Source organism: Candidatus Frackibacter sp. WG13, assembly GCF_900114655.1.
Taxonomy (GTDB): domain Bacteria; phylum Bacillota; class Halanaerobiia; order Halobacteroidales; family Acetohalobiaceae; genus Frackibacter.
The window spans coordinates 1-57,671 of record NZ_FOTT01000013.1 but is presented as its reverse complement, the minus strand read 5'-3'; the positions used below and the strand labels follow the sequence as shown (position 1 = coordinate 57,671).

At 33.8% G+C, this 57,671-nt stretch carries 51 protein-coding genes, 6 tRNA genes, 2 rRNA genes, 1 other RNA gene, 2 riboswitches and 2 other annotated features (1 of these 64 running past the window's edge); of the genes, 4 read left to right on the top strand and 56 right to left on the bottom strand.

The window, feature by feature from the left end:
* The 12 genes from BM077_RS08155 to BM077_RS08100 all read right to left on the bottom strand — a co-directional run.
* A protein-coding gene (locus tag BM077_RS08155) for a PTS sugar transporter subunit IIC (RefSeq protein WP_218124673.1) crosses the window boundary here: on the bottom strand, window positions 1-1,244 show its 5' portion. 97 nt of this gene lie to the left of the window's left edge; only the first 1,244 of its 1,341 coding nucleotides appear in the window; it begins with the start codon at window positions 1,242-1,244; its stop codon lies off the left edge, out of view.
* Window positions 1,245-1,269: 25 nt separating this feature from the next.
* Window positions 1,270-1,569 carry a PTS sugar transporter subunit IIB gene (locus tag BM077_RS08150; protein WP_089749365.1) on the bottom strand — a complete coding sequence of 100 codons (300 nt, stop codon included), beginning with the start codon at window positions 1,567-1,569 and terminating at the stop codon, window positions 1,270-1,272.
* 173 nt (window positions 1,570-1,742) lie between these two features.
* Window positions 1,743-4,739 (bottom strand): sigma 54-interacting transcriptional regulator, encoded by a 2,997-nt coding sequence (locus BM077_RS08145; protein WP_089749362.1) that lies wholly within the window; start codon window positions 4,737-4,739, stop codon window positions 1,743-1,745.
* 160 nt (window positions 4,740-4,899) lie between these two features.
* The gene (locus tag BM077_RS08140) at window positions 4,900-6,012 is read right to left on the bottom strand and encodes a sugar ABC transporter permease (protein ID WP_089749360.1); all 1,113 of its coding nucleotides are present in this window, start codon (window positions 6,010-6,012) and stop codon (window positions 4,900-4,902) included.
* Window positions 6,009-7,553, bottom strand: a complete 1,545-nt coding sequence (locus BM077_RS08135) for a sugar ABC transporter ATP-binding protein (RefSeq protein WP_089749357.1) — start codon at window positions 7,551-7,553, stop codon at window positions 6,009-6,011. The genes BM077_RS08140 and BM077_RS08135 overlap by 4 nt, the downstream gene beginning before the upstream one ends.
* A gap of 73 nt (window positions 7,554-7,626) precedes the next feature.
* The gene (locus BM077_RS08130) at window positions 7,627-8,694 is read right to left on the bottom strand and encodes a sugar ABC transporter substrate-binding protein (RefSeq protein ID WP_255361601.1); all 1,068 of its coding nucleotides are present in this window, start codon (window positions 8,692-8,694) and stop codon (window positions 7,627-7,629) included.
* Window positions 8,695-8,995: 301 nt separating this feature from the next.
* A complete protein-coding gene (gene fsa / locus BM077_RS08125; RefSeq protein ID WP_089749353.1) occupies window positions 8,996-9,643 on the bottom strand; it encodes a fructose-6-phosphate aldolase in 648 nt (215 codons plus the stop codon).
* A gap of 69 nt (window positions 9,644-9,712) precedes the next feature.
* Window positions 9,713-10,327 carry a TatD family nuclease-associated radical SAM protein gene (locus BM077_RS08120; RefSeq protein WP_176941675.1) on the bottom strand — a complete coding sequence of 205 codons (615 nt, stop codon included), beginning with the start codon at window positions 10,325-10,327 and terminating at the stop codon, window positions 9,713-9,715.
* 71 nt (window positions 10,328-10,398) lie between these two features.
* Entirely contained in the window at window positions 10,399-11,169 is a 771-nt protein-coding gene (locus BM077_RS08115; protein ID WP_090003490.1) for a TatD family hydrolase, read from the bottom strand.
* A gap of 166 nt (window positions 11,170-11,335) precedes the next feature.
* On the bottom strand, window positions 11,336-13,279 hold the full coding sequence (gene metG, locus BM077_RS08110) for a methionine--tRNA ligase (protein ID WP_089749349.1): 1,944 nt from the start codon (window positions 13,277-13,279) through the stop codon (window positions 11,336-11,338).
* A 44-nt stretch (window positions 13,280-13,323) separates the two neighbouring features.
* Window positions 13,324-13,547 (bottom strand) — a binding site (T-box leader).
* Between the two features lie 83 nt (window positions 13,548-13,630).
* Window positions 13,631-15,487 (bottom strand): ATP-binding protein, encoded by a 1,857-nt coding sequence (locus BM077_RS08105; protein ID WP_089749346.1) that lies wholly within the window; start codon window positions 15,485-15,487, stop codon window positions 13,631-13,633.
* A 15-nt stretch (window positions 15,488-15,502) separates the two neighbouring features.
* On the bottom strand, window positions 15,503-16,534 hold the full coding sequence (locus BM077_RS08100; protein ID WP_089749345.1) for a DNA double-strand break repair nuclease NurA: 1,032 nt from the start codon (window positions 16,532-16,534) through the stop codon (window positions 15,503-15,505).
* Between the two features lie 182 nt (window positions 16,535-16,716).
* Between BM077_RS08100 and BM077_RS08095 the strand changes: the two genes are divergently transcribed.
* Window positions 16,717-16,962 (top strand): AbrB/MazE/SpoVT family DNA-binding domain-containing protein, encoded by a 246-nt coding sequence (locus BM077_RS08095; protein ID WP_089749343.1) that lies wholly within the window; start codon window positions 16,717-16,719, stop codon window positions 16,960-16,962.
* A 73-nt stretch (window positions 16,963-17,035) separates the two neighbouring features.
* Here the strand turns inward: BM077_RS08095 and rsmI are convergent, their stop codons facing one another.
* The 8 genes from rsmI to tmk form a co-directional block, all read right to left on the bottom strand.
* Window positions 17,036-17,893 carry a 16S rRNA (cytidine(1402)-2'-O)-methyltransferase gene (gene rsmI, locus BM077_RS08090; protein WP_089749340.1) on the bottom strand — a complete coding sequence of 286 codons (858 nt, stop codon included), beginning with the start codon at window positions 17,891-17,893 and terminating at the stop codon, window positions 17,036-17,038.
* 17 nt (window positions 17,894-17,910) lie between these two features.
* Window positions 17,911-18,162: a GIY-YIG nuclease family protein gene (locus tag BM077_RS08085; RefSeq protein ID WP_089749339.1), complete on the bottom strand. Its 252-nt coding sequence runs from the start codon at window positions 18,160-18,162 to the stop codon at window positions 17,911-17,913.
* A 1-nt stretch (window position 18,163) separates the two neighbouring features.
* On the bottom strand, window positions 18,164-18,931 hold the full coding sequence (locus BM077_RS08080) for a tRNA1(Val) (adenine(37)-N6)-methyltransferase (protein ID WP_089749336.1): 768 nt from the start codon (window positions 18,929-18,931) through the stop codon (window positions 18,164-18,166).
* A complete protein-coding gene (locus BM077_RS08075) occupies window positions 18,918-19,265 on the bottom strand; it encodes an initiation-control protein YabA (protein WP_176941674.1) in 348 nt (115 codons plus the stop codon). Before BM077_RS08075 ends, BM077_RS08080 begins: the two co-directional genes overlap by 14 nt.
* A gap of 181 nt (window positions 19,266-19,446) precedes the next feature.
* Window positions 19,447-20,259 carry a PSP1 domain-containing protein gene (locus tag BM077_RS08070; protein ID WP_089749334.1) on the bottom strand — a complete coding sequence of 271 codons (813 nt, stop codon included), beginning with the start codon at window positions 20,257-20,259 and terminating at the stop codon, window positions 19,447-19,449.
* 6 nt (window positions 20,260-20,265) lie between these two features.
* Window positions 20,266-21,255, bottom strand: coding sequence for a DNA polymerase III subunit delta' (holB, locus tag BM077_RS08065; RefSeq protein WP_089749331.1), 990 nt, complete (start codon window positions 21,253-21,255; stop codon window positions 20,266-20,268).
* A gap of 74 nt (window positions 21,256-21,329) precedes the next feature.
* Entirely contained in the window at window positions 21,330-21,785 is a 456-nt protein-coding gene (locus tag BM077_RS08060) for a YaaR family protein (RefSeq protein WP_089749330.1), read from the bottom strand.
* Complete coding sequence (gene tmk / locus BM077_RS08055) at window positions 21,769-22,425, bottom strand: dTMP kinase (protein ID WP_089749328.1); 657 nt, start codon at window positions 22,423-22,425, stop codon at window positions 21,769-21,771. The genes BM077_RS08060 and tmk overlap by 17 nt, the downstream gene beginning before the upstream one ends.
* A gap of 133 nt (window positions 22,426-22,558) precedes the next feature.
* Between tmk and BM077_RS13725 the strand changes: the two genes are divergently transcribed.
* The gene (locus tag BM077_RS13725) at window positions 22,559-22,726 is read left to right on the top strand and encodes a hypothetical protein (RefSeq protein ID WP_176941673.1); all 168 of its coding nucleotides are present in this window, start codon (window positions 22,559-22,561) and stop codon (window positions 22,724-22,726) included.
* Here BM077_RS13725 and BM077_RS08050 read toward each other — a convergent pair.
* The 4 genes from BM077_RS08050 to BM077_RS08035 all read right to left on the bottom strand — a co-directional run bounded on the left by BM077_RS08050 (window position 22,723) and on the right by BM077_RS08035 (window position 27,185).
* Window positions 22,723-22,908 carry a sigma factor G inhibitor Gin gene (locus BM077_RS08050; RefSeq protein WP_089749326.1) on the bottom strand — a complete coding sequence of 62 codons (186 nt, stop codon included), beginning with the start codon at window positions 22,906-22,908 and terminating at the stop codon, window positions 22,723-22,725. The genes BM077_RS13725 and BM077_RS08050 overlap by 4 nt on opposite strands.
* A gap of 125 nt (window positions 22,909-23,033) precedes the next feature.
* On the bottom strand, window positions 23,034-24,446 hold the full coding sequence (gene guaB / locus BM077_RS08045; protein ID WP_445082265.1) for an IMP dehydrogenase: 1,413 nt from the start codon (window positions 24,444-24,446) through the stop codon (window positions 23,034-23,036).
* A gap of 155 nt (window positions 24,447-24,601) precedes the next feature.
* Window positions 24,602-24,703: riboswitch (purine riboswitch) on the bottom strand.
* A 99-nt stretch (window positions 24,704-24,802) separates the two neighbouring features.
* On the bottom strand, window positions 24,803-26,278 hold the full coding sequence (locus BM077_RS08040) for a VWA domain-containing protein (RefSeq protein WP_089749321.1): 1,476 nt from the start codon (window positions 26,276-26,278) through the stop codon (window positions 24,803-24,805).
* 22 nt (window positions 26,279-26,300) lie between these two features.
* Complete coding sequence (locus BM077_RS08035) at window positions 26,301-27,185, bottom strand: AAA family ATPase (protein WP_090003488.1); 885 nt, start codon at window positions 27,183-27,185, stop codon at window positions 26,301-26,303.
* A gap of 405 nt (window positions 27,186-27,590) precedes the next feature.
* On the opposite strand from BM077_RS08035, the gene thiL reads away from it, so the two are divergent.
* Both thiL and BM077_RS08025 read left to right on the top strand, forming a co-directional pair.
* A complete protein-coding gene (thiL, locus tag BM077_RS08030; RefSeq protein ID WP_089749316.1) occupies window positions 27,591-28,595 on the top strand; it encodes a thiamine-phosphate kinase in 1,005 nt (334 codons plus the stop codon).
* Window positions 28,596-28,733: 138 nt separating this feature from the next.
* Window positions 28,734-28,898, top strand: a complete 165-nt coding sequence (locus tag BM077_RS08025; protein ID WP_089749314.1) for a DUF362 domain-containing protein — start codon at window positions 28,734-28,736, stop codon at window positions 28,896-28,898.
* A gap of 76 nt (window positions 28,899-28,974) precedes the next feature.
* Here the strand turns inward: BM077_RS08025 and BM077_RS08020 are convergent, their stop codons facing one another.
* The 32 genes from BM077_RS08020 to BM077_RS07870 form a co-directional block, all read right to left on the bottom strand.
* A complete protein-coding gene (locus BM077_RS08020; RefSeq protein ID WP_089749312.1) occupies window positions 28,975-29,910 on the bottom strand; it encodes a thiamine pyrophosphate-dependent enzyme in 936 nt (311 codons plus the stop codon).
* Window positions 29,911-29,922: 12 nt separating this feature from the next.
* Complete coding sequence (locus BM077_RS08015; protein WP_089749310.1) at window positions 29,923-31,104, bottom strand: transketolase C-terminal domain-containing protein; 1,182 nt, start codon at window positions 31,102-31,104, stop codon at window positions 29,923-29,925.
* Window positions 31,105-31,124: 20 nt separating this feature from the next.
* Window positions 31,125-31,433: a pyruvate synthase subunit PorD gene (gene porD / locus BM077_RS08010; RefSeq protein ID WP_089749308.1), complete on the bottom strand. Its 309-nt coding sequence runs from the start codon at window positions 31,431-31,433 to the stop codon at window positions 31,125-31,127.
* Entirely contained in the window at window positions 31,433-32,008 is a 576-nt protein-coding gene (locus BM077_RS08005; RefSeq protein ID WP_089749306.1) for a 2-oxoacid:acceptor oxidoreductase family protein, read from the bottom strand. Before BM077_RS08005 ends, porD begins: the two co-directional genes overlap by 1 nt.
* Window positions 32,009-32,164: 156 nt before the next feature.
* A complete protein-coding gene (gene nifJ, locus BM077_RS08000) occupies window positions 32,165-35,749 on the bottom strand; it encodes a pyruvate:ferredoxin (flavodoxin) oxidoreductase (RefSeq protein WP_089749304.1) in 3,585 nt (1,194 codons plus the stop codon).
* Window positions 35,750-36,225: 476 nt separating this feature from the next.
* Window positions 36,226-36,495: a YaaL family protein gene (locus BM077_RS07995; RefSeq protein ID WP_255361599.1), complete on the bottom strand. Its 270-nt coding sequence runs from the start codon at window positions 36,493-36,495 to the stop codon at window positions 36,226-36,228.
* Between the two features lie 61 nt (window positions 36,496-36,556).
* On the bottom strand, window positions 36,557-37,156 hold the full coding sequence (gene recR / locus BM077_RS07990; RefSeq protein ID WP_089749303.1) for a recombination mediator RecR: 600 nt from the start codon (window positions 37,154-37,156) through the stop codon (window positions 36,557-36,559).
* A 16-nt stretch (window positions 37,157-37,172) separates the two neighbouring features.
* A complete protein-coding gene (locus tag BM077_RS07985) occupies window positions 37,173-37,481 on the bottom strand; it encodes a YbaB/EbfC family nucleoid-associated protein (protein WP_176941672.1) in 309 nt (102 codons plus the stop codon).
* Window positions 37,482-37,502: 21 nt separating this feature from the next.
* The gene (gene dnaX / locus BM077_RS07980; protein WP_089749299.1) at window positions 37,503-39,287 is read right to left on the bottom strand and encodes a DNA polymerase III subunit gamma/tau; all 1,785 of its coding nucleotides are present in this window, start codon (window positions 39,285-39,287) and stop codon (window positions 37,503-37,505) included.
* A 162-nt stretch (window positions 39,288-39,449) separates the two neighbouring features.
* Window positions 39,450-39,715, bottom strand: an RNA gene (gene ffs / locus BM077_RS07975) — signal recognition particle sRNA large type.
* 115 nt (window positions 39,716-39,830) lie between these two features.
* Window positions 39,831-39,922: transfer RNA gene (locus BM077_RS07970), tRNA-Ser, on the bottom strand.
* Between the two features lie 17 nt (window positions 39,923-39,939).
* Window positions 39,940-40,395 (bottom strand): tRNA adenosine(34) deaminase TadA, encoded by a 456-nt coding sequence (gene tadA, locus BM077_RS07965; RefSeq protein WP_089749297.1) that lies wholly within the window; start codon window positions 40,393-40,395, stop codon window positions 39,940-39,942.
* 20 nt (window positions 40,396-40,415) lie between these two features.
* A tRNA-Arg gene (locus tag BM077_RS07960) sits at window positions 40,416-40,492 on the bottom strand.
* Between the two features lie 8 nt (window positions 40,493-40,500).
* A tRNA-Ser gene (locus BM077_RS07955) sits at window positions 40,501-40,594 on the bottom strand.
* 9 nt (window positions 40,595-40,603) lie between these two features.
* Window positions 40,604-40,689 (bottom strand) — tRNA-Ser (locus tag BM077_RS07950).
* Between the two features lie 213 nt (window positions 40,690-40,902).
* Window positions 40,903-40,996: transfer RNA gene (locus BM077_RS07945), tRNA-Ser, on the bottom strand.
* A 9-nt stretch (window positions 40,997-41,005) separates the two neighbouring features.
* Window positions 41,006-41,091: transfer RNA gene (locus BM077_RS07940), tRNA-Ser, on the bottom strand.
* Window positions 41,092-41,163: 72 nt separating this feature from the next.
* Window positions 41,164-42,438, bottom strand: coding sequence for a serine--tRNA ligase (gene serS, locus BM077_RS07935; protein ID WP_089749295.1), 1,275 nt, complete (start codon window positions 42,436-42,438; stop codon window positions 41,164-41,166).
* Window positions 42,439-42,468: 30 nt separating this feature from the next.
* Entirely contained in the window at window positions 42,469-44,052 is a 1,584-nt protein-coding gene (gene serA / locus BM077_RS07930; RefSeq protein WP_089749293.1) for a phosphoglycerate dehydrogenase, read from the bottom strand.
* Window positions 44,052-45,218: a pyridoxal-phosphate-dependent aminotransferase family protein gene (locus BM077_RS07925; protein ID WP_255364344.1), complete on the bottom strand. Its 1,167-nt coding sequence runs from the start codon at window positions 45,216-45,218 to the stop codon at window positions 44,052-44,054. Before BM077_RS07925 ends, serA begins: the two co-directional genes overlap by 1 nt.
* 91 nt (window positions 45,219-45,309) lie before the next feature.
* Window positions 45,310-45,523: a binding site (T-box leader), on the bottom strand.
* Window positions 45,524-45,706: 183 nt separating this feature from the next.
* A complete protein-coding gene (sppA, locus tag BM077_RS07920) occupies window positions 45,707-46,708 on the bottom strand; it encodes a signal peptide peptidase SppA (RefSeq protein WP_089749291.1) in 1,002 nt (333 codons plus the stop codon).
* A 115-nt stretch (window positions 46,709-46,823) separates the two neighbouring features.
* Complete coding sequence (gene thiC, locus BM077_RS07915) at window positions 46,824-48,107, bottom strand: phosphomethylpyrimidine synthase ThiC (protein WP_089749289.1); 1,284 nt, start codon at window positions 48,105-48,107, stop codon at window positions 46,824-46,826.
* Window positions 48,108-48,200: 93 nt separating this feature from the next.
* Window positions 48,201-48,815 (bottom strand): thiamine phosphate synthase, encoded by a 615-nt coding sequence (gene thiE, locus BM077_RS07910; RefSeq protein WP_090095206.1) that lies wholly within the window; start codon window positions 48,813-48,815, stop codon window positions 48,201-48,203.
* A gap of 88 nt (window positions 48,816-48,903) precedes the next feature.
* Window positions 48,904-49,015: riboswitch (TPP riboswitch) on the bottom strand.
* Between the two features lie 129 nt (window positions 49,016-49,144).
* A complete protein-coding gene (locus tag BM077_RS07905; protein ID WP_089749285.1) occupies window positions 49,145-49,534 on the bottom strand; it encodes a cytochrome c3 family protein in 390 nt (129 codons plus the stop codon).
* Window positions 49,535-49,650: 116 nt separating this feature from the next.
* Window positions 49,651-50,205: a TlpA family protein disulfide reductase gene (locus tag BM077_RS07900; protein WP_090003487.1), complete on the bottom strand. Its 555-nt coding sequence runs from the start codon at window positions 50,203-50,205 to the stop codon at window positions 49,651-49,653.
* A 112-nt stretch (window positions 50,206-50,317) separates the two neighbouring features.
* On the bottom strand, window positions 50,318-51,031 hold the full coding sequence (locus BM077_RS07895; protein WP_089749413.1) for a cytochrome c biogenesis CcdA family protein: 714 nt from the start codon (window positions 51,029-51,031) through the stop codon (window positions 50,318-50,320).
* Window positions 51,032-51,322: 291 nt separating this feature from the next.
* Complete coding sequence (locus BM077_RS07890) at window positions 51,323-52,000, bottom strand: Crp/Fnr family transcriptional regulator (RefSeq protein ID WP_255361598.1); 678 nt, start codon at window positions 51,998-52,000, stop codon at window positions 51,323-51,325.
* A gap of 169 nt (window positions 52,001-52,169) precedes the next feature.
* Window positions 52,170-52,769, bottom strand: a complete 600-nt coding sequence (locus BM077_RS07885) for a DUF3793 family protein (protein WP_089749281.1) — start codon at window positions 52,767-52,769, stop codon at window positions 52,170-52,172.
* Between the two features lie 205 nt (window positions 52,770-52,974).
* Entirely contained in the window at window positions 52,975-55,221 is a 2,247-nt protein-coding gene (locus BM077_RS07880) for an efflux RND transporter permease subunit (RefSeq protein ID WP_255361597.1), read from the bottom strand.
* Window positions 55,222-55,463: 242 nt separating this feature from the next.
* A complete protein-coding gene (locus BM077_RS07875) occupies window positions 55,464-56,525 on the bottom strand; it encodes a 2,3-butanediol dehydrogenase (RefSeq protein WP_089749409.1) in 1,062 nt (353 codons plus the stop codon).
* Between the two features lie 369 nt (window positions 56,526-56,894).
* Window positions 56,895-57,012: ribosomal RNA gene (gene rrf / locus BM077_RS14210) — 5S ribosomal RNA — on the bottom strand.
* A 340-nt stretch (window positions 57,013-57,352) separates the two neighbouring features.
* A 23S ribosomal RNA gene (locus tag BM077_RS07870) occupies window positions 57,353-57,671 on the bottom strand; the annotation flags it as partial.

The following is a 57,671-nucleotide window of genomic DNA, read 5'->3' as shown; positions in this document are numbered from 1 at the left end:
GCACCACTAATAGAATGATTAGCTAAAAAACCACCGATAATCACTGGTACAGTCAATGGTAATTGAGCAATTGGCTTTGCTACTAACCCTATCTTCATTGCTAAATAGTTTATCGTTACAATTACCGATGGAGCCAGGATAAAAGGCACGACCATTAATGGATTAAACGCAATAGGAACTCCAAAAGTAATTGGTTCATTTATATTAAATATCCCTGGCAATAAACCGACCCTGCCTATCTGCTTTAACTGTTTAGAACGCGACCTCAATAGCATGAATACCAACGGTAATGTAGCTCCTGAGCCACCTAAATGAGTATACATATGAAAGAAAGGTTCAGTCACTATATGAGGTAACTGCTCACCTACTGCTGCTGCTTGGATATTATCACTCAATGCTGCTGTCCAAAAAGGATAAGCCACTGCCGAAACAATATTCATGCCATGAATCCCTACTGACCATAATAACATCATTAAAAATATCTGCAGCAAAGCAGCAATATATGTATCACTAGCTTGTACTAAAGGCTTCAAAAATTGCATTATTAATTGTGGTAACGTAGCTGGTAACTTCTCCCCTTGCAAATTAGTAATTATAAAATTACTACTGATATACCATTCCAATAACCAAAATATAGTGATAATTATCAAAGCAGGTAGAAGAATTTCAAAAGAATGAGTCACTCGAGGTGGAACTCCTTGTGGCATTTCGATCATTAACCCGCTTTCTTGAACCTTCTTAAAAATTTCAGTAACTAAGACCCCAACCAAAATTGCCACAAATAACCCTTCACCACCTAAATTATTAAGTAAAATCCTTAAGGAGAAATCACCAATCGATTTAATCCCTTCTTGACCACTAACTCCAATAGGCAATGACACTATCAAGAATGCCACTATACTAATCATCCCTAAATGGACCTTATCCAATTTATAATATTCACCCAAGTTATAAGCAACCCCAAAAGAGATAAAGAAGCCCATTAAGCCATATGATAATTGAAAAGGCACCATCATTACTGGTCTATATAGAAGAGCCAACTTTCTAAGCTCATTTAGAAGTTCAATCGAAGTCTCTTGGGGTAAAGGTGGGAATGCTAAAATTAAAAATAAACTTCCTACAATGATCATCGGTAAAGCAAAAGTAACAAAAGCATCTCTAATCGCAACTAAATACGGAAATTCAATAATCTTTACCACATAAGGCATCATCTTCTCTTCTATATACTTTAATAATTTCTCCATAGACCTTAATCACCTCTTATAATAATTAGTCTATCAAAGATAATGCCTCATCCAACGCTTGGTCACCATCTGCAACTGCGTATGTCATCGAATCTATTACTTTTACCGGTTTCCCTAACTCCTCAACTTTTTCCTGCATATACCTCACTTGTGGTCCTAATAAGACTACATCGATATCATCTGCTTCTTCGTTTAATTGACTTGAACCTACAGATTTGACTTCAACATTGAGTCTTCTCTCATCTGCTGCTTCTTTCATTGTTCTAACTAATAAACTAGTCGACATACCAAAGCTACATACTAATAAGATATTGACATTATTCATACTCTCACCTCGCTTTAGCTAATCTAGCTTAAGAATACCACCATCTATAAATATAAATCTTACATTAAAAGATTTTACATAATTAATTGCTAATGCTCAAAAATTCGTGTTAATTATACTTGCAATCTAGTTATTAATTTGTTTATCACAGAAGTGTTATCAATATAATTCTGCTAATTATGCTTAATTATCTTCATTACATAAGCTAATTCACTTAAAGGGAACCTAATATTAAATTCATCTTCTATATTTCTTATCTTATTTGCTATAATCTTAATCTCTTCTTTATTTTCTTCCTTAATTCTATCTATCTCAATCAACTCTTCTTCAGAAATTTCTATTTCTTCTCCTTTAATTAATCTTTCAATAGTACAACCTAGATGCATAATTAAACCCACTTTTACCTCTTTATCTAGTTTAATATTCAGACTAATTTCTAGCTTACTAATTAAATCTTTAATTGCTGTTAGTACTAGCCTAGGATTGACAAATTTCAAATAATGATTAAATGTATCTTCTATTCTATCATAAATTTCATTTACTTCTTTATTCTCTTGATTAACAACGGTTATTTTAGCCTTAATTAAATTCTGTAATTCTTTGATACCTTGCCTTGCTAAGAGACTCTGTAATGAAATAAATGGTACTTCCTTTACTTGCGGGTCAAAAGTACCTACAATTGCTAAGACATCCTTCTCTTCCATAATCTGATTAATGTAATCTTTATTTTTTTCTAATCTATTAATACTAATAGTTAAGACTTTTATCTTCTTCTCTTTAATTAGCGGAATCGACTCTGTAATTAATTTCTTTAGCTTAATAGCACTTCCTTGACCGGTCATACATACTGCTAAAATAACCTTTTCTTCCTGACCTGTCTCACTCTCCCCTAACTTATTTACTCCTAATCGTCCCGAAAAAGAGCTCATATCTTCAACTGTTTCTGCTAATTCGTCTAAAGTAACTTCGGTAAAAACTGCTTTTCGAGTAGCCTCTAATACCATCGGTGTACTAACTAAATCTACAGTTCTAATCGGAATCTTTAACTCTTTAGAAAGAATTTCACCAAAAGTAATCAGTGAACCCATATCTACTAACAATAATATACCTTTTCCTTGCTCTACATCGTTAACGACACCTTTAACTATCTCTAATATCTCTTCAGGACTTCTTTCTAAGGGCATATCAACACCGACAGCATGGTCAGCATTGAGTAAAGTATTAGCTACATCAGCCATAGAAGTAGCTGCTGCACTGCCATGAGTAATTACTACTATCCCTACTTTCCCCTGTTCTTCACCTTCTTCAAGGCCAGAATATAGAAACATAGCAATAAAACCAACTTCATCACGAGGCACATTGATACCCACTTTAGTCTCTAACAAGTCAACCATCTTATTAGCTACTATAAATTCTTTTTTATGGTTAGCTTTAATTTCATCTAAATGAGGATTATTAATCTCTTTACCTGCTTCAATTCTTTCTAAAGTAGCACTAAGGTGCATCGCCAAACCAAATAAAATTCTACTCTCTAGCTCTTTATCTAATTCTCCCTCAGCTAATACAAGCATCTCCTTAGCGACCTCAATGATCTCTTTGTCCACTATCTTTTCTAACTCTTCTTCTTTAGCAGTTTCTTTATCTTTAAATTTATTTAAGAAACGTTTAAAGAAGATATCAATATCAGCACTTAATAATCTATTGATCTCTTGTTGTTGGATTCCTTTTGTTTCTAGCTCTACCATCTGTCTTTCTAGAGTTTCATATATATTATCAAATCCTTCTACAAGGCTAACATGTTCCTTCCCTTCCCCCAAATCAGAATTAGCATTGACAATAAGTTTATCACCAATATACTTCAAAACATTTCTTAACTCAACTCTATTATCTTCAATCTTTAAGATTCCTTCCTTAACATGAGAGGATAATCTATCTAAACCTATCTTAATTACTGGCTCATTTCCTGAAAGATGATCTAGAAAAGCCCGCGCACAACATAGTTGAATATCACTCTTCAATTGCCCAATATTTCCCGGACAATTATATAGTAACAAAGCCCGTAGAACCTCTCTAGTCACTTTTACAGTAGCATTCATACGAGCAGCTTCTTCTTGAAAGAAAATTTTTATTAATCGTAACCTTTCTTTTAGAGGTCGTTCTGATAAAGGAGGTAGTTCAATAACCATCGGAATCCGCCGCGTAAAAGTCCGTAACAGACTAGACTCTGGAGACTCTGTTGTCGCAGCAATTATTAATAAGTTAATCTTTCTATCAGCTTCTGTCTCGCCTAACTTTCTATATAATCCTTTATCGATTAAGTAAAATAACATCTCTTGACCTTCCGGCGGCAAACGATGAATCTCATCTAAAAATAGAATTCCATCCTCTGCCTTCTCTATTAGACCATCCTTTTCTCGTTTCGCTCCGGTAAAAGCACCTTTAGCATACCCAAAGAGCTGTGAAAGTAATAGTTGTGGATTATTAGCATAATCAGCACAATTAAAAGACACAAACGGTGCATCATTAGTTAGTCTTTCAGTTTCAATAGAAAACCTATGCATCAATTCAGCAAACATAGTCTTCCCCACACCAGTTGGTCCTAGAATTAAAGTATGAAGCCCATTAGGAGGATAAATAATAGCAGCCTGTGCCTGTTGTACTTGTGTCTTTAAACTCCCTTCATTCCCTATTAAATTGGATAGTATATAATCTTCTTTTTCTGAAGAAGGTTTATTCTTTAAATTAACCTTAAATTTAGGCTGTAATCTATCCTTAGATACTACTTTAGATTTTACTTCCGAGTTAATACTAGCTTTTTTTGCCTCCGACTTCACCTTTGACTTAGAAATTCCCTTATGACGTATATTATTTCTAAATAACTCTTTACTACTACTAAACTTCAAATGCTCTTCTTCTAACATCACTCCACTAACTTCTTCTACAAACTCTCTATCTAAAAAATAGACTGGCTTACCAGTAATCTTAATTACTTCTCCTTCCTTATGGAGGCTATTTAGGTCACGACTAGCATTACTGCGAGCAATCCCCAACTCATCAGCAATATCACCCGCACTAAATCCAATTTTTAGTCTATTCCTAAGTTTATCTAAACTTAATCTATTATAACAAACCTCTTTTAACTTATGATATACTTTCTCCTTTCGCCTCATATATCTCCCTGCCTTTTTTATTGCTATAAATGTTATTGGCTAAATAAGGTCACCAACCCCCACTAAGTCTATCTTATATTATAACCTAGGTTAAACAGAGTATTAACAATTTAAAGAAGGCCAGAGAAGTTATCTCTGACCTTTAAGAAAAAGGTATATCCTATGCTTTTTTTCTCTTGTTCATAACATCAAACCAAACCGCTACAATAATTATTAATCCTTTCACAATTAGTTGATAGAAAGTATTAATTCCTAAGAGACTCATTCCGTTATTTAGGACTCCAATAATAAAAGCACCAATTATAGAGCCAGTAATCGTTCCATAACCACCAGTTAAACTTGTTCCACCAATTACAACCGAAGCAATCGCATCTAGCTCAAACATTTTGCCTAAATTAGGAGAAGCACCATTTAATCGTGAAGCTAAGATAATACCAGAAATTGTAGCTAAGGTAGTCATAATTGTATAAACCATTAACTTCGTCTTATATACATTAAGACCTGAAAGTCTAGCTGCTTCTTCATTACCTCCAATAGCATATAATCTACGCCCAAACTTAGTATTTCTTAAGGTATATACCCCAGCTAAAACTATTACTGCAAAGATTGCCACTGGTACTGGAATTCCACGATAGCTGAAGAATACTGCAAATGCAAACAGAATACCTAAAATTGCTAAAACAGCCTTCGTAATAACCTCTGACTTCTTTACTTCCATTCCATATTCTTTCTGTTGTTTAACATTCTTATAAATAGAATATAAGATAGTAATTAATCCAATAGCTAAGATTATACCACTAATCCCTTTAGGAATATATCCTCCTCCAATAATCGAAAACACCTTGCTAGTTACTGGTACTGAGCTCCCATTAGATAAAGTTAAAGCTAGACCACGAGCAATAGTCATCATCCCTAAAGTAATGATAAATGGTGGAATATCGTAATGAGCAATCCAAAATCCATTCCATAATCCAATTAAAACCCCACATAAAAGAATCGTCAATAATATCGCTAACCAAGCACTTAATCCAGCCTGCATTAATAACGTAACTACAATTGCTGCTAGCCCTACAATCGAACCAACTGAAAGGTCGATCCCTGCTAATAAGATTACCATAGTCATTCCTACTGATATGATCCCAATAATCGTCACCTGTCGTGCCAAGTTAGTTAGGTTTCGGGGAGTAAAGAAAGCCGGTGATAAAAATGTAAGAATTAGTCCTAAAGCTATCAATGCCAATAAAGTAGCATTATCTTTTAAAAATTTCTTCATGCCTTACTTCCTCCTTTAAAATTTCCTGTAGCATATTCCATTACTTTTTCTTTAGTAGCTTCCTCTCGGTCAAGGTCAGCAACTAATTTTCCTTCACACATTACTAAAACTCTATCACTCATTCCCATTATTTCTGGTAGTTCTGAAGATATCATAATGACAGTAACTCCTTCTTCTACCAACTTATTCATCAATCTATAAACTTCTACTTTAGCTCCTACATCTATCCCTCGAGTAGGTTCATCAAGAATTAAAACCTCTGGCTTAGTAGCTAACCATTTACCAATTACTACTTTCTGCTGATTGCCACCACTTAAAGTATTAACATTAACATCTATATTTGGGGTCTTGATATTAAGCTCATCAACATACTTATTAGTAACCTTACGTTCTTCTAACTTATTAATAACTCCATACTTTGAAACATAATCTAAAGAGGCTAAAGTTGTATTAGTCACAATATCTTGTCCTAATAGTAAACCTAACAATTTTCTATCCTCTGTCACTAAGCCTATTCCTTCTTGAATTGCATCTTGGGGGGAATTTATACTTAATTCTTTCCCATTTAAGTATACTTCACCTGTTGTCTCATCAGGATTAACTCCAAAAATACCACTAACTAACTCTGTTCGCCCAGAACCCATCAGACCTGCAATTCCTAATATCTGACCTTTATACGCTGAGAATGATACATCCTCGACCTTCTTTTCATCAGTTAAGAATGGATGCTCAACATTAATTCCTTTAACCTCTAATGTCTTCTCTCCTTGTTCAAAATCTTGCTTAGGAAACATGTCCTCTATATCACGACCTACCATTCGTGTAATAATTTCATCTAAAGTTATATCTTTAATCCGCGTGGTTTCACCGATGGTCTTCCCATCTCTTAAAACAGTTACTCTATCTGCAATCTCTTCTATTTCTTCCATCTTATGCGAAATATAAATCATACATACTCCTTGAGCCTTTAATGCTCTAATAATCATAAATAAATCTTCTATCTCTCGGTCAGTCAAAGCCGAAGTTGGTTCATCAAAGACCAATATCTCTGCATTTACCGAAAGTGCCTTTGCAATCTCAATCATCTGTTGTTGTCCGACGGTCAATTCCTTAATCAAATCTGTTGGCTGAATATCTGTAATATTTAATTTCTCTAATAACTCTTTAGTTTTAGAATGTAACTTAAACCATTCAATCTTACCACAAAAGTTTGTCTCCTGTTTATCTAAAAATATATTCTCTGTTACACTCAACCCAGGAATAAGGTTTAACTCCTGATGAATAATTGCTACCCCTGCTTCTTCTGCTTCCCTAGTATTGGTAAACTCCTTCAAATCTCCTTTAATATATAGTTCTCCTTCATAAGTAGGATAGGGCCATACCCCACTTAGAACTTTCATTAAAGTTGACTTTCCAGCTCCATTCTCTCCTACTAAAGCTAAAACCTCACCAGTTCTAGCTTGGAAATTAACATGATCTAAAGCTCTAACTCCTGGAAAATCTTTAATTATATCCTTCATCTCTAAGATTACCTCTGACAATTTTACCACCTTTTCTTTTCTTTATTTTAGGCCTGCCCCAACAAAAAGAGCAGACCTAATATAAAATGGTTAATTACTGCTGACCATAAATCTCTTCTTTAGTATGGAAACCAGCCTTAATAACTGTCTCTTCAATATTGTCTTTAGTCACTTTCACGATTGGAGTAATAATTGTCGGTACTTCCATATAACCATTATCTATTAGCTTTTCATATTCAACTACATCTTTAACATCCTTTTTAGAATTCTTAGCTAACTTATAAGCTGTTTCAGCAGCTGTTCTTGCTAAAGGCTTAATCTTCTTAAAGATATCAACTGTCTGGATCCCTTGAGCAACGTATCTAATATTAGTTAAGTCTGCATCAGAACCAGCAACAAAAACCTTATCAGCATCTGCTAACCCTTGTGCTTTTAGAGCAGAAATAACTCCACGCGCCATACCACTATTATTACAAATAAAAGCATCAATATCATTATTATACTTAGTTAAAACATTTTCTGCAGTCGCCATTGCTTTATCCGGAGCCCAACCTTCATGCCATTCTTCAGCAACTAAATTTAAACCTGGAGTCTCCTTAATGATCTTTTTAGCTCCACTAGTCATTGCAATAGCGTTAGAGTCACCTGGCTGTCCTTTAATTAGAACAACATTACCTTCTACTTTACCTTTCTTCTCTTTCAGCCAATCAACCATTGTCTCACCTTGTAACTTACCTACTGCCCAACTATCCTGCATAACGTGAACATCTAAAGGTCCGTTAACTAGCATCGAATCATAACCAACAACCTTAACACCTTCTCTATGAGCCATCTTAACCATGTTGCCTGCTGTACCTGTATTTACAGGTTGCAATACTATTACGTCTACTCCTTGTGCCAACATATTCTCAAATTTAGATAACTGAGTTCTAGCGTTATTGTTTGCCGCAGCAAATACAACTTCTGCACCTAAGCTTTCAGCTTTTTTAATAAACGCTGCCTTATCCTTCTGATAGCGCTCTTCTTGCATCGTCTTCAATAAAAAACCAATCTTAATTTTCCCATTATCCTTCTGTTTAGTGCCGCCAAAGAAACATCCTGTAGCAAATAGACTAACCACCAATAACATAGCTACAACCATTAACCCTTTCTTTCTCATCATCAATAACCTCCTAAGTTTTTTGAATTTTACTATATTTAAATCTCACTTATATTAAAATGCAAACTACATGCCAATTTATAAAATCTTAATTAATCGATCTAAACAAAAAAAAGATGAACCCTATTACTAATAGAGTTCATCCTAGTTAAAAATAATTTGTTATTTTATTGTTGCTTTTTCTAATCACACACATTAACACAGATAACACACTATGGATCATTCTTAAAAAGATAGTGTGTTAAACTTGTGTTAAATCCTAGCACATAAACAACACACTTTTACTGACCGTTCAGTCTCCATCTTATTCATTTGTACCTTCCCAGTCAGCTAAGAACTTTTCAATACCCTCATCTGTCTTAGGATGCTTAAACATCTTTTCCAAAACTCCATAAGGAATCGTAGCAATATCAGAATCAACCATAGCTGCTGCTTTAACATGCTTAGGATGTCTAATACTAGCCGCAATAATCTCAGTATCGATACCATGCAGAGTAAATATCTGACTAATCTCCTTTACTATCTCCACTCCATCATGTCCGATATCATCTAGCCGCCCAATAAATGGACTAACATATGTAGCCCCTGCCCGAGCAGCTAAAAGTGCTTGATTTGGCGAAAAGACTAAAGTTACATTGGTCTTAATTCCTAATTTAGATAGTTGGCTAACTGCTGCCAGTCCATCTTTATTCATCGGAATCTTAATTACAACATTATCAGAAATCTTGGCTAACTCCTTAGCCTCCTTAACCATGCCTTCTGTATCAGTACTAATTACTTCCGCACTAACCGGTCCATCAACTAAAGAAGTAATCTCCTCAATAATATCTTCAAAGTCTACTCCTTCTTCCTTAGCAATTAAAGAAGGGTTAGTTGTCACTCCATCTAAGATTCCTATTCGATTCATATCTCTAATTTCATCAATATTAGCAGTATCAATAAAGATTTTCATTAAATTTACCTCCTATTAAAGTTAAATAATATAAATACATATCTATATGTTGTAAAATTATTATATAGATTATTCATCCTTTTCCGCATCTGAACCACTATATTGTCGTACTCTAAACTCTACACCTAGATTATTAGCAATCTTACGGCATTCATAAATACTAGTCGTTGGATAGTTAACTACTGATAAGACTACCCGGGGAATATACTTCTTACATTCTTCTGTAAATTCTAGAATCGCTGGAAAAGAATCTGACCCAAATTCAGGATTACATAATTGTTGATATTTATTAGCATTCTTAGCATTTAAACTAATCGAAATAACATCAACTAACCCTTCTAAATCCGGTGTTACATTACGCTCATGAATCAAATTTGCTAAGCCATTAGTATCGACTCTTATCGCTACATCATAATTTCTTAACCATTTAGCTACTTTTATTACTACTTCTAATCTAATAAGCGGCTCACCATAACCACAAAAGACTATTTCTCGATATTGGTCAAGAGCCTTCTGTTCTTGTATAGCAGCAATAACCTCATCACTTGTTGGTTCCTCATCCAACCAAAGATTATAGCCTCCTACTCCATCTTTATAGTCTCTAACACAAAATTGACATTCATTAACACAACGATTAGTTATATTTAAATAAAGAGAATCTCCTAATTCATAGGCAATAGTCATCTTCAAACCTCCTTGCAGGCTTAATAATGTAATCCATTATAACATAATCTGGTTGGAATTACAAAATAACGTTAACTAGTCAAACCAAAGACTCGCTCTGCATTCTCTGTTGTTATTTCAGCTATCTTTTCTGCTGAATATGGCAGTATTTCAGCTAGCTTTTCAGCTACATGTTTTACATAAGCAGGTTCATTCCGCTTACCACGATTCGGTTCTGGTGTTAAATATGGAGCATCGGTCTCTATTAGTAGTTTGTCCAATGAAATCTGTTTTACTACTCTTCGTAATTGATGAGCATTATTAAAAGTTAAAACGCCACCGACAGCTATATAAAAATTAAGTTCCATGGCCTCCTTAGCCATCGCTAAATCACCACCAAAACAGTGGATAACTCCTCCAACTTCTTCAGCACCTTCTTCTTTTAATATCTGCATCGTTTCTTCTTCAGCTTCCCGACTATGAATCACTAAAGGTAAGTTTACCTCTTTAGCTAACCTAATATGCTGTCTAAAGACTTCTTTTTGAATCTTCCGGGGAGAGTTATCATAATGATAATCAAGACCAGTCTCACCAATAGCTACTACTTTTTCTTCAGCAGACCACTTTTTCAACTTATGATATGTAGATTCTGTAACACTCTTTGCTTCATGAGGATGAACTCCCACAACAGCATAGATCATATCATATTCATTAGCTAAATCTATAGACCGTTGACTAGACTCCTCATCAGCACCAACATTAATAATATATTTAAGATCATTCTCCCGAGCCCGATTAATAACATCCTCTCTATCATCACTAAAACGAGGAAAGTCTATATGGGCATGAGTATCAACTAACATTAAATTAAATCACTCCTGTTCTAAACCTGAATATTATCAACTAAATTAACTATCTTATACTAAAACAACTCTTATCTCATGAAATATTATAATAGTCTTGATTTTTACTGTAATCTGTTATCTACTTTTAATCCGAAAGCTCTTTTCTGGGCTTCACTGTCAACTATTATTTAACCTGCGCTCCACTATCAATATCTCTATCAACTGTAGTTACAGTTAAGTCTCCTTCGTCATTAGAAGCCGCTAGAATCATGCCATTAGACTTAACTCCAAAGATAGTCGCTGGCTCTAAGTTTGCCACCATAAGCACTTTCTTATCTACTAATTCCTCAGCTTCATAATGCTTAGCAATTCCTGCTACTAACTGTCTCTTTTCTTCTCCTAAAGCTACTTGAACTCTAAGTAATTTATCACTACCTTCAATCTTTTCTACCTCTAATACTTCAGCTACTCGTAAATCTAACTTAGTAAAATCATCAAATGTAATATAATCTTCACTCACTTCTTCTTCATCCTTTCCACCATCTTCTTTTTTTTCTACTTGGTCAGCTTCAACTTGGTTTTCAAAGTATTCTTCAATATCAATTCTAGGGAAGATAGGGTCACCTGAATTAACCTTGATGCCTGCTTCTAGTCCCCCCCATTCTTTAACCTGCTCCCAACTCTGTTCCTCTATATCTTCTTTAATTCCCAACTGTTGCCAAATCTTTTCTGGAGCATCTATTAAGAATGGCTTTAAAGCAATAGCTATAATTCGTAGCGATTCTAATAAATTATAGAGAACTGTACCTAATTCCTCTTTTTTAGCTTCATCCTTTGCTAAGATCCAAGGGGTCGTTTCATCAATATATTTATTAGTCCGTCTGATTAAAGTCCATAGCTGTTCTAAAGCTGTACTAAATTGTAAATTCTCCATATCTTCTGTCATAGCCTCAATCGCTTGCTGAGCGGTCTTCTTTAAATCTTCATCATGATCAGTAGCTGGTCCTAGGCTAGGAACTACTCCCGCAAAATATTTATCTACCATAGCTACTGTTCTATTCAATAAATTCCCTAAATCATTGGCTAAATCCGAATTAATCCTTTGGATAAATGACTCTGTAGAGTAAGAACCATCAGAACCAAAAGCAACCTCGCGCATTAAATAGTAGCGAACAGCATCAACACCAAAATCCTCTACTAATTTAACAGGGTCAACGACATTCCCTTTCGATTTAGACATCTTACCGCCTTCCACAGTTAAAAATCCATGTCCAAAAACTCTATCTGGCAGTTCTAAATCAGCAGCCATTAGAATAATCGGCCAAATAATCGTATGGAATCTTAAGATATCCTTACCTACAATATGTATATCTGCTGGCCAATACTTAGCAAAATCGTCGTCATTGGTCAAATATCCTGCTCCTGTTAAGTAATTAGTCAACGCATCGAACCAAACATAAATAACATGATCATCATCTATCGGTACTGGAATTCCCCAATCAAAAGTCGTTCTTGAAATACAAAGGTCTTCTAGACCATCTTTAATAAAGTTAACCATCTCATTACGTCGAGTCTCCGGTTGAATGAATTCAGGATTTTCTTCTATATAATCTAGTAAGTCATCTTCATACTTAGACATCCTAAAGAAATAACTCTCTTCTTCTACCCATTCTGTCTCCCGCTGACAATCGGGACACTTCCCATCTTCTAACTGTCTTTCTAGCCAAAATGTCTCACACGGAGTACAATACCAGCCTTCATATTTATCCTTATAAATATCTCCTTGCTCATATATTTCTTTAAAGATATGCTGCACTACATCTTCATGTCTCTCTTCTGTAGTTCGTAAAAAGACATCATAATCAATCTCTAATAGACTCCATAAGTCCTTAAAAGAAGATACAATCTCATCTACATACTCCTTAGGCGTTACATTATGCTCTTTAGCTGTTCTCTCAATCTTCTGACCATGCTCATCAGACCCAGTCAAGAATCTTACATCATACCCCTGCAACTTCTTAAAACGAGCAATAGTATCTGCTGCGGTAGTAGTGTAAGTATGTCCAATATGTAACTTATCATTAGGATAATAAATCGGTGTCGTAACATAAAAAGTTTCCTTTGTCATCTATCTCACTCCTTTATAAATAAAAAACTCCCGTCGCCTGAATTATCAGGGACGAGAGGTATAATCACCTTCCGTGGTACCACCCTAGTTATTACTATTAAGTAATCACTCATACAGAAATAACGGTTCTGTTAATCCGATACAGTCTACTTAACTTCGACTATATAGCTCTAGGACCATCTTCAATATCTCAGTCATTACCACTTCTCAGCTAACGTGGTTCTCTGTAAATAACTTTAACATCTACTCTTCCCTTCATCGCTTTTTAATACCTTATTATCTTTTAGCTATATCTTCTCCACTTTACCTTAAAATATACACAAATATAACAGGTTTGTCAAGTATTTATTCCTACTTCTTTAAGTTATATACTTCACCACCTAATGGAGACCCTTCTTTATCTAGCTTTCCTTTAGCAACTAACTGGTCTAATCTTTCTACTAGACCATTTCTATCTAATACTATCCCTTCTAACTCTTTATTAATCTCTTTTAACTTAACTAAAAGGTCAGTCTCATAAATAGGTAATTGATTAACTACTGCCTCATAAAATTTATCTATGTCTGCTTCTGTTTTAGACTCTAATTCATCAAAAGGATTTTCAGTATGTGGACTAGTCGTTTTAGCAATTCTAATTCTTACTGCCATAGTACGACCAAAGATAGCTGAGGAAACAAATGTGTCTCCAGATTCTAAATATGGTAATCGCTTTGCTTCTTCAGCTGTTAAATCAGTCTCTTGCTTAATCGTATCAATATCAGAAGCCCTTACAGTTCTAAATACAAACTTAGTATTTAATTGAGCAGTAACAGTATCTTCTAATAAAGTAGGTCTCTGTGTAGCTAAGATTAAGAAAGTTCCATACTTTCTACCTTCTTGTGAAATCTCCTTAATCACTGATTTAGCTGGTGAATCATAGCCTTTAGGAGCAAAATTATGTGCCTCATCAGTAGCAATCACAAACGGTGGAAAGTAATCAACTGACTCCCCTAAATATTCAGCATCTTTGTAATCTCTTCGTTGTCGATATAGATTCCCTAATAAATATGTCGCAAAGACCTGCAATAACCAGATTGGACCTTGAATTACCACTAATTTACGAGCCTTTAAAGTTAGTTCTATATCAGTGATACTTTGATTAAAGAGTCCATGTCTCTTCAATTTATTTAAACGCCAGATCAAACCACTAATTGAACTTAAATGTAAGCTGCCATAGTCATTTAACAGACCTAAATAGTTTTGATATTCTTCTTTTTGGTGTCCATTTACTTCACCTGACTTTAATCTACGTTGAATCTTATTCTTACCTAAATTTAATGCTTCTCTTAGATCTTGCAACCGAGTCTCAAAAGTGAATAGTGAATCCCTTCTCCCTTCAGGATTATGTAAACTCTCTACCACATTTACCATCGACTCAGTAAGATTACTTGCTGCTGCAAGAAGGTCTATTAAATCCTTAGTATTTAAGTCCTCAAAGTTAACACCTACATCTTGTCCCACCTGAAAGACCTCAAAATCATCACTAAAATCATCTTCATAGCCTGCTGGCAAACCCGGAAAATTATTACTGAAATCCATTTCAAAATGTGGATCAAAGACTACAGTAGGAACCTTTAGTTTCATCAACTCTTCTAATATAACCCTCATCCCAAAAGACTTTCCTGAACCAGAACCACCGATAATCCCAATATGCGGATACTGATGCATAGCTCGTACCTTAAAATTAAAAGGAATTCCATCTTGTTCTACTACTTCTTCTCCTTCTAATAAAGGTGCCACTCCTTTTAATTCAGAATCCATCTCTTTAGCCATCTCTTCAGTTCCTTTAATAATACCCAGAACTAACCCTTCCTTAGGGCTCTCTTTTACCATTATATCCTTAACTTCATCAAAATGCGGCACTTCTACTACTGCCCCAGTCTTAATTGGATAAGCAGCTTCTGTCAATAGCCTTACCTTAGCTATATTTATTTCATCCTCATCTATGTTATAACCAATACTTCGCAAAGACTCAATAACACCTCTATCTACAAAACTATCCTTAATTGATAAAGGAATAAAACGGTTATAAGATTGAGTTTCTACTACCTCTCCTAATGGATTATCCAAGTCACCATCCATAACCTTTAGTATTTCGTTACTACGAAATTTCTTGCTTTCTGATGCAACATAGACCTCTTGCTGTGTAGTTAAACCAACAACCTGCATTCATTTCACCTCGCCTTAATATACTCTTCCTTTACGTTTAGCGTAGAATAATCTGCGTTTTAAATCCGAATCTAAATAAGCATCAACTAAGCTCTCCATCATTTGATCTGAAATTCTAACCTCATGATCGACAATGTCTAGCCAAATCGGAATGCCTCTACCCGCTTCTGGCGTTAATGTATATACTAGATTAGCCATTGACCTTAGATTAGAATCTTGTTCTTCTAAAAGATCAATCCCAATTACCTGAGGGTCACGACTTGTCCGCATAAAAGCCGTCTTTAAACCAGATTTAAATTCTAAAGCCAACATCTCTCCCGCTTCTAATAAACCAAAAAGCAGTTCTCGATCATAATAATCCTTTAACTTATTTAGTTCCAAGCTGTCAGGATGCACTTCTCGTCCACTACCCTCAATTAACTGCTTACTAATCTCTTGCGTACCAATCTCTTCAATAACCCCTAGAAGTAAAACTTCTTCTCTAATAGCCAGCTTCTTTAACTCTTCCCATTTTTCTTCCGACTCAATACGATACCTAATCAACGACCCATCTAACATAATTAATTTAGGTTTCCACTCTTTTATTGCCTTAATAGCTACTTCTAGCTCCAAAGTTGCTAACTTTGAAATTCTAATTCTACTAGCTGCTTCTTGTTCACTAACTCTAACCCCTCTATCCTGTTGTTTATCTTTAAACTCAAGAATCTCCTCTTTTGAATTTGAAACTAAAGGACAGAAAAGATCATTCTTAATAATATCTTCTTTTTCAGTATTCTTAGCTAAAGCCTGCAATAGATAAAGATAATGAGGGTAGTTACTACCTATCTTATTAACTGAACCATCAACTCCAACAATTACTTTCTCTCCTAACCAAGATTTAAGTTTATCTTTAGACAACCTTTCTAATTTAATTATTCTACCTATTCTACGTTTAATTTCATTTCTTAAATTAATAGAGTTCAAATCTCCTTGCCTTGAATACTTCTGCTGTAGCTCCTGATTAGTATTTATTAAGCTATTCTTAAGTCCATCAGAAATTTCTAACATTAACTCACCACCTTTTCAATTAACAGTACTAAACTTATTTTTATATTATTTTGCCTTTATAGATTAAAAATTACTTTATTTTAAAAAAATTACTGTCAACTATTGACTTTCATTGGAAATTATAGTATAATTTATTTAAGGTTAACTGTCGAAAGATGAAAAAGAAAAAGGAGGTATTGCAAATGAAGTCTACAGGTATTGTAAGAAAAGTAGATGAATTAGGAAGAGTAGTGATTCCTGTTGAATTAAGGCGAACACTTAGAATAAATGAAAAAGACGCTCTAGAAATCTATGTAGATGGCGAAAGTATCATCCTTAAAAAATATGAACCAGCTTGTGTTTTCTGTGGTAATGCTGGGGAAACTACTGTTTTTAAGAATAAAATGGTTTGTAAAGACTGCCTGGCTGAAATTTCAGAAACTGCTTAATCAAAAATTACATATAGTATTAAAGAATAACTGATATGAGTTATTACAAGAGGTGGATAGAAGAACTAACTATCTACCTCTTTTTAACGTTAATTGCAATTGCCTCTTCGTAAACTTCACTTTTAGGTAAATCTCTCTCTTTAGCAACTAATTTAATTGCTTCCTTCTTAGTAACACCTTTATCCATTAATAATTCTACATGTTCTAAAATAGACAACTCCTTCCAAGCAGCATCTTTCTGCTTAAACTTCTTAAGATTTACTCCATCTAGGACAATTGTAATCTCTCCTTTAGGATTCTTTGTCTCAAAATGAGATAAGACTTCACTAATCTTACCTGCAATCTTTTCTTCAAACTTTTTAGTAATCTCCCGCCAAACAGCTATCTTCCGATCACCTAAAATATCTAACATATTCTGCAAGCTGTCCTTCAATCTATAAGGCGACTCATAGAATACTATAGTTCTTGTTTCAGCACTTAATTCTTTTAATCTATCCTTTCTCTGCTTCCCTTTGCGTGGTAGAAAACCTTCAAAAACAAATTTATCCGTAGGTAATCCAGAAGCTACTAAAGCCGCTGTCATAGCCGTCGGTCCCGGTACAGGTATAACTCTAATATCTTCTTTATCAGCCAAAGAAGTTAACTTATATCCTGGGTCAGATATTCCTGGCATTCCAGCATCCGAAACTAAAGCTATCTCTTCCCCACTCTTCAATCTTTCAATAATCTTTTCACTCATCTCTTCCTCGTTATGTTCATGATAACTAACTAAAGGAGTATCTATCTCATAATGGTTTAGTAAATTTTGAGTTCTCCTAGTATCCTCCGCAGCAATATAGTCAACTTCCTTTAAAATTCTTAAAGTCCTTAAACTAATATCTTCTAAATTACCGATTGGTGTTCCGCATATATATAAATTCCCTCTACTCATATACTATTCCTCCTTGATTATTCTTCCTTCTCGTTAATTAAGTCTAATTTTTGTTGCCTACTATATTGTTTAATTTCATACTCTCGTTTTTGTGCTTTACTCCTCGTACTGTACTCTTCATAGTACACTAATTCTACTGGTCCCCTACCTCGAGTATATTTAGCCCCACGTCCTTCATTATGTTCCTTAGTTCTTCTTTTAAAATCAGTTGTATAGCCAGTATATAGTGTATCATCTGCACAACTTAAGATATAGACATAATGTCCCATCCTAATCAACTACCTTATCTTCATTATCAGTTCCATAATATATATCTAAAACTTCTTGCGTATATTCACCATTATCTTGGTAAATAATTAATGGCTTGTCTATTACTAAGCCAGGTTTAGCACCTTTAACCCCTTTAACTAAGATTAAATTACATCTCTTATCTTGCTTGGGATAAATTAGCCGCAAATTTTTAGGTTGTAAGTTATGTTGACTCATTAATGTTAATATTTCATCTAATCTCTCTGCACGATGAACATAAGCAACCTCTCCACCAAATTTAACTAAATAAGAGCTAATATCAATTATACCTTCTAGCTCAACCTTGACCTCGTGCCTAGCAATAGCGATACTCTCTTTTGGACTAACCTTCCCTTGTCCAACTGGTAGATAGGGAGGATTACTGACTACTACATCAAAACTTTCAGCTATAAATTCTTCCTTTAAATTTCGTATATCTAACTCTTCAATCTTAATTATATCTTCAAGATGATTATATTTAATGCTTCTTTGGGCCATATCTACTAGCTCTGTTTGTATCTCAACTCCTACTATTTGAGCAGGATTATTTCTGGTCGTTATTAGGAGTGGAATTACTCCGGTTCCTGTACCTAAATCAATTACTTTATCACCAGCTCTAACATCTATAAAGTAAGCTAACAGAACAGCATCTATAGCAAATGAAAAATGTTCTTTACTTTGAATAACTTTTAGATCATCGTGAATTAAGTCATCTAATCTTTCCTTGGGTTTTAATTTAACCTTTGGCAACTTCATCAACCTCAGCATTAGGATCTAATTGAATATCTAATAATCCCATACAAAAGAGACACTCTCCCTTTCGCACCTCACCATAATTAAGATGGCAGATATGAAACCCTTCCTCATATAACTTAGCTAAGTTATTATAACCTTTTCTTTCTTCTTCCTCATCCTCATTCTCCTTCTTTTCAAACAGTAATGATTTTAAATTATCATTCTCTTCTCTTAACTCTTCATTCTCTTTATATAACTTATAAGTAATCTTCTTTATCTCCTGAAATTCATTATTTAACATATTAAATTGTTCTTGAAATTTAGCTAGTAAACCTAAGATCTCTTTCACTGTCAAATACCTCCATAAAAACATTCTTTGCATTATATTCGTGATAATTAAAATTAATCCTTCCTAAATACAATTAATTATTAAAGTCATACTTATATTATATGCGAAAGACTACTAGATATTACAATTAAATATATAAGAAAAAAGGTATCCTATGGATACCTTTTTAAATCTTAATATTTTAATCTTTATTTTCTTCAACTTCATCTATCTCATCAACAGGAACCTCTATCCTGTCATCATCACCTAGATTAACAGTTACTGTCTCCTTTACTACGTTCAATTTAGTAATCTCACCGGTACCTATATCTGTTTCTACTTCATCACCGACATTCGGCATTTCTTTCTTAGTCTTCTTATAATTATCACATTCATACTTCAGACAACACATTAGTCTACCACATATTCCTGAAATTTTAGCCGGATTCAAAGAGAGATTTTGAGCTTTAGCCATCTTAATAGAAATTGGTTCAAAATCACGCAACATCGTTTCACAACATAATTGGCGACCACAAGGACCTAGACCTCCTACCATCTTCGCCTCATCTCTAACGCCAATTTGACGTAATTCAATTCTAGTCTTAAATATAGCAGCTAAATCTTTAACCAACTCTCTAAAATCTACTCTTCCATCAGCTGTAAAGTAAAAGATAACTTTATTTCTATCAAAAGTATACTCTACATCAATCAATTTCATTGGTAAACCATGTTCTTTAATTTTCCTTAAACAGATATCAAAGGCTTCTTCTTCATCTTCTTCATTCTTTTGCTTCTTCTTTATATCACTAGAAGTTACTTTTCTTTGCACTTCCTTTAATGGAGAAACTATCTCTTCTTCGTTAACTTCATGTGCCGGAATCACTACCTCACCAAACTCTGTTCCTCGTGAAGTCTCTACAATTACATTATCACCAACAACTAATTCTATATCTTTAGGATCAAAATAATATATTTTACCTGCTTCTTTAAATGTTACACCTACTACAGTATACATCAATTATCACACCCTTTTTTCTTTTATCTTCAGTAGCATCACCTCTAAAGCAAGTTGTAATTTAACATTAGTATTCTTGATCAAATTACTAATTTCCTCTACATACTCAATGACTGATTGTAGTTCAGTGAACGTATACTCTTTGCTTAATTCAATTATATCTTCCTCATAATCAAAATTAACTATTAAATCTGTATTTTTACTACCTTTATATAAAATTAAGTCACGATAGAACATCTCTATATCTTTTAATATATTATTTATCTCATCTTTATAATCTAAAATCTCCTTTACCAACTCAAACACTTCCACTAAATCTAAGTTTAATAGATCTTTAATCTTATCCAGAATTTGACTTCTCCTTAATAAGAATGATTCATCCTTAGATAAAGTTATAGCCTTGTCCAAACTACCATCAGCTAATACTGCTCTTTTTCTAGCTTCTTGAGTTTTTAATTTAAACTCACTAATTAGTTTATCAGTAATCTCGTCTACTGTCAAAGAACGAAATTTGACAATTTGACAACGAGAGGTAATTGTCGGCAATAATAACTCTTCTTTAGGTGCCAATAGAATAATAATTGCATAAGATGGTGGCTCTTCTAAAGTTCTTAACAAACTATTCGCTGCCTGTAAATTCATCTTTTCAGCCTCTTCAATAATATATATCTTCCATTCACTTTCATAAGGCTTATATGAAATCTGTTGTTGCAAATTACGTATCTGATCTATCTTTATCGAACTGCCATCAGGTGAAATTTTAATAATATCTGGATGGTTTCCATTATTAAACTTGCGACAGGAAATGCATTCATCACAAGCATCTAACTCTAACTCTTTACAATTAATTGCTTTAGCAAATTGAAAAGCAACAAACTCTTTGCCTACTCCCTCTTTACCAGTAAATAAATAAGCATGGCTAATTCGTTCATTATCTATAGCATTTTGTAGTAATTTAATCGGAAGTTCCTGCCCTACAACATCTGTAAAGCCCATAAGTACTACCCTCTCCCAATCTAAAATAATTTAATCCGTATTAATTATGCTTGAAGTCTAATTATAAAGTTAACTTAACTATAAATATCAACTAACATTCCTCTTACTTCATCTAGACGGTCTAAGATTTCCATCTGTGTAGCTTGTTTATCTAAAACTAATCTAGTTAATTCCTCTAGCGATTCATCCACCTTTTCAACCAAAGTATACACTTTATGATTACCAGACCCATAACTACTATACTCTTCTTTTACTTTATACATTTTTTCTACTGCTTCTTTAACAAATTTCTGTACCATCTTCTTATATCGAACTAGTTCTTTAAAAGTACGTTTCTTACTTAATCTCTCTCCTTGCTCATCGATTAATCCTAAGAGTTCATCTAATTTAGCCTTTATCTCTCTACCATGTACCTCTTGTAATGTATCTAAAAAGTCACTCTTTTTACTCTTAACAGAGTCTGAAGACTTTATATTAGATTTAGATAGAATTTGATTCAAATCTTGCTTTAATTTATTTTGAATCTTCATCACTTATTAACCTCTTTTCTATTCGATTCACTAATCTCTTAAAGATTGTCTCTACATCCTGATGAGCATCTATTACTTCAAAACGGTCTTCCTGTTTAGCTAAATCCAAATAACCATTCCTAACTCTTTGATGGAAAGAGATTTTCTCCTTCTCTATTCGATCTCCTACTCCTTTTTCAGAATTGTCTTGAGCTAAATCTCTAGCTCTTTGCAGTCCGACTTCTGGTTTTATATCTAATATAAAAGTTATATCCGGTTGTAAACCAGTTGTAGACATTAAATTTAATCGTTTTATCAACTCCATATTTAATTGACGACCATAGCCTTGATAAGCTAAAGTTGCATCGCTAAATCGATCACAAAGAACTACTTTACCTTCACCTAAAGCCGGTTTAATAACTTCTATTACATGTTGTACCCTACTAGCAGAATATAACATAAGTTCAGTCTTAGGTTGCAAGTTATGTAATTTGTCATCTAATAGCACCTCTCTAATCCTATCTCCTACTTTAGTTCCACCTGGTTCCCTAGTCTTAACCACTTGGTAACCTTTCTTAAGTAAATAGGATGCCAACAAATCAATCTGTGTAGATTTGCCAGCCCCTTCTGGCCCTTCTAATGTAATAAATAATCCCTTCATCTTCTATCTCATCACCTTCTTATTCGGCTTACTTTTATTATTCTTGAAAAAAACTTATTCTCCTTTATAGAATTTAAGCTTGTATAAAATTTGTCACTTTTGGTAAGGTTATATTATGTAAGGAGGCGATTCTATGTATCGAAGTAGAGAAGAATTTGAAAACAAACACGGCATAGATAGACATAGATTCCTAACTTTGTGGGCATTAGGAATGTCTGATACAGAGTTAGCTGTCTCATTAGATATCTCTCCTAAAAAAGTTAAGACAATTAAAGACGAACTACATAAAAACCATCATTAATTATAATTAATTTCGTCAAATAAAAGTGTCTTTATTCTATGTAAATAGTCATCATATTGAGGGTCAATCGGTAGAGTCTTTACTAATCTATCTTCACAGTTCGAACAGATTATTCTATCATTAATCTTAATTCCATTCACTTGTTTTTTTGTACAGATAAAACAAAAATCGGTACTCGCCATTATCTTTCCCTCCCTATATTGATAGTATACACTTTTATCTTATGCACCTTAAGTACTTACCGTGAATTAAAGATAATATTTTAAAAAAGACTCTTCTAAAATAGAAGAGTCTTTTGGTCTAATAATTAATCTAAGTTATAATTAGGTGCTTCCTTAGTAATAGTTACATCATGAGGATGACTTTCTTTAAGTCCTGCACCAGTAATTCTAATAAATTCAGCATCAGTTCGTAAAGAATTTATATCAGGTGTACCACAATAACCCATGCCGGCTCTTAATCCACCAACTAATTGATAAATAGTTTCTGCTAAAGGTCCCTTATAAGGTACTCGTCCTTCAATGCCTTCCGGCACTAATTTCTTCTCTTCTTCTTGGAAGTAACGGTCTTTACTCCCTTCTTTCATTGCTCCAAGTGAGCCCATGCCTCGATAAACTTTATAACTTCTACCTTTATAGATTTCTCTTTCACCTGGACTCTCTTTAGTACCCGCTAATAGGCTACCTAACATCACTGTGCTTGCTCCTGCTGCTAATGCTTTAACAATATCACCTGAATACTTAATGCCTCCATCAGCAATTACCGGAACATCATGCTTCTTCGCCTCTTCTGCACAATCATAAACAGCAGTAACCTGTGGTACCCCAATACCTGCTACTACACGGGTTGTACATATCGAACCTGGACCTATCCCAACTTTAACAGCATTAACTCCAGCATCTATTAAATCCTTAGTCGCCTCTGCTGTCGCTACATTCCCTGCTATTAAATCTAAATCTGGATATTTATTCTTAACCTCTCTTACTAGATCAATCACTCCCATAGAGTGACCATGAGCAGTATCAATAACTAAGATATCGACACCCGCCTCTACTAAAGCTTCAATTCGACTCCATGTATCTCTCGATGTACCTACAGCAGCACCAACTAAAAGACGCCCTTGACTGTCTTTAGCAGCATTGGGATACTTTTCAGCTTTTTCTATATCTTTAATCGTTATTAAACCTTTTAAGACATTATCTTCACTAACCAAAGGTAACTTCTCTATTTTGTGACTCTGTAGAATTTCCTTTGCCTCTTCTAAAGTAGTCCCTACTGGTCCAGTGACTAAGTTATCCTTAGTCATAATATGTTTAAGTTTTTGATTAAAATCTTTTTCAAATCTTAAATCACGATTAGTGATAATCCCTACCAACTTCATCTCTTTTTCATTACTAATTATAGGAACCCCTGATATTCTATACTTGGACATTAAATGTTCTGCTTCATAGGCAAAATTTTCTGGCGTTAAATAAAATGGATCAACTATTACCCCGCTCTCTGAACGTTTAACCTTGTCCACTTCTTCTGCCTGTTGCTTCGTAGACATATTTTTGTGAACGATTCCAATTCCACCTTCTCTAGCCATAGCAATTGCTAATTCTGCTTCTGTAACTGTATCCATTCCTGCACTCAATATCGGAATATTTAGATTAATATTAGTTGTCAATCGAGTAGAAACATCTACATCCTTAGGTAATACATTAGATTTAGCCGGCATCAATAAGACATCATCAAAAGTAAGTCCTTCTTTTGCAAACTTATCTTTCACTTGCACACCCTCCTAATTTAATTCATAATATTAAAAAACCTAAGCATAGTTATATCAAAAACCATACTTAGGCTCACTAACGGATTTATAATTAGAGTTAAAGATAATCCCTAATTAAAATTCGTAGTCAAATGGTTTACGGCCATTCGGTAGAAACTTTCGAGCCTTATCCTCGAAGATATACGAACCAATAGTTCTTTCTGCAATTAATTACTGCTTGTTTTTTATTATACAATTGTAGATTACTGATTAAATTTTTAATTAGTTTATCAAAATTATTTAGGAGTGTCAAGGAAAAGCAGTTACTAAGTCAAAGTCTGAATTTTCAAAGAATTCTTTAGATGTTTAATTGTGTAACATTCTAGCATATTCGCTATACCTTTAAACTCTTGTACCGAATTTAATTCTGGCCATTCTGATTTAGGTAGAGTATTTAACCATACAATTTCTTTTACTTGCCTTTTAATTCTTCTTAAATTCATTACTGCTTCATCTAATTCTATAGTTTTAGTATCACTCATAATAAAGACCACTGTTTCTGGGCTTAATAAATCAACATATTGAGAATGAAAAGTCTTGAGTGTTTGATTAAAGTTTGTAGTCTTACCCCACTGCTTACTTTGGCTAATTATCTTAGCCATTGTCTCTTCAAAAGAAAGATTACTTGTAAAAAATTCGGTAACTCTTTCTAAATCCTCAGAGAATATAAAACTTTCCATATTTCTAACTGCACTAGCAATACCATACATAAATTGTAATACAAAAGTAGCATACCTAGCCATCGAATCAGAAACATCACAGATTAATAGAAATTCTGGTTTCTTAATCTTCTTAGTCTTATATTCTAACTCAAGCATTGCCCCTCCGTACTTAATATTCTTTCTAATTGTTCTCCTTAAATCTAATTTGCCCGTCTTTTTACTCTGCTGAAACCTTCTTGAAATCTTAGTAGCTAATCTATGTGATAGTTTCTTAATAATCATCGTTACCTTTGGTAATTCTTCATCTGAAATTCTTTTCATATCCTGAGTTATTAATGATTCTTCCTCTTGTTGTAAACTAGATATTACATTTTCAATTACTACATCCATATCTAAATCACCAGTCATCTTAGCTTCAATCTTCTGTTTCTGTTCATCTCCCTCATCTTGATTCCTCAATTGATTCTTCCAATAATTTAAAGTACCACTAACCATCCGTTCTAGCATTGGCTGAGCATGAGAAGAATGACTAAGATGTCCAGGAAAGCTTTCTTCTATAAACTTTTTAATCTTCTCTTTTATCTCGGGATCGAGTTTTGAATAGATTTCTTTTTGGTCTTCAGTAAAACTTAATGGAACTTCCTCATCTTTATCCTCATCAACAACACTTTCTTTTTTAAACTTTAATTCTTCTGCCTCTTTTTTAGCCTCTTCTTGTTGCATCATCTTCTCTTTTCTTATTCTTTGTTGATATACCTTATCCTCTAAAGAGACAAAGAACGAATCAAAAGCTTTATCAAAGATCTTTTTCTCATAACTATCCTTGACCAATAAAGAACATAAAGTTGTTCTTACTTCTTCTTTCTTAATAATATCGACTAATTTTAATGCTTCCAAAGCCTCAATAGACTCAGCTAAACTAATTCTAATTCCTAAATTACGAAGTATCTGAATAAATTTAACGATATTATTCTCTACATAATCTGGTAGACCCTCATCAAGTGAGCTAGTAAGTAATTTTTGAGCTTCTTCAAATTCTTCATCTACCTGTACATAGCCATCATCTTCTAGATTACACATTTAAGCTCACCTCTCTTTTCTCTTAATCACTCTTTAGTGCTTCTTGACTTAATTTTTTAGCACCTAACTCTTCAAAATTATCTAAATCATCTTTAGTCTTTAAAAAGAGAGTTCTAGTTCTATGAATTAACTCCGGACTCAAACGGTCAGCATCTAATCCAGCTAAGGCGCGTGCCCAATCTAAGGTCTCGGAAATAGAAGGCAGTTTCTTAAGTTCTAAATTAGTTCTTAAATAACTAATAGCCGCTGCAATCTGTTTTGATAATTCTTCACCAATATTAGGCACCTTAGTCCGAATTATTTCTACTTCTTTCTCTACCGATGGTAAGTCAATATATAAGAATACACAACGCCTCTTTAATCCATCCGATAATTCACGATTAGCATTGCTAGTCAGCACTACTATCGGTCTTTTATTAGCTTTAACCGTACCTAACTCTGGTATCGAAACCTGAAAATCAGAAAGTAATTCGAATAAGAAAGCCTCAAACTCTTCATCTGTCTTATCAATCTCATCGATTAGTAAAACAGGTCTTTTTCCACGTTTAATTGCTTTCAATAATGGTCTCTGTAATAGGTAATCCTCAGAGAAGATATTCTCTTCAATCATATCCTCAGATTTATTATCCTTATTAATCTGAATACTTATCAACTGTTTCTGATAATTCCACTCATATAAAGCCTTGTTTTCATCTAATCCTTCATAACATTGTAATCTAATTAATTCCGTATCAAATACTTTACTCAACACCTTAGCGATCTCAGTCTTACCTACACCTGGTTCTCCAGTAATTAATAATGGCTTCTCTAAATTCAAAGCCAAATAAGTAGGAATAATTATCTCCTCGCCACAAATATAATCTTCTTCTTTAAAAGCCGCCTCCAACTTCTCTTTAGTAATCTCCATCATCTTTCCCCCTTATTATTAATAATAAATACACCTAATATATAAGAAATAATTAATCCTTATATACTTCTATAATGTTTCATATCCCGTGAAGTAAGTTTTTAAATAATATTCTGAAAAATTTTATGTTATCTTAATTTCAACCTTAACCTCAGCCTCAGTCTCAACCTTAATCCTTAACAGTATTATAACTTATTTTAACATAAATTCCATGAGATGCATCACATTAATAATAATTACTACATCTATTATAAATTACAACAACCCTCCATCTTTTACCTCTTTTTGATCATGACATATTTTTCACTTAATCAGTTTGTAATTTGTCAATCTTACTTTATTCTATTATAATTAAGTTAGTTTTAAACATTATAAACTTCTTATATAATCAGGAGGAAGATAAAAATGCAAGTCTCAGAAATAGATGAATTTAAATTAATTAATCGTCTATCTAATCTAGTTAAATCTAATTCTTCAAAGATAGAATTAGGCATTGGCGATGATGGAGCAGTAATTAATAATCAAAATGACCAACAGACAATCATTACTACAGATATGTTAATCGAAGGAACTCATTTTTTAAAAGATAAGGTCTCTCCTTTCCAATTAGGATATAAATCTTTAGCCGTTAATATTAGTGATATTGTTGCTATGGGAGGTAGGCCTACATATTTAACTATTTCTCTAGGACTCCCTAAAAGTACTACAGTAAAATATATTGAAGATATATATAATGGAATAAATAACCTTGCTCAAGAGTATAAAATTAGTGTTATTGGTGGAGATACTACTTCTAGCCCTAATGATTTAATAATTAATATCAATCTTTTAGGTGAAGTTCCTAAAGGTGAATATATTTCTCGCTCTAATGCGCAAGTTGGTGATTCTATCTTGGTAACTGGAAATTTAGGTGCTTCTAAGGCTGGCTTAGAAATTCTGTTATCCGCTAACTATCAAAAATTGAAAGAAGAATACCCTTACCTCATTAACAAACACCTTGAACCTCAACCCCGCTTAAGTGAGATGCAATTAGTTAAAAAACAGTTTAATATTACCTCTATGAATGATATTAGCGATGGATTAGCCAGTGAATTACATGAAATCACTTCTGCTAGTAAGGTAGGAGCCTTAATATACGAAGAAATGATCCCTATCTCCCACTCAACCAAAGAATTAGCTCAAAATTTGAATAAATCTACCCTAGACTATGCCTTATTTGGTGGTGAAGATTATGAATTATTATTTACTACTCCTGCTTCCCAAAGCCAGAAAGTTAAAGAAAAAATAGAAACAGAGTTAGATACTCAAATTTCTATCATTGGTGAAATTACTACTTTAGATAAGGGAATTAATTTGATTAAAGAGGACGGTAAAGTTAAAGTCAAAAAGCAAGGCTATAATCATTTTTAAATATCAACTACTCTCTGATAATCATTCCTATTTTATAAAAAAAGAAGGTTTTTTTATAAAAATATCTAAATATATCTTTTGTGATATCAAATAATCAAACTCACATTTTAATTAAACTAGTTAAAGGAGGTAACAAAAATGGCTTTTGAAATTACAGATGAATGTGTAGCTTGTGGTGTTTGTCTTGATGAGTGCCCAGTTGAAGCAATTGAAGAAGGCGATGATATCTTCTCAATTAATGATGACTGTGTAGATTGTGGTGTTTGTGCAGACAGCTGTCCTACAGAAGCAATCGTTGAATAAGAATAAATTTTAAATAGATTCTTAATAAGAAAGGGTTAGCCATTTTATTTAGGCTAACCCTTTTGTTTTTAGCACCTTACTTTTCACCACATTTATGGAGAAGTTCTTCCCATCTCTTATCAATTTGTTCTTGAATCTCTTCAATTAGGTCTTCATTTCCTTCTTTAAATAGATGCTTGAATCTACCTTGTGGCTCTAACCAATCGGTAACTGGTGCTTTCTCTTTAGGAATATGATTTAGCTTCCACTCTCCATCTTCAACCTCAAATAATGGCCAAAAACAACTATCTGTACCTGCTCTCATAATATCCATTGCTTGGTCCTCAGGATATCTCCAACCTCTTGGACATTGAGATAATACATTTAAGAAAGCTGGACCATCTACTTCAAAAGCCTTTCTAGCTTTTCTAATTAAATCTTTGAAATTATGAGGTGAAGCTTGTGCTACATAAGGAATATTATGGGCAGCTATTATATCAGTCAACTCTTTTCTAAATTGTGTTTTACCTGGAATTACTTCTCCCGCTGGACTAGTTGTTGTACTCGCATTTCTTGGTGTAGCACTAGAACGCTGAATACCTGTATTCATGTAAGCACCATTATCATAACAGACATAAACCATATTATGACCTCGTTCCATAGCTCCAGAAAGTGATTGGAAACCAATATCATACGTACCACCATCACCACCAAAAGCTATAAACTTAACCTCTTTATCTTCATCAATCTTACCTTGCCTCTTTAAAGATCGATAAGCAGCTTCAGTTCCACTAATAGTTGCCGCTGCATTTTCAAAGGCATTGTGAATAAAAGAATCTTTCCATGCTGTATAAGGATAGATAGTAGTTGATACCTCTAAGCAACCTGTTGCACAACCAACTACCACTGGATCGTCAGTTGCATGTAAAATCTGCCGAACAATAATTGACGCTCCACAACCTGAACATAATCTATGACCACCAGTTAATCTTTCATCCTGAAGTGATAACTCTTTTAAATTTACTTTAGACATTTATTACACCCCCTATTCTCTTACACCAAGATATTTAACTCGTTTATTAACCTCGCCTGAATTAACAATTCCTTGTAAGTCATTATATACAAACTCAAGGTCCTCTACTGTAGTATCACGACCACCTAAACCATAAATATAGTTAACTACCTCTACATCTGATTTAACATCATAAAGAGCACTCCTTACATCTGCAAATACTGGACCACCGATAGTTGAAAATGTATCAGCTCTATCCATGACCGCTACTGCCTTTAAACCACTGAGGGCTTTAGCAACCTCTTTAGCAGGGAATGGTCTAAACATTCTTAATTTAAGTAACCCTGCTTTAACCCCTTCTTCTCTTAACTTATCAACAGCAGCCTTAGCAGTTCCTGCTGTAGATGCTAAAGCTAAAATAGCAATTTCAGCATCTTCTAATTTATATTCTTCAAAATACTCAAAACCACGCCCGGTTAAATTTTTATACTCCTTAGCAACTTCAACTACAACCTTTTGGGCATTCTCCATAGCTTCAGCTTGCTGTACCTTATGTTCAAAATAGTAATCCTGTAAATCAAGAGGCCCTACAGCAATTGGATTTTCAGTGTCTAATAATGTATGTTCCGCAGTATATTCACCAATGAACTCCTTCACATCTTCATCAGCTAATAATTCTAAATTCTCTACAGCATGACTGATGATAAATCCATCCATATTCACCATAACAGGTAATCTAACATCCTCATGCTCACCAATTCTAACTGCTTGAATAGCATTATCATAAGCTTCCTGAGCATTTTCAGCATATAATTGAATCCACCCTGAATCTCTAGCTCCCATAGCATCACTATGATCACAATGAATATTAATCGGTCCACTTAATGCTCGATTAACTACTGGCATAACAATAGGTAAACGTGTTGAAGCAGCAATATAAACAATTTCCCACATTAAAGCTAAGCCATTAGCAGCAGTAGCAGTCATAGCTCGAGCTCCACCAGCGGCAGCTCCAACTGTAGCACTCATTGCACTATGCTCACTCTCAACAGTAACAAATTCAGTATCTACAGCTCCATCAGCAACAAATTGTGAAAACATCTGAACAACTTCTGTCTGTGGAGTAATTGGATAAGCAGCTACAACATCTGGATTAATCTGCTTCATAGCCTGTGCCATAGCTTCGTTTCCAGTTAAAGCAACTTGATTTGACATTTTTATCTTCCCCCTTCCATTTATTTCTCGGTTGATGGCTCTTCTTTCACCATAGTTATAGCATCAACAGGACATTCATGGGCACAGATTCCACACCCCTTACAATAATCATGATCAAAACCTGTAACTTCTTTCTTTTCTGACACAACAGCTGAATCTGGACAATAGATCCAACAAAAATGACAGTTAATACATTTATCCATATCTAATTCAGGCCGATGGGTTCTCCAGCCACCTGTTTTATACTTAATAGCATTACCAGCTTCTAAAATCAACCCACCTTCAGGAATACTCTTCCAACCTGGCTTTTGTTTATCTTTTTTAGACATTACTCACTTTTCACCTCCTGGTAAGCCCTCTCAATTGATTTCATGTTACCATCGATAACTTCAGGCTTACTAGCAAACTTCTTTTCAAACTCTTTTTTGATCTCTGTCTTAAATCCTTCAAATTCTAATAGGCCGGTAGCTTTAATTAAAGCACCTAACATTGGTGTATTTGGGAATGGTGCTCCAATCTCTTCAGTAGAAATACCATTTGCATCAACGGTAAACACCTTGCCATCAAACCCTAACTTTTCCTTAATTTCGCTCGGTTGTAAAGTAGTATTAATAATAATAGTTCCATCAGCAGGCACACCTTCATCTACATCAACTGATTCTAATAGAGTAGGGTCTAAAACCATTACTATATCAGGAGAATAAACCTGACAATGAACTGTCAGCTTTTCATCACTAATTCTATTAAATGCTAGTACTGGCGCCCCCATTCTTTCTGGACCATACTCCGGAAATGCTTGAATATTCTTACCAGTTTTAGATGCTACTTTACCTAGCAAAATAGATGCAGTCTTAGAACCCTGTCCTCCACGACCATGCCAACGAATTTCTGTTAAATTTGCCATCTATAGTCCCCCTTCCATATAAGAAATCAGCTTTAATATTAATACAATAAGATTAAGCAATCTCCACATATAATATTTGTTTATCTTAAATTTAATATCCATAAAAATAAAAAAAAGCAGTGGATATTTTATCCACTGCCTTAAACAATACTAAATTTATTCTTTTGTACTCGCTACTTCTTCTGAAGCAGAAACTGTTGTAGAGTCATCATCTTGCGAATAATCCATTGCAGCATAACGTTGATACATCTTCCAACGACGCTGAGCTTCTGCTTTATTTGCCTCTAGTAATTCTTCAGCCTCTTCTGGATTAATCTTACTTAATTGAGAATAACGTCTTTCACTCATCAAGAAGTCATGATATTTATCCCAATCAGGCTCTTTACAGTCAATCTGGAATGGATTCTTACCTTCTTCAGCTAATGAAGGATCAAATCTAAATGTTGGCCAATAACCACATTTTGTAGCTAATTCAGATTGCCTTTGAACATTAGTTAATCCGCCCTTAACTCCATGGTTAATACATGGAGAGTAAGCAATTACAATTGATGGGCCTTCATGAGCTTCTGCTTCTAACATGGCCTTTAATACTTGTCTTTGGCTTGCACCATGAGAAACTTGAGCTACATACACATGGCCATAAGTCATTGCGATAGCAGCTAAGTCTTTCTTCTTACCTTGCTTACCGGCAGCCGTAAATTTAGCTATTGAACCGGTCTGCGAAGCTTTAGAAGATTGCCCTCCTGTATTAGAATAGACTTGTGTATCTACTACTAAGATATTAATATCTTCTTGACTGGCAATTACATGGTCTAATCCACCATAACCGATGTCATAAGCCCAACCGTCTCCACCAATCATCCAGTTAGATTGCTTTATAATATAATCTTTAAGATCTAGAATCTCCTTAGCTTTTTCACAATCAGTGCTCTCTAATTGAGAAACTAAATCAGATTTTAATTGTTTAGTAATAGCCCCACTATTACGATTTTCTATCCATTCTTCAAATAGATCTCTTAAGTCTGCTTCAACATCATTCATAGTTTCAGACATAATGTTTTGAATCTGGTCACGAATAGTTTCAGAAGCAATCCTCATACCAAATCCAAACTCAGCATTATCTTCAAATAGTGAATTCGCCCACGCTGGACCTCTACCTTCTGAGTTTGTTGTGAATGGAGTTGCTGGATAAGATCCACCATAAATTGATGAACAACCAGTTGCATTAGCAATTGTCATTCTATCTCCAAATAATTGAGAAACTAATTTTACATATGGAGTCTCTCCACAACCAGCACAAGCTCCCGAAAATTCAAATAATGGCTGAGCAAATTGTGAACCTTTGACTTTAGTTACTGATAATAGATCATCTTTATACGTTACTTCATTATACATATAATCAGTTTTAACTGCTTCACCAGCATCAATAGACTCTTGAATTGGAACCATATCTAATGCCTTTTCTTTGGCAGGACATACCTTCGCACAAACTCCACATCCAGTACAATCTAAAGGTGAAACCTGAAGACGATATTGTAATCCATCTAACCCTTTACCAAATGGCTTAATAGTAGTAGTTCCTTCCGGAGCATTAGCAACCTCTTCTTCATCCATTAAGAAAGGTCTAATTGCTGAATGAGAACATACAAAAGCACACTGATTACATTGGATACAGTTGTCTTCTTGCCATTGTGGAACAAAGTTAGCAATACCACGCTTTTCGTAGGCGGCAGTGCCGTTTACCATTGTACCATCTTCATAACCTTCAAACGCGGAAACTGGTAAGTCATATCCTTCAATTGCATTAATTGGGTCAGCAATATTTTTAACAAAATCTGGACGATCTTCCTCTACAGAAGTATCTTCTTCTTCTAAGTTAGCCCATGCTGGATCAACTGAAACCTCTACTAATCCTTCTCCACCTTTTTCAATAGCTTTCCAGTTCATTTCTACAATCTCTTTACCTTTACGTCCATATAACTTATCAGCATACTCTTTCATTAACTCTTGCGCTCTATCATAAGGCATGATTTGCTCATTTAACTTAAAGAATGCAGATTGCATAATAGTATTTGTACGACGTCCCAATCCAATCTCTTGAGCCAAAGCAACAGCATCAATAATATAGAACTTAGCTTCTTTCTCAGCTAACTTCTTCTTAACACTATTAGGCATCTTTTCTACAATCTCTTCAGCATCAGAAACTGTATTTAATAAGAATGTTCCTCCCTGACATAAGCCACCTAGCATATCATACTTACCTAAGTATGAATCAGTAGAACAAGACACAAAGTCTGGGTTAGATACTAAGTAAGTAGAACGAATTGGTTCTGGACCAAATCTTAAGTTAGACCGAGTTACTCCACCTGACTTCTTAGAATCATATGCAAAGTAACCTTGAGCATATAGATCAGTATTATCACCAATAATCTTAATTGTATTCTTATTAGCACCTACAGTACCATCTGAACCTAAACCAAAGAATAAAGCTTCTGTAACATCATCAGATAATACATTGACTTCTTCTTCAACAGGTAAAGATAAATTAGTTACATCATCTTCAATACCAATTGTAAAGTTATCTTTAGCTTCGCCTACTAAATTATCATATACAGCAATAATTTGCGCAGGATTAGTATCCTTAGAAGATAATCCATAACGACCACCGATAATTAATGGAGCATCTTCTTTCCCGTAAAAGATTGATTTAACATCTAAATATAATGGTTCTCCAGCAGAACCAGATTCTTTTGTTCTATCTAATACAGCAATTCTTTCAACAGTCTCTGGTAATTGATCAAAGAAATACTCAGCACTAAATGGACGATATAAGTGAACAGTCATTAAACCTACTTTACGCCCTTGCTCTACTAAGTAATCAACTGTTTCTTCAATAGCTTCAGTTACTGAGCCCATTGCAACGATAATATCAGTTGCATCTTCTGCACCATAGTATACGAATGGGGCGTAGTTACGACCAGTCTCTTTAGAAATTTCATCCATGTAGTTTGCAACAATATCAGGTAATTTGTCATAATATTTATTTTGAACCTCTGCAGCTTGGAAATAGACATCATCATTTTGCGCTGAACCACGAGTTACTGGGTGTTCAGGATTTAAAGCGTTATCTCTAAACTCTTGTACTGCCTCCCTGTCTAACAAACGATCATATACCTCATAATCCATCATTTCAACCTTTTGAATTTCATGAGAAGTACGGAATCCATCAAAATAATGAATAAAAGGTACACGCCCCTCAATTGCAGATAAGTGAGCAACTCCACCCAAATCCATAACTTCTTGTACTGATCCACTTGCTAATAAAGCACAGCCAGTCTGACGTGCAGCCATTACATCTTGATGATCACCAAAGATTGATAACGCTTGTGTAGCTATAGATCTAGAAGCCACATGAACAACCCCTGGTAATAATTCTCCAGCTATCTTATATAAGTTAGGAACCTTCAATAATAAACCTTGAGAAGCAGTGTAAGTAGTAGTCAATGCACCACCTTGTAAAGAACCATGCACTGTACCAGCAGCTCCTGCCTCAGATTGCATTTCTACAACATTTACTGGCATACCAAATAAATTCTTCTTACCTTCAGAAGCCCATAAATCAACATATTCTGCCATCGGAGATGATGGTGTAATAGGATAAATCCCAGCTACTTCAGTAAATGCATATGATGTATATGCAGCAGCTTGATTTCCATCTAGCGTTTTCATTTCTTTTGTCATTAATATAATTCACCTCCTAATGAAATAGATGCTATCTTAGAACTTAGTTCTCGACTCTCATGCCAATGAACCTTTAATAATCTTGTCATCTATATTCCCCCTTTCATATTTTAGCCTCATTCTTTATTAGGCCACTTTTTTATCATTTTAGAAAATGAAAACTTAAAAATTTCTTGTGTAGCCTCATTTTATCACCATAAGAAATAAGTTTTCATCTTCTAATTGCTATACATTCTCTATCCTAATGACATATTCCTTTATAATTCCCTAAATTTAAATCTTCTGAATATTTTTACTGAAAACTCATCTTTTATCCTTAACTATTATTCTAAATTAGGGTCTATTCTACCTAACTCCTATTTAACAATTTTATCCATAGAGACTTATCCTTTAGTATACCAAATAATGATAATTGTGTCAATACTCAAACAATTTAAATTCAAAATAATATCTTTACTTTAAACAAAAGCCACCGCTTAACGGTGACTTTGTGAACGTCTCACTTCTTTTAATAAGTAATTATATCTAGCTTCTGCTGCTTCTAATGAATAAATAGCATAATCGATTAAATCAGGATCATTTACAGTTTCAAAATACTCCCTTGCTTCTAACCACTCTTGACGTGCATCCTCTAGCTCTTCATCAATTGTATAATCTGTCTCTTCTAAAGTTACTAGTTCTGCTTTAAACTCTTGATAATAGACATTTAACCGATTTGATAATTGATTCACAAAACTTGTAATCACAGAAATTATGATTACCCCCTTTATAATCTTTAGTTATTAGGGTAACCAAAAATCTGTTGACCTATACTTCCTTCCTACCTTCTAAGGCCTTCGAAAGAGTAACCTCATCAGCATACTCTAAATCGCCACCTACTGGTAGACCATGTGCTATTCTACTTGTAGTAATACCTAAGGGTTTTAGTAAACGAGCGATATACATAGCTGTTGCTTCCCCTTCTACATTTGGGTCAGTTGCTAAGATCACTTCATCTACATCTCCTTCTTTTACTCTTGATAATAGACCTTTAATCTCAATATCATCTGGACCTATACCTTCCATAGGAGAAATAGAACCGTGCAAAACATGATATAATCCCTTATATTCACCAGTCTTCTCCATCGCCACTATATCTTTAGAACTTTCTACTATACAGATAGTAGAACGATCCCTTTCTTGATTAGCGCAGATATTACAGAGTTCACTCTCTGTTAAATTATTACATTCTGTACAATAATCAATCTTCTCTTTAACTTCTTTAATAGCCTCTACTAATTCATCTGCTTCTTCCTGTGAAGTATTCAAAATATGAAATGCTAATCTCTGTGCAGTCTTAGGACCAATTCCAGGTAACTTAGTTAATCTCCCAATTAATTTTGCTATCGGTTGGGCATAATATTTCATTCAAATGTCTCCTTATTTAGAATAATCCAGGAATATTCATACCTCCAGTTAATTTACCCATCTCTTTGGAAGCCATATCCTGTACTTTACGCATCGCTTCATTAGTTGCAGCTAAGATTAAGTCCTCTAGCATCTCTACATCTTCAGGATCAACTGCATCTGGTTCAATAGTAATATCGACAATCTCTTGTTGTCCATTGGCAACTACCTTAACTACTCCCCCACCAGCAGTAGCTTCTACTTTCTTCTCTGCTAATTCTTCTTGCACCTTTGACATTTGTGATTGCATCTTTTGAACTTGCTTCATCATCTTACCCATATCCATAATTTTTGCCTCCTTAATATATTAATCCTTCTTAACTTTAAGAACCTCACCATCAAATATTTCTAATACATCTTTAACCAAAGGATCTTCTATAATCCTCTCATCCTTAACTTTATCTAAGTTGGATTCTTTACTATCTTTAACTTCATTCTTTCTTTTTTTTTCTTCTTGCTTACTATTTTCCTTAACTTTATAATTATTATTCTCAGCAAAGACAGTTTTAACCTTTAGTTTCTTACCTAAATTTTTTCGAATGACACCTTCGATCACTTCTCGCTTGCGGTCTACATTTTCCTTATGAAACCTTCTATTATTATCAAATTCAATAATTAAATTATTCCCATTAATAGCAGATAGTCTACCTTCAGTCAACATAGCATGAGTTCTAATTTCTTTTTGTCGAATGTACTCTAATATATCAGACCATTTATCCTTTATCTCTGCAAAAGAAAGACCACTTTCATTAACTTCAGCACTAGAATCTCCATCATCTGTTTGTACATTCTTATCTTCTGCTCTTTCTTCTTTCTTACTTACCAATTTTTCATCAGGTACTGACTGGTCATTTATTTGCTCAATATCTTGAATCTTTTCAGTAACCTCTTTAACTTCTTCATTGCTAATCTGTCTTTCATCTTTTGCAGGAAGATAGTTTTTACCTTTAATCTTTTCCTCTAAAGTTGTTAATCTATCTAAAACCCCTGCTAATGAAGTATCTATTTCTGGTTTAGTTAACTTAATAATTCCCATTTCCAACAAAATTCTTGGCTGATTACTCCGTTTTAGCTCAGTTTCTAATTCTACTAAGATATTAATTAATCGTAATAATTCTTCTGTTGTTAAATCTGCTGCTTGTTCTTCGAGCTTTTTTATCTGTTCATTGGGAAGCTCAATTAATCCTTCTGTTATTTCACACTCTTTTTGAATCAATAAATTTCGAAAGTGATTAATTAAACTACTGACAAACTGTAGAATATCCTTACCTTGATTAATGACTTTATTAACCAATTTTATTCCTTCATCAACCTTCTGCTTAACAATAATATTAACCATCTCAAAGAGAACCGCTTCCTCTACTAATCCCAAGACAGCAGCGACATCATCTAAACCAACCTGGTTACCACTGTAAGAAATAACTTGGTCCAAAATACTTATTGCATCTCGCATACCGCCTTCAGCACTACGAGCAATTGCCACTCCAGCCTCTGAAGTAAGTTTTACATCTTCTTGTTCACAGATGAAGTTCAAACGATCTATAATATCATTTACTGATAACCTACTAAAGTCGAATCTTTGGCAACGAGAAAGAATCGTCGGTAATAAAGCATGTGGTTCAGTAGTTGCTAAGATAAAGATAACATATTCTGGTGGCTCTTCTAAAGTTTTGAGCAAAGCGTTAAATGCTTCTTTAGTCAACATATGCGCTTCATCTATTATGTATACTTTATAATTTCCTTCAGTAGGAAAGAACTTCACCTTTTCCCTTAACTCTCTAATTTCATCAATTCCTCGGTTAGATGCTGCATCTATTTCAATAACATCTATAGAACTATTGTTTTGAATCTTCTGGCAGACTTCACACTCTCCACAAGGGTCAATAGTAGGCCCTTCTGAACAATTTAAAGATTTAGCTAGAATTTTAGCAGTACTTGTCTTCCCAGTCCCCCGTGGACCACAGAATAAATAAGCATGAGCAATCCTATCTAAACGAATAGCATTTTTTAAAGTCTCTACTACATTCTTTTGACCAGCAATATCAGCAAAACTCTGTGGTCTCCATTTACGATATAATGATAGGTAACCCATTTATTATTCCCCTAACCTTATATAATTAATTATAGTAAATTTTCAATCTATTTTATGTAATACTCTAACATAATTAGTCATACTTGTACTTATACTTATAATTATTATTAAAATTTAATTATGTAACTCACTTATGTAAATAAATATAGATATAAAAAGAAGCCGTGCATCTACTCTCACGCAATTCTTCTTAAGCGTTACTTAAGCAGTTAGCTCAAGCCAGGCACCCCTACGGCACACGAGAGAGAGTACTTACCGCTGCTCCCTTCCGGGCCTGACGGAGTTCATACCTTCCCGTTGCATAGGACCCAACCTTCAACACCACTTACTCAAGCCTGACCTTAAAAAGAAGAACGCTTAAGTAGACTTCAACCCCGCTATAGCGGATTGCGGGTTACAGGGCACCGCTACCACCCCGTTTAGCACGGCAAATCTATAATAAAAAGGTATTAATAATACCTTCCTATTGCTTATGAGCCTCTTAATTGATTCAACAATTTTTATTATAACAAAGTAACTTACTAACGTCAAATTTTTATAAAATGGCGGAGAGGGAGGGATTTGAACCCTCGAGACAGATAACTGTCTACTCGCTTTCCAGGCGAGCCCCTTAAGCCGGACTCGGACACCTCTCCACGATATATAAATAATCTTAATTACGCAATTCTTTAAAAAATCTTTTCATTATATTACTACATTCTTCTTCTAGTACACCAACTTCAACTTCAATTTGATGATTCAATTCATCCAAATTAAATAGATTGACCACTGAACCTGCTGCTCCAGCTTTAGAATCACTAGCACCGTAAACTACTCTATCAACTCTAGCTTGTACTAATGCTCCTGCACACATTGGACATGGCTCAATCGTAACATAAAGCGTACAATTATTTAATCTCCAACCTCCCAATCTTTGAGCAGCATCCTTGATTGCTAAAACCTCAGCATGAGCAGTTGGATCATTTAATTCTTCTTTTAAATTATGACTACGAGCAATTATTTCATCATCCTTAATAATAACTGCTCCAATAGGCACTTCTTCTTTTTGATATGCTTTTTGAGCTTCCTCTAAAGCACATCTCATATAATAATAGTCATTTTTTTCCATCTTATCACCTAGTTATAGAATGGCGCGCCCGGGAGGAGTCGAACCTCCAACCTCCTGATTCGTAGTCAGTTACTCTATCCAGTTGAGCTACGGGCGCTTATTAAATGGCGGAGAAGGAGGGATTTGAACCCTCGCGCCGCTTAGAGCGACCTAACGATTTAGCAAACCGTCCCCTTCAACCTGACTTGGGTACTTCTCCACATTATGATGGCGGAGGGACTGGGATTCGAACCCAGACAGCTTTCGCCTTCACTAGATTTCAAGTCTAGCCCCTTGCCGTTCGGTCATCCCTCCACATATTTACTTGCTCGACTATTATATACCATTATCAAAAAGTTGTCAAGATAAAAGTATTTACAAACACTTTATAACCTTCCCTAGCAATCAGGAACTTTCTAACTGGCACATCTAATATACTAACATATAAATACATCATAAGTCAAGTGCCATTTATTGTAAAAATCACCCTTGTTACAGGATGATTTCTTAATTTCATTAAGTTTTAAATGGCGGAGAAGGAGGGATTTGAACCCTCGCGCCGCTTAGAGCGACCTAACGATTTAGCAAACCGTCCCCTTCAACCTGACTTGGGTACTTCTCCGCATTATGATGGCGGAGGGACTGGGATTCGAACCCAGACAGCTTTCGCCTTCACTAGATTTCAAGTCTAGCCCCTTGCCGTTCGGTCATCCCTCCATCCATTTAACACATAGAAAAGTATAACATAAGCTTTAGGGATTGTCAATATCATTTTTAATTCTTTTTAACTTACAGAGTAATCTTTTCTACTCCTCCCATATAAGGACGTAATACTTCCGGAATCACTACTGACCCATCAGCTTGTTGATAGTTCTCTAAAATAGCTGCTACTGCTCTACCTATGGCCACTCCTGAACCATTTAGTGTATGAACAAACTCTGCCTTAGCATTAGGCTCTGGTCGGTATCTAATGCCTGCTCTTCTTGCTTGAAAATCCTCAAAATTACTACAAGAAGATATTTCACGATAAGTATTATAACTTGGAAACCAGACTTCAATATCATATTTTTTGGCAGCAGTGAATCCTAAATCACCGGTACACATATTCATAACCCTATAAGGTAGCCCTAACTTCTGTAATATAATTTCAGCATTTTTGACTAACTTTTCATGTTCCTCATAAGAGTCTTCCGGTTTTACAAATTTGACTAACTCTACTTTATTAAATTGATGTTGTCTAATTATCCCTCTCGTATCACGACCATGAGCACCAGCTTCAGCTCTAAAACATGCACTATAGGCCACATGATAAATTGGTAATTCTTCTAAATCTAAAATCTGTTCTCGATACATATTAGTAACCGGAACCTCGGCAGTAGGAATTAAATAATAGTCTGTATCCTTTAATTTAAATGCATCTTCTTCAAACTTAGGTAACTGTCCTGTCCCTACCATACTATCGCGATGTACTATAAAAGGAGGAAAGACTTCCTGATAATTATGTTCCGTAGTGTGCATATTTAGCATGAAGTTAATTAAGGCCCGCTCTAACCTTGCCCCTAAGTTTTTCAAAAATGTGAAACGCGAACCAGAAACCTTAGCTCCTTTTTCAAAGTCTAGAATATCTAAATTTTCACCAATATCCCAATGAGCTTGGGGCTCAAAATCAAACTCTGTCGGTTCACCCCACTTCCATGCTAATACATTATCTTCTTCATCTAGACCTACTGGAACATCCTCATGGGGAATATTAGGAATCTGCAAGAGAATATCATTAATCTTTTCTTCACACTCTCTTACTACTTCATCTAACTCTTTTATCTTACTAGAAACTTCCTTCATTTCATTAATTAGCTCAGAAGCATCTTCCCCATTTCTTTTTAGTTTACCTATCTTATCAGAAGCCTCATTACGCTTATGTTTTAACTGCTCTACTTCATAAAGAACTTCTCTTCTTTTATCATCATACTTCTTAAAATCATCTACTGGAGCATCAGTACCCCTTTTATCTAAAACTTCTTTGATTAAATCTATATTTTCACGCACAAAGCGTAAGTCTAACATCTCCTAGCCCTCCTCTTACAGTTCATTATATTATAGATTAACTTCTTTAACTTCAGAAATTCCATTAATATTTAAGAGTTTTTCTTTAGTTTGGTCAGTTATTTCACTATCTATACTCATCACCATTACTGCCATGCCGCCTATATCATGACGTCCTAGTTGCATGTTAGCGATATTAACACCATCTTCTCCTAATATAGTACCAAAATTACCTAAAATACCTGGTTTATCAGTATGAGTTGAAACTAATAATTTTCCTTCTGGCACAGCGTCAACATGATAATCATTAATATTAACTATTCTTAAGTCAGATTCGTTAAATACAGTACCAGCCAACTTATTAGTTCCTTCTTCAGTAACTACTTCTAAAGTGATTAGATTAGAATATTTATCTATAGATGAACTTTTACTCTCTGTAACATTAATCCCCCGCTCTTCAGCAATTAATGATGCGTTTACTAGGTTAACTGCTACATCTAAGATTGGATTTAATAAACCTTTTAATAAAGCAGTAGTAACCGGGCTAACCTCTTGCTTAGCTATATCACCATTATACGTTATCTTTAATTCTTTAATTCTTCCTTCCCCCCATTGGGCATAGAAAGAACCTAACTTTTCAGCTAACATCACATGCGGCTTTATCTGTTCCATAGCTTCTGGCTGTAAAGTAGGTACATTTAATGGAGTTCGTGGCAGTCCACCTTCAAGTACACTAATTGCCTGTTTAGCAGCATCGATCGCTACATTATCCATAGCCTCTACAGTAGTACCACCTAGATGTGGTGAAACAATTACTTTATCTTCTAATCCTAATAACGGATGTTCTACATCTAATGGTTCCTCTTCATGTACATCAAGAGCTGCTCCTACAACCTTACCTTCTTTTATCGCTTCAGCTAAAGCATGAGTATCAACATTCTTACCACGAGCAACGTTTAATATCCTTACTCCATCTTGCATCTGAGCAAACTCTTTCTTACCTAAAATATGATAAGTCTCATCAGTCAATGGAGTATGAATTGTAATATAATCAGATCTCTGTAAAATTTCTTTAAAACTTACTAACTCTACCCCTAACTTCTTTCCTCTTTCAGTCGGAATATAAGGATCATTAGCTATAACTTCCATATTAAATGCTTTAGCTCTAGTCGCAACATTACCTCCAACTCTCCCTAATCCGATAATACCTAGTGTCTTACCATTCAGCTCTACACCCATATACTTATTTCTATCCCAAACACCTTTATGTAAAGCATCATTGGCTTGTGGTACATTTCTAGATAGACCTAGCATCAAAGCCATAGTCTGTTCAGCAGCAGAGATAGTATTCTGCCCTGGTGTATTCAAAACAACAATTCCTTGCTTAGATGCAGCATCTACATCAATATTATCATAACCTGAACCTGCTCTAGCAATTACTTTTAAGTTATCGGCCTGACTTAATACTTCTTCATTTAAAGGAGTCATACTTCTTAAAATGATACCATCATACTTACCAATCTCCTCTAAAAGTTCCTCATAAGATAATTCAGTGTCAAAAGTAACGTCTATCTCATTATCCTTTAAAATATCAATTCCTGCTTCCGAAATATTATCACTAACTAATACTTTCATTAACTACTCTCCTCCTCATAAAATACTTTCTGTGCTGATTTTAGACCTATACCTAACTCTAATTTAAATCCTTCTTCTTTCAATACCATTTCGATTGCTGAAATAGTAGATAAAATATCAGTTCTACTTACATTCCCCATATGTCCAATTCTAAAGACTTTACCTTTAAGCTTTCCTTTGCTACCAGTAATATAAACATTATAATCGTCTTTCAACTTTTGACGAAGAGTACTATACTCAATATCTTCTGGAACTTTAACTGCCGTTACTGTCTTTGAGGCTACTTCATCATCAACTAATAATTCTAACCCTATAGCCTCCATTGCTTTACGAATAGCTTTGGTTACTATCCTATGCCGTGCAAAGACATTCTCTATCCCTTCATCTTTAATCTCCTTTAATACTTCCCTTAGGGTATATAAAGTAGCAATTGCTGGAGTAGATGGTGTTTGAGAATCACGGTCGTAACGATCTTTTGCCCGTTTGAAATCCCAATAAAACTTAGGTAAATCTGAATCCTCACCTGCTTTTAAAGCCTTCTCACTCACGCTAACTAAACATAAACCAGGCGCAGTCATTAAGGCCTTCTGTGATGAGGTTACAACTACATCTATACCCCATTCATCAGTCTTCATCTCCATTCCTCCTAGTGAGCTAACAGCATCTACTAAAAGTAAAGTATCATGTTTAGTAGCTAATTCACCTATTGCCTGTGGATGATTCATCACTCCTGTAGATGTTTCATTATGAGTCATTAGAATGGCTTTAATTTCACCAATCTCATCTTCCTCTAACCTTTCTCTTACTTTATCTACATCTACAGCTGTCCCCCACTCAAAATTAATCCTCTCTACATCTAATCCATATTTTTCAGCAATTGTTGCATACCTTTCACCAAAAGCTCCAGTACAAAGCGACAATACTTTATCACCAGCCGATAAAGTATTAGCAAGTGATGCCTCTAATCCTCCTGTTCCAGAACAGGTTAAGACTAATACATCATTCTCTGTTTGAAAGACATACTTTAAGCCATTAACCACTTCTTCTATTAATTCATCACATTCTGGTTCTCGATGGCCGATTATCTCCTCTGCTGCAGCCAAACGAGCTTGTTCTGGAATTGGCGTTGGACCAGGCAACATTAATGTTCGTTTTTCCTTCATCATCCTTCAACTCCCTTCTCTAATACTCATAAATTTTAAATTAATGTTGTATAAATATAAAAAACTCTCACGCCTAACAACTTAGATTCAAATTGTTAGGGGCGAGAGATAATTATCTTCCCGTGGTGCCACCCTAATTGGTCTTTATAGCAACCCACTCTTATGACAGATAACGGTGTCATTACCGATTTAGCTTGAATTCACTAATCACTCCTAGGCGGATTCAACCTCTTTTGGTATTGGTTCACACCAACCACCAACTCTCTCGAACCAAAATAAGGCCTACTATTCCCAATCATCGTGTTTAAATCATCTTTAATTATAATTTTTAAGTCGTGTTAAAAAGCATTATATAATATTTCTAGTTAAAATGCAAGCAATATTTATAATTTAAACTTGAATTTAACTAAGACTCTTGCATAATTAGTTGCTGCTGATCAAAAATTTCGCGTTAATGATACTCAAAATCTAATCATAAAATTAGCTTAGCTTTAATATTGCAACTGTAAATCTTGTAGATAGTTATTCTGCTGCTCAATTAAAAGTTTTTTATACAACTCTTGTTTAGTATTTGAATTTAGCTTTAAATTAGATTTAACGTTCTCTTCAAATATTGTATATGTTATTAATTGAGTTACAGAACTTAATAAGCGTTTTAAAGGTGATGATTGATTATAATAGATTAAATTGGGTTTTCCTTCTATTCCTGCTAACTTAGCTGTCTTATCTCTTGCATCATAAAAAGTACCTAATTTATCAACTAATCCCAATTCTTTAGCTTTCTTTCCGGTATAAATTCTGCCATTAGCTATCTCTTTTACTTTCTCTTTCGACATTCCTCTTCCTTCTACTACTACATCAACAAATTCCTCATAAATCCTATCAATCATATTCTGTAAAATTTCTTTCTCTTCCTCAGTTAAGTCTCTACTTGGGCTTCCCATATCTTTATATGGACCACTTTTAAAGGTTACCGGTCTAACTCCTATCTTATTGTATAACTCCTCTAAATTCTGAAACTGCATAATTACACCGATACTTCCAGTGATAGTAGCAGGATTAGCATAAATCGTATCAGCAATTGCCGATACATAATAACCACCTGATGCAGCAACATCTCCCATAGAAACTACAATCGGTTTACCGCTCTTCTTAAACTTTTTAAGCTCTCTGTAAATAGCATCAGAGGCAGCTGAACTCCCTCCTGGAGTATTAACCTTTAATAAGATAGCCTTAACCGTGTCATCTTCCTTAGCTCGATTAATTTGACGCATGATCTCATTAGCATTAGCTTGAACTTCACCAAGAAATGAACTACTACCACCACTAACAATTGGACCACTAACATTAATTACAGCTATATTCTCATTGGCTTTCTGTGGTTGGGCAGTAAAAGTATTAACTATTAGATATCCAATACCACCTAATAAGAGTAAACCAACCAAAAGACCAACCAAAACAAATATGACTATCTTTTTAAGACTGAAATCCATTTGACTAACCCCCTAACTTTAAAACAGACCTTCCCCTTTAACATAACCAAAACACAGAATCGAAATTATGATAATTCAAAAATAAGTCTCTAATATTATTAATATTTGTAATCACTTATAATGCTTCATCTACTACCTTCATAGCACAATATGACCCACACATGGTACAGGTTTCTTCATCCTTTAAGCTTTGATTATGTTCAGTTCTTGATTCCTTAGCTTTCTTAGGATCAATGGCTAATTCAATCTGCTTCTCCCAATCTAACGATTTTCTAGCTTGTGCCATCTCTAAATCTCTCTCTCTAGCCCCAGGGATACCTTTAGCAATATCAGCCGCATGAGCAGCTATCTTAGAGGCAATAACTCCTTCCCTTACGTCCTCAACACTCGGTAGACCAATATGTTCAGCAGGAGTTACATAGCATAAGAAGTCAGCGCCAGCAGTAGCTGCTAGAGTACCACCAATAGCAGAAGTAATATGATCATATCCTAAAGCAATATCAGTCACTAATGGACCTAAAACATAGAAAGGAGCCCCTTTACATAATTCTTTTTGAATCTTAATATTAGTTTCAATCTGATCATACGGTACATGACCAGGTCCCTCTACCATAACTTGCACATCAGCCTCTCTTGCTCTATCAACTAATTCACCTAAGACTAATAGCTCATGGATTTGAGCTCGGTCCGTTGCATCTGCTAAACAGCCTGGACGTAACCCATCGCCTAAACTTAAAGTTACATCATATTCATAAGCTATATCTAATAAACGGTCATAATACTCATATAATGGATTCTCTTCTTCATTATGTAACATCCATCCGGTCATAAACGACCCACCACGACTTACTATATCAGTAACCCGTCCTTCTTCTCTTAAATGGCGAACCGTCTCCAAAGTTAGCCCACAATGTACTGTAATAAAATCAACTCCATCTTGTGCATGTTCTTCTATTACCCTAAATAAATCTTCTACTGTCATATCAACAATAGCCTTATTTAATTGTAATATCTCCACTGTTGCTTGGTAGATAGGAACGGTACCTAAAGGAACCTTAGAATTAGCTAATATCTCTCTCCTCGTTTCAGTAATCTGCTCTCCAGTCGAAAGATCCATTACAGCATCGGCTCCCACTTCAACAGCAACTGCTAATTTCTTTAATTCTTTTTCTAGGTCTTGATCATCCTCCGACGTACCAAAATTAGCATTTACTTTTGTTGATAGACCTTCCCCAAAACCGTTTGGATTTAAATTATTATGATTCTTATTAGCTGGAATTACAATCGTTCCTTCCGCTAATCCTTTTCTAACAAATTCTGCTGTTACTCCTTCCTTCTTAGCTACTACTTCCATAATGGGTGTAATTTTTCCTGCTTTTGCCTCTGTTACCTGTGTCATTTTAATTCCTCCTCTAGTATTTAGAACTTAATAAAGATTAAAATCTAATCAAGCAACTACTCTACATTTCTACAAATATAATTTGCTCAAATTTCACTTTGATATCTTTTCATAATAACCTTTAGTTGCTAATTTTACATTATCAGCTGCTACTATCCCTGAAACAACAGCAACTCTATCTACTCCTACATTAAGTACTTGCCCTACATTGTCTATTTTTATACCACCAATAGCTACAAAAGGAATATTAACTTCATTACTAACCTTCTTCACTAAATCTAAGCCCACTGGAGTATAATCTGGCTTAGTTTGAGTAGCAAAGACAGGACCAACTCCAATATAGTCTGCCCCATTAGCTTCAGCCTCTTTAGCTTGTTCTAGACTATGTGTAGAGATGCCAATAATCTTATCTCTACCTAGTATCTTTCTTGCTTCTTTAATAGGAAGATCATCCTGACCCAAATGCACTCCATTAGCATTAATAGCTAATGCTATATCCACCCTATCATTAACTATCAATGGAATTCCTTTTCTAGCAGTAATCTTCTTGAGCTCAATTCCCATTGCTACTAATTCTTTAGCAGACATATTCTTTTCACGCAGCTGAATAATATCTGCCCCTCCAGCAATATCCTCTTTAACTACTTCTAAATTACTCTTACCTTGTGAAATACTCTGGTTAGTGATTACATATAATTTAAAGTTCATCTTTTTCCTCCTAGTGCTTCATAAAATTTTATTATATAAATAAAAATAGCCACCGAACCTTCTAACAAAGTAGTTCAGTGGCTAAACTTTCATTTATCCACTACTTCCCTACGCTAGAGTTGACTAGATCAGGTTCAAAGGGTCAAGAGTAATTAATCTCTTTCTCAGCACTTATATATTAGGCTCCCCTAGTAGAAATATATTTAATTTTCAATTCAATATACATATTTCAAGTTAAACATAAATAATCCTGCTTAAAAACAAAATTATTATTATAAAAAAGAGACTTCCGCTAGGAAGTCTCAATACGTTTAATATATAATCATTAATTAAAGTCCACTAACAGTCACTTTCCCACTTTTAACTTTGAAATCGTGACAACTTACACAATTGTTCTCACCAGATTTTACCCCTGCTAAAAATTCATTACTATCAGGAGTTCCTACTAAATGCTTCTTATGAAGAGTATTACCTATATCACTTGCAAATTGACCATGACACTTTAAGCAAGCCTTTACTCCATCTTCATCAGCATTATCAACAGGCATATGTCCATTTGTAAGAATACTTTCCAGACTATCGTCTGTCCCTGGTTGATGACAAGTACTACAGTCACCATTATTAGTTACTAAATCTTCTACTGATTTAGCAAGTGATATAGTACCCATTAATGAAACTATTAGTACTAATGTAAATAAAATTAATAACCCCTTCTTCATTTTACGCCACCTCCTTACCACTAAATTTTAATTTAGTACTTTCGTTACTAATATTGTATTACATTACATTTAATGGTAAAAGAGTCTTTTGTCCTTAATTTCCTAGGTCATATGTCCTAAAATGCTTTGTTAATTAATTTATTCATCTGATCTTTATTCATTGCGCCAACATGTTGTGCTTTAATAATTCCATTCTTATCAACTATTACTGTCTTTGGAATTCCTCGTACTAAGTAATTATTAGCTATTTCTCCGGTTTTATCTAATAAAACTGTAAAGTTATAATCATTCTTTTCTACAAAATTCTGTACTTTAGATTTAGACTCTTTTAAATTTACTGCTAATACCTTAACTTTATCTTTGCCTTCTTGGTGAACTTCTTCAATATAAGGCATCTCAGCTCTACACGGTGGACACCAACTTGCCCAGAAGTTAATAAAAACGACTTGCTTACCACGAAAATCTGATAAACTAACTTGTTTACCATTTAAATCTGTTAAAGTAAAATCAGGAGCCCTAAAACCTACTTGTGGTTTAATAGGTATATTATTAATTTCTTCCTTTGTTTGCTCAGAGCCTGTACCTTTTTTAAAACTTAATTGACTACAACCTACTAAGAATAAAATACTAACTAAAACTATAATTAAAGATAACTTTCTTTTATAATTCATAAAATCACCTTCCGCTAATCATTTTTAAATTAAACAAATCTCATAATTAGATCTCAAGCATAATTAATATGAAATTTTTGGTGTCAGCAACCGATTATACAAAAGCATTAAATTATAATGCAAACTGAGAAAGCCACTGAAATGCATTATTATAGATTAAAATCCCCATTATTATCAATAAGACTCCACTAACAATAGATACTTTATTTAAATGCTTATTTAATCTTCTTAAGTATTGAGACAAGTAACTAATAAATAACGTAGTTATTAAAAAAGGAATAGCTAAACCTAGAGCATAAATACCTAGCAACCCACCTCCTAACCATACTGTTTGACTTGAACTAGCATAAATTAAGATTGATGATAAAATCGGTCCAATACACGGTGTCCATCCTGCTGAAAATGCCATACCTAATAATAAAGAATTAATAGGGGTTACTTTTTTAGGTTGATAATTCACTTTCTTTTGACGATAAAAGAATGGTATTTTAATTAATCCAGTCATATGTAAACCAAAAATAATAACTATTATCCCACTAATCTTTCTAATAATCGGTTGATTCTGTAACATGAATCTCCCTAAAAAAGTTGCAGACATCCCTAATAATATAAATATGATAGAGAAACCAAAAATAAACATAATTGAATTTAAAAATAACTTCTTTTTAATTTTACTTTTTCTTTTTCTTTTATCTTTCTTCATCTCCTCTATTGAAGCACCAGATAAGTAAGTTATATAAGTTGGTATTAAAGGTAAAACACAAGGTGATAAAAATGAAATTAATCCAGCACTGAAAGCAATAAATAAATTTACTTCTTCTCCCATAGCCATCCTGCCTCCATCCTTTAGGTAAATCTTATTATATTTAAATATTACGTTTAAATAATATTACACTTAAATAAAGTATACCATAAAAATATAACGAAATTGTGAAGTTAAACTAATAAGAATACAGTTTATTAGTAAACTGTATTCTTATTCATATATCTGAAATAATTTACTTTATTCTTTTAACCCATAAAACCAAGTAAGGATAATAAAATAGCTAAAATATAGATACCTATAGTTAACTTTAAATCAGTAGATAACATCTTTATCCCTCCTTACTCTACAACTTTAACTCCATTCTTTTAAGGACTCTAAATCAAGAATTACTATTTTCTTTCTACCTACCTTAACCAAGCCATCATCTTTAAAATCGCTCAGTATTCTAGTAATTGTTTCACGAGAAGTACCAATTAAGTTAGCAAATTCTTCTCTAGTTAGCGAAAGATCTAATTCAATCCCTTCTTTGGCATCTTTACCATACTCTTCTGCTAACTTAATTAACATACTGGCTGTTCTACCTCTTGTATCCTTTAAACCTAAATCTCTAATCTTCATCTGAGCCTGTCTTAATCGTTTACTCATAACATTCAATATTTTAATTGCAATTTCAGGATTCTCTTTAATTAACTCATTAACATCCTCACTCTTAATCATACCTATTTTAGCATCTTCAATCACTTCTGCTGTAGCCGGGTATGGGCCTTGGTCAAATAATACAACCTCAGCAAAAATATCTCCTTCTTGTAAAATTCTTAAGATCTGTTCTTCACCAGTCTCTAGCATTTTGGATAATTTTACTTGTCCTGTTTTTATAAAATATAAAGCTTCTCCTGGTTCATGTTCTAAAAAGATAAACATACCCTTTTTATAATTTCTCATAATAATTAATTCATTTATCTGCTCTAATTCATCAATAGTTAAACCTTCAAAGAAGGGTATCTTCTTTAAGTAAGATATATTATTCAATCATATCATCTCCTCAATTATTAAATTATAAATAAAGATTATTATCATTATTCCCCATAAATATTAAAATTCCTTTAATATTATCTATCTACTAATTAATATTAGGAGATGACCCAATCTAATATTTAGATGTTTTTTTGGCATCAACAATTAATTTGCAACACCTTATCTAAATAAGCTGATGAATACAACTTAAATTATTAATTTTCTGTATTCTTTTATTAAAAGCGTTACGGGCTAAATTAAACTTCTTTTGTTGGATAGTTGAAATTGATTTATCGCCATATACTTTCCATTCTGCTTTTGTGGTCACTGGAAGGTCTAAATATCCCATAAATCCTAATACATCTTTTAATGGATAACCAAAAAATATTCCTATTTCATGAGGAAAATAATTCTTCTCAATTTCATTTAATAGATATTCTACATACTTAGATAAGTCATATTCTTTAGGATAACCTAAGTACCTTAAAAAGTCTAAATTCTTCTTTTTACTAATCTGCTCATCTAATGCTGAAATATGATAAACAAATACCTTCTGTCGTTTATCTGCATTACCAATCTCTATAATCTCTATTTTACTATGTTCTTTTAATATTTCTTTGCACTTTCGCCAATATTTATGTTCATCTTGGTCATATATTCGTACACTTCTCAACTCAGATGGTTTTACCCCCATTAAAGTTGCACCTATACTTTTAAGTAGGCACTTGCAATACTCATCAAACCTTATCTCCTGACCTTCTTCATTCCATAACGATGTTCCCATTTTATCCCCTCCAAAGTGTTAACTAAATATCGTCAACACAAAATTTTAACTGGGTTAATCATTATAGCTTTTTTACTAATATCTTATTGAAAATCATTTTCAATAATTATTAATAGAATATCATCTTTACTTTAATTTGTCAATATTTATTATATATTATAGTGCTGATTAGATGTAAATTGTTACAATTTATATTAATTATTATTTATTTTTTAGGATTTAAAAACTTTGGATTAAAGATAACACAAAGTACCGGTAAAATAATTAACGTACTTAACAGGCAAGATGTAATTGAAATTACAATTAAAAATCCAAAAGATTTAACTGGTAAAAAATTAGATGTTATTAAGACCATAAATCCAATAATAACAGAAAAAGCATTAAAAATAATTGCTTTTCCTGTTGTCTGTAAAGTCTTTTTAATCGCTTTATTAATACTTTGATAACTTCTTTCTTCTTTATAGCGCCACAAAAAATGAATTGTATAATCAACTCCGACCCCAATCATAATAGATGATAAAAGTGATGTTATTATATTTAGTTCAATATTTAAATACCCCATTAATCCAAAAAGACTAACTACTGCTACTACTAATGATATAATTGCAAATATTCCAGCTATGAATGACCTAAATACAATTATAACAATTACCATTACTATTATTAAAGATAAAAACAAACTATTAATCTGCCCATAGACCACCGAATCTACTAATTCAGTCAATAAATGAGCATAGCCGCCGACAATAATAAATGGTGAATCCTCACTTTGATCTATATATCGATTAATAAAATCAATTACTTGTCTTATTTCATTAGTACTATTAGTATTAATTCTGGCGCTAATTAAAGAGTATTTATAATTAAAATCAACAAATTGCTCGAAATCAGTCAACATTGAATAAAGCATTAGATATTGTGAAATGGCATTTTTGCTATTAGGAATTCTACTAAATTTGTCAATATCATTATGTAATATTTTATTTAATTTCCGAATTGGATCAGATATAGCTGATACTCTTTCAATATCTTTATGATCTTCTAATTTCTTCTCTAAAACACCTATCTTTTTCATAATAATAGGGTCTTTTATATCTCCCTTAGCAACAATTAATATATTTGTAGAACCACCAAAATATTTACTAACTAATCTATTAGCTTGTACCACTTTGGTATTTTCACCAAAATAATTAATTGGGTTAGTATCAACTACAAGATAAACCATACCATAAGAGATAACTACTATAATTATACTAGAAATTATTAAAAATGATTTAGACTTAATAGTAACAATATCTGAAAGATAAAATAATACTTTCTCTATAAAATTAATCTTAGTACTATTTACTTCAACTTTAGGAAGTAAAGATAGAATTGCCGGTATAAAGATTAAACTAGCTAATAAGGCAAAAGTAACACCGATAGATGATAATATTGCTAACTGCTGCGCCGGAACTATAATATGCGCTAATAAAGATAATAGACCAATAATTGTTGTAATTCCAGTAGCCATAATCGGTTTGCCTATTTTTTTGATAACTTTTTTCGATAACTCTCTAGGACTGATAGAAGTATTAAACCTAATCTCTTCTTGATATTTAGTAATAATATGAATTGCATAATCATTAGCTATAGCTAATAATATCACTGGTAATATAACAGTAATTAATTGTATCTTCCATTTAAATAAAGAGATAGAGCCTAACGCAACAATAATTGACATTATAACCACTATTAAAGGCAATAAAACACCTCTTAACTGTTTAAAACATAAATATAAAAAGATTAATACAATAATTAATCCTAAAGGCAGAAATCTTTTTATATCTTTTCGAATATTATCAGTAATTTTAGCCCGAATAATAGGCAAACCTATTAAAAAGACTTCTTCTTCACCCGGAATCTCTTTTATAATTTTATTTATATTATTTAAAAGAACTTTGTCATCAAACTCATCTTTTAAAACTAAAATTATTGATGTTAATTTAAAATTTTTAGAAATTAAATTATTATAAATTTGTCTATTATTCTTTATTTTTTCTCTTAATCTCTTCTCTTCTTGAAAAGTATTAGGAATTGTATTTATGATATCTTCAATAATTATTTCATTATTGCTTCCTTGTATATTATACGAATTAAAAAGACTATTCACTTCTTTTACCTGAGGTATATTATCCAATTTATTTGATAATTCTTTAATACGTACCAAAGTTTCTTTTTTCAAAACATTATCCGACTTTAATCCGATTATTACTATTTCAGTACCGCCAAATATCGATTTTATCTTATTCATATTTAAACGTGAAGGCATATCCTTAGGAATTTGATTCTTAATTGCTGTATCAATCTTTGCATTAGGTAGTTGTAATGCAAAAAATAACGTAATCACTATAAATATAACAATAATTAATCGAGGATATTTCATTGTAAAATTTAATATCTTTTCGTACAACCTTAACCACCTTCTTTGATGTCATAATAATTTATAGTATCAAACCCAATTTATAATATTATTTACATTAAAATACAAAAGTATTCAAGAGCAAAAGTATAATTTCCTATACAAACAAAAAAAGAGTAACTTTTAAATAAAAACCAAAAGTTACTCTTAGGTAAGATAAAAATTAAATTTTATTTCAATTACTTATGATTACTTCTTTTATATAAACTAAAAATCAAATAGCTTAGAGATTGTTATTTACTTGGGTTCACTAATATCTTAATATGTTCATTTTTATTAGCTAATAACTCATCAAAACCATTCTCTATTACTTCTTCTAAACCTATTTGACTTGTAATCATATTTTTGGCTTCAATTCTTCCATCAGCCATTAAAGCCATAGTAGCTGGAAATACATCTCTATAAGCAATAGTACCTATTACTTCTTTTTCAGTTAAGACTAAATCATTTAGATTAGTTTCAATTTGACTCTCCCAAATACTCACTACTACAATCCTACCTTCACGGGTAGTTGCAGCTACTGCACTATTATATCCAGCCTGTACTCCTGTAGTTTCAAAGGAGACATCAACACCTAGACTATTAGTTAACTCTGTTATTTTAGTCGAAACATCTACTTCATTAGGATCTAGAACTACATCTGCCCCGAACTCTTTCGCATACTTTTTTCTAGCTTCAGAAATTTCAACAGCAATTACTTTTTCAGCTCCAGCAGCTTTAGCAGCTGCTATTGTTGATAATCCAATTGGACCAGCACCAAATACTGCTGCTGTCTCTCCTTGTAGAAAACGCCCTTTTCTAACAGCATGAACAGCTACTGCTAGAGGTTCAATTAAAGCACCTTCTGCTGTAGACATTCCTTCTGGTAACTTATGTACCATATCAGCAGTAAAAGTGGTATATTCGGCTAATCCTCCACCTCCACCAGCTAAACCATGAAAACCTAAACTAGGGCATAAATTGTATCTGCCTTCATTACATTGAGCACAGGCTCTACAAGATACAATTGGTTCAACAGCTACCTTATCGCCAACTACAAAACCTTCTACATCTTCGGCTACTTCTACTACTTCACCTGCAAATTCATGGCCCAAAATAACTGGTGCTTCCACCCCTGTTAATGGATGCGGATTTTCTTTTGGAATAAATATTGGTCCTGCAGTATACTCATGTAAATCAGAACCACAAATTCCACACCACTCTACCTTAATCTTTACTTCTCCTGGCATTATCTTTGGTACTTCAACCTCGTCTATTCTAATATCATTTCTGCCGTACCATCTTAATGCTTTCATCTTCTCTGTCATTATTCTCTCCTCCTTAACTCAAGTTTGATTGTGAAAACCATTCACATTAATGATTAAAATTAATTTCCTAAATGTATTATAACAATTTTCTACAATTATATCAAGTATTCTAGATTATTCCTAATTTTCAGATACAAATAACTAAATTAATTAAAGTGCATAAGGATTATCAAATGGATATTTATCATAATCAGGAATTAATATGTTATCCCCCTCTTTAAGTACTTATAGACTTTCTAGAATTAATCTAGCAATCTGATACCTATTTAAATCATTTTCACTACAAAAAAGACTTTCCATCACAGTTAACTGCAATAGAAAGTCCTTAAAAACAAATATTAAATTTATTAAAAATAGATCCGGCAGTGACTTACTCTCTCACAAGGCTACCCTTGCAATACCATCAGCGCTGGAGGACTTAACTGCTGTGTTCGAAATGGACCCTCGGAACCGGCACGTCCTGTGCCCCTCGGGACACTAGAACATCCATGTTCGTCGGGAACAGGTGTGACCCCTCCGCAATTACCACCGGAAAATTTTCTTTGAAAATTTTCAGTTTACAGTTGATAGTTTACAGTTACTTTTACCGTAAACTCTTTAATTCATATGACAGTTAATAATATACCATTAATCATTTTACTTGTCAAGAGTAAAAACATTAACATCTTTTAGCTCTTTAATGTTTTTAACTATTAACTATGGTTTAATGTTTTAATGATCTTGATCTTGACCTTAACTGTCAACTCTCAACTGTCAACTGTCAACTGCCAACTATACCTTCAAAACTGCACAATGTTAATTATAATTTATTTATCTAGATCAAACCCTCGATCTATTAGTACCAGTCAGCTAAAAACATTGCTGTCCTTACACCTCTGGCCTATCTACCTGGTAGTCTTCCAGGGATCTTACTAGATTAACTCTATGGGAAACCTTATCTTGAGGTTTGCTTCGCGCTTAGATGCTTTCAGCGCTTATCGTATCCATACTTAGCTACCCAGCTATGCCTTGGGTAAGACAACTGGTTCACCAGAGGTATGTCCATCCCGGTCCTCTCGTACTAGGGATAGCTCCACTCAAGTTTCCTCCGCCCACGACGGATAGGGACCGAACTGTCTCACGACGTTCTGAACC

Excerpts from the sequence above, each read along its gene's own strand:
- BM077_RS08150 (WP_089749365.1), bottom strand. The coding sequence starts at position 1,569 with ATGAATAATGTCAATATCTTATTAGTATGTAGCTTTGGTATGTCGACT.
- BM077_RS08145 (WP_089749362.1), bottom strand. The coding sequence starts at position 4,739 with ATGAGGCGAAAGGAGAAAGTATATCATAAGTTAAAAGAGGTTTGTTAT.
- BM077_RS08140 (WP_089749360.1), bottom strand. The coding sequence starts at position 6,012 with ATGAAGAAATTTTTAAAAGATAATGCTACTTTATTGGCATTGATAGCT.
- BM077_RS08130 (WP_255361601.1), bottom strand. The coding sequence starts at position 8,694 with ATGATGAGAAAGAAAGGGTTAATGGTTGTAGCTATGTTATTGGTGGTT.
- fsa (WP_089749353.1), bottom strand. The coding sequence starts at position 9,643 with ATGAAAATCTTTATTGATACTGCTAATATTGATGAAATTAGAGATATG.
- BM077_RS08120 (WP_176941675.1), bottom strand. The coding sequence starts at position 10,327 with ATGACTATTGCCTATGAATTAGGAGATTCTCTTTATTTAAATATAACT.
- BM077_RS08115 (WP_090003490.1), bottom strand. The coding sequence starts at position 11,169 with ATGTTAGTTGATACTCATGCCCATATAGACTTTCCTCGTTTTAGTGAT.
- metG (WP_089749349.1), bottom strand. The coding sequence starts at position 13,279 with ATGACAAAGGAAACTTTTTATGTTACGACACCGATTTATTATCCTAAT.
- BM077_RS08105 (WP_089749346.1), bottom strand. The coding sequence starts at position 15,487 with ATGCAGGTTGTTGGTTTAACTACACAGCAAGAGGTCTATGTTGCATCA.
- BM077_RS08100 (WP_089749345.1), bottom strand. The coding sequence starts at position 16,534 with ATGTTAGAAATTTCTGATGGACTTAAGAATAGCTTAATAAATACTAAT.
- BM077_RS08095 (WP_089749343.1), top strand. The coding sequence starts at position 16,717 with ATGAAGTCTACAGGTATTGTAAGAAAAGTAGATGAATTAGGAAGAGTA.
- rsmI (WP_089749340.1), bottom strand. The coding sequence starts at position 17,893 with ATGAGTAGAGGGAATTTATATATATGCGGAACACCAATCGGTAATTTA.
- BM077_RS08085 (WP_089749339.1), bottom strand. The coding sequence starts at position 18,162 with ATGGGACATTATGTCTATATCTTAAGTTGTGCAGATGATACACTATAT.
- BM077_RS08070 (WP_089749334.1), bottom strand. The coding sequence starts at position 20,259 with ATGTATACTGTAGTAGGTGTAACATTTAAAGAAGCAGGTAAAATATAT.
- holB (WP_089749331.1), bottom strand. The coding sequence starts at position 21,255 with ATGGGCTTTACAGATGTTGTAGGGCAGGAACTTCCGATTAAATTACTA.
- BM077_RS08060 (WP_089749330.1), bottom strand. The coding sequence starts at position 21,785 with ATGAAGATTCAAAATAAATTAAAGCAAGATTTGAATCAAATTCTATCT.
- tmk (WP_089749328.1), bottom strand. The coding sequence starts at position 22,425 with ATGAAGGGATTATTTATTACATTAGAAGGGCCAGAAGGGGCTGGCAAA.
- BM077_RS13725 (WP_176941673.1), top strand. The coding sequence starts at position 22,559 with ATGTATCGAAGTAGAGAAGAATTTGAAAACAAACACGGCATAGATAGA.
- BM077_RS08050 (WP_089749326.1), bottom strand. The coding sequence starts at position 22,908 with ATGGCGAGTACCGATTTTTGTTTTATCTGTACAAAAAAACAAGTGAAT.
- guaB (WP_445082265.1), bottom strand. The coding sequence starts at position 24,446 with ATGCCGGCTAAATCTAATGTATTACCTAAGGATGTAGATGTTTCTACT.
- BM077_RS08040 (WP_089749321.1), bottom strand. The coding sequence starts at position 26,278 with ATGTGTAATCTAGAAGATGATGGCTATGTACAGGTAGATGAAGAATTT.
- BM077_RS08035 (WP_090003488.1), bottom strand. The coding sequence starts at position 27,185 with ATGGAGATTACTAAAGAGAAGTTGGAGGCGGCTTTTAAAGAAGAAGAT.
- thiL (WP_089749316.1), top strand. The coding sequence starts at position 27,591 with ATGCAAGTCTCAGAAATAGATGAATTTAAATTAATTAATCGTCTATCT.
- BM077_RS08025 (WP_089749314.1), top strand. The coding sequence starts at position 28,734 with ATGGCTTTTGAAATTACAGATGAATGTGTAGCTTGTGGTGTTTGTCTT.
- BM077_RS08020 (WP_089749312.1), bottom strand. The coding sequence starts at position 29,910 with ATGTCTAAAGTAAATTTAAAAGAGTTATCACTTCAGGATGAAAGATTA.
- BM077_RS08015 (WP_089749310.1), bottom strand. The coding sequence starts at position 31,104 with ATGTCAAATCAAGTTGCTTTAACTGGAAACGAAGCTATGGCACAGGCT.
- porD (WP_089749308.1), bottom strand. The coding sequence starts at position 31,433 with ATGTCTAAAAAAGATAAACAAAAGCCAGGTTGGAAGAGTATTCCTGAA.
- BM077_RS08005 (WP_089749306.1), bottom strand. The coding sequence starts at position 32,008 with ATGGCAAATTTAACAGAAATTCGTTGGCATGGTCGTGGAGGACAGGGT.
- nifJ (WP_089749304.1), bottom strand. The coding sequence starts at position 35,749 with ATGACAAAAGAAATGAAAACGCTAGATGGAAATCAAGCTGCTGCATAT.
- recR (WP_089749303.1), bottom strand. The coding sequence starts at position 37,156 with ATGAAATATTATGCCCAACCGATAGCAAAATTAATTGGGAGATTAACT.
- BM077_RS07985 (WP_176941672.1), bottom strand. The coding sequence starts at position 37,481 with ATGGATATGGGTAAGATGATGAAGCAAGTTCAAAAGATGCAATCACAA.
- dnaX (WP_089749299.1), bottom strand. The coding sequence starts at position 39,287 with ATGGGTTACCTATCATTATATCGTAAATGGAGACCACAGAGTTTTGCT.
- tadA (WP_089749297.1), bottom strand. The coding sequence starts at position 40,395 with ATGGAAAAAAATGACTATTATTATATGAGATGTGCTTTAGAGGAAGCT.
- serS (WP_089749295.1), bottom strand. The coding sequence starts at position 42,438 with ATGTTAGACTTACGCTTTGTGCGTGAAAATATAGATTTAATCAAAGAA.
- serA (WP_089749293.1), bottom strand. The coding sequence starts at position 44,052 with ATGAAAGTATTAGTTAGTGATAATATTTCGGAAGCAGGAATTGATATT.
- BM077_RS07925 (WP_255364344.1), bottom strand. The coding sequence starts at position 45,218 with ATGATGAAGGAAAAACGAACATTAATGTTGCCTGGTCCAACGCCAATT.
- sppA (WP_089749291.1), bottom strand. The coding sequence starts at position 46,708 with ATGGATTTCAGTCTTAAAAAGATAGTCATATTTGTTTTGGTTGGTCTT.
- thiC (WP_089749289.1), bottom strand. The coding sequence starts at position 48,107 with ATGACACAGGTAACAGAGGCAAAAGCAGGAAAAATTACACCCATTATG.
- thiE (WP_090095206.1), bottom strand. The coding sequence starts at position 48,815 with ATGAACTTTAAATTATATGTAATCACTAACCAGAGTATTTCACAAGGT.
- BM077_RS07905 (WP_089749285.1), bottom strand. The coding sequence starts at position 49,534 with ATGAAGAAGGGGTTATTAATTTTATTTACATTAGTACTAATAGTTTCA.
- BM077_RS07900 (WP_090003487.1), bottom strand. The coding sequence starts at position 50,205 with ATGAATTATAAAAGAAAGTTATCTTTAATTATAGTTTTAGTTAGTATT.
- BM077_RS07895 (WP_089749413.1), bottom strand. The coding sequence starts at position 51,031 with ATGGGAGAAGAAGTAAATTTATTTATTGCTTTCAGTGCTGGATTAATT.
- BM077_RS07885 (WP_089749281.1), bottom strand. The coding sequence starts at position 52,769 with ATGGGAACATCGTTATGGAATGAAGAAGGTCAGGAGATAAGGTTTGAT.
- BM077_RS07875 (WP_089749409.1), bottom strand. The coding sequence starts at position 56,525 with ATGAAAGCATTAAGATGGTACGGCAGAAATGATATTAGAATAGACGAG.